Raw genomic sequence first — 57,382 nt, 5'->3', positions numbered from 1 at the left:
GCCAATCGTCCAAAGTCTTCACGAGCCCCGCGAGCTGCAGGCGCAGCTCCTCGGTGCCCTCTTCCAGGCCGGTCCGGCCCGGGCCCACCTTCGGCGTGAACGGCTCCCCCACGAGGATGTCCACGCGCGGGCGCCAGCGCCGCTTCCCGTCCGCGGGCTTCAACGTGCCCCGCGTCGCGACCGGCAGCACGGTCGCCCCGGAGGCGCGCACCAGCCAGGCCGCGCCCTTCTCGGCCACGCCGACGTCGCCGGCGCCACGGGTGCCTTCGGGGAAGATGCCGACGACCCCGCCGGCCTTCAGCACGCCGGCCGCCGTCATCAGCGGGGTGCGGTCGATCTCGCCCCGCTTGACCGGGATCTGGCCGATCGCCCGCAGGAACCGCCCGGCCGCGCCCTTGAACATCTCGGCCTTGACCAGGAACGCCGAACGCCGCGGGAGCATTCCGAAGATCAGCTGCGGCTCGATCATGGAGCTGTGGTTGGCGATCACCACGACCGGGCCGGCATCCGGCATCCGGTCGCGCCCGTGCACGCGGATCCGGAAGGCCGACCGCAGATGGTACCGGGCGAACACCCGCCCGGCGTCGTGCAGGAGGCCGTTCGCACCCTCGGGGAGAGCGCCACCGGTCATGCGCGCGCCTCGGCCCCGGCTCCGGCCGGGCAGTCGTCGAGCAGGCCGCGGCGGCAGGCCAGCTCGGACAGCGCGACGATCACCTGGTCGATGGACAGCTCCGAGGTGTCGACGGGCACGGCGTCCTCGGCCGCGCGCAGCGGCGACGTCGCGCGCGTGGAGTCGAGGCGGTCGCGGCGTTCGACGGACTGGCGGGCGGCCGCGACGCTCGTCTCGCGCCCGGCGGCGCTGTCCTGCCCGCTGCGGCGCGCGGCGCGGACGTCGGCCGACGCGGTGAGGTAGACCTTGAGCGGCGACTCGGGCGCCACGACCGTGCCGATGTCCCGGCCTTCCACGACGATGCCGCCGGTGGCGGCCAGCACGTCGGCGATGATCCGGCGCTGGCGCGCCACGAGCAGCTCGCGCACCTGCGGCACGGCGGAGACGGCCGACACGGCCTGCGTGACCTCGGGCCCGCGGATGTCGGCGGCCACGTCCTCGTCGCCGAGGCGGACCTCGGGGCGCTCGGGGCTGGTGCCGATGCTGAAGTGCACGTCGTGCGCGAGGTGGCCGACGGCGTCGGTGTCGGCCGGGTCGGTGCCCGCGCGCAGCACGGCGAGCGTCACGAGCCGGTACATCGCGCCGGTGTCGAGGTAGCCCGCGCCGAGCCGGTCGGCGAGCTTGCGTGCGACCGTGGTCTTGCCGGTTCCCGACGGGCCGTCCAGCGCGACCACACCACGTAGGGCTCCCGTCACCGAAACTCTCCTCGCGTTCGTCGTGCTCTGCGTGATCGGCGTTCATTCTGCCCGCCGCCCGTCACGGCCGGTGAGGCGGCTCTGCCGGGGTGTTCGTCCGGGTCCGGCAACCCGCCCGGCGGCGCGCCCGGCGGGCCGGTCAGCCGCCGAAGCGTGACAACGGCACGGCCGGGCGCCCCGCGGCGAAGGCTAGGTCACCGACGAGCAGATCTAGCAACGCTAGACAAACTAGCGTCACCAAGTTACCGTTGGCAGGATTCCTAGCAACGCTAGATTCCTGGAGGATCCTGTGATCGTCACCGCCTACGTCATCGCCGGAATCGTCGCGATCGGCATCATCTACGTGGGATTGAGCTACCTGCTGGCGCCGGAGAAGACCGCCGCCGGCTTCGGCCTCGCCACGATCCCGACCGGCACGACGGCGTTCTTCCACATCAAAGGGGTGCGTGACATCGCGTCCGGGCTGGTGGTGGGCGTGGCGATGCTCGCGGGCGGCCCGCACGTCCTCGGCTGGATCCTGCTCGCCGAGGCGTTCATCCCCGTCGGCGACATGCTGATCATCCTGCGCCACAAGGGAAGCCGGGCGATCGCGTTCTCCGTCCACGGCGCGACCGCGGCCGTCATGGTCGTGGCCACGCTCCTGCTCGAGCTCTCCTGACCGGCGGCGCCACGGGGACTGCGCCACGGCGAGTGGCGCAGTCGGTCAGCGGGTGCGGTCCAGCCAGCCGCTGATGCGGTTGTTGAGCTCCTTCGGCCGCTCGACGAGCATGAAGTGGCCGACGCCCTCGATCAGCTCCGACTCGGAGCCCGGCCCGCCGAACTCCTTGACCCGTTCGACCTGGGCCGCGGTCATGCCGTGGCAGCCGTCGGTGGTGCCGTGCAGGTAGAGCAGCGGCTGGGGCGCGCTGCCACCCCACGCGGCGGCCTGCTCGGCGACCCACTCGGGCGTCCCGAACCGCGTCGGGTCGAACTGGCCCCAGTAGTAGCCCAGCGCGGCGTGCAGGTGGTCGGGGTCGGCGAGCGCGGCGCGCAGGTAGCCCAGGTCTTCGTCGGCCGGGTAGCCGGGCGACCAGTCGCCCCAGATGTCGCGGATGAACGCGAAGTCGTCCTGGCGGATCCGGTCCTCGATCACCCGCTGCATCTGGAAGTACCAGAAGTAGAAGCTGCGCTTGATCTGCGCGTAGGTGCCCAGGTTCTCGCCGAAGATCTCGAACGGCGGGATGTTGAGGATCACCGCGCGGCCCCACAGCTCGGGAGCCCGCCCGAGCGCGCCCCACGCCCCGACCGCGCCCCAGTCGTGCGCGACCAGCAGCGCGTCCGGGCCACCGCCGAGCGCGCGGGTCAGCGCGATCTGGTCGGCGACCATCACGCTGGAGTGCACGAAGTGGCGCAGCGGCGGCAGTTCCGTCGGCGCGAACCCGCGCACGAACGGCGCGACCGCGTGGAACCCGGCCGCGCCGAGCGCGGGCAGCAGGTGCCGGTAGGTGAACGGGGTGTCCGGGAACCCGTGCATGCACAACGCGAGCGGACCCTCACCCGCCTCGAGGTACTCGAACGTGATCCCGTTCGCGGTGACGCGCCCGCGTGCGAACTCGGCCATCGTGGCCTCCTCCCACCACGGGGAACCCTAGGCGCGCCCGGCCGCGGTGCTCCAGACCTGGTGCGGGGCGGGAATTTCACCGGGACGCCGCGGCCGGCGGTGGTCGTGACCACTCGTCTGCCGGAGCTCGCCCGAGCCTCGCGAATCGGACAATGGGTTACCGTGGCCGGTGTGAACGTGGAAGTGACTCCCCTGCCCGGAATCGGGGTCCGGAAGGACTTCGCCACGCGTGCGGGACGGCGCATCGGCGTCGTGACCCAGCGGGACGGCAAGATCGAGCTGATCGTGTCCAAGGCCGACGACGTCGACGCCTGCCTCGCCTCGCTGCCGCTCACCGCGGACGAGGCCGGCGCGCTGGCCAACCTGCTCGGCGCACCGCAGCTCGTCGCGCAGCTCACCGAAGAACACCGCGAGCTGCCGGGCATCCACACCCGCCAGCTGCCGATCACCGAGGACGGGCCGTTCGACGGCCGCACGCTCGGCGACACGGCGATGCGCACGCGCACGAGCGTGTCGGTGGTCGCGGTGGCGCGCGCGGGCCAGGTGCACCCGTCGCCGACGCCCGACTTCACCTTCACCGCCGGCGACCTGCTGGTCGCGGTCGGGACGTCCGAAGGTCTGGACGCCGCCGCCAAGATCCTCAAGCAAGGCTGATGGACCACACCGCGCTGTCCCTGATCGAACTCGGCGGGGTCTTCTTCGTGCTCGGCGTGCTGGGCAGGCTCGCCGGCCGGATCGGGCTCTCCCCCATCCCGCTCTACCTCCTCGGCGGCCTGTGCTTCGGCTCCGGCGGCCTGATCCCGCTCACCGACATCGGCGACTTCACGCACCTGGCCAGCGAGATCGGCGTGGTGCTGCTGCTCCTGCTGCTGGGCCTGGAGTACTCGGCGGCGGAGCTGTTCACGGGCCTGCGCCGCTCGTGGACGGCGGGCCTGCTCGACATCGTGCTCAACGCGCTGCCCGGCGCGGCCGTGGCGCTATTGCTGGGCTGGGGCCCGATCGGCGCGATCGTGATGGCGGGCGTCACCTACATCTCGTCGTCCGGCATCGTCGCGAAGGTGCTCGGCGACCTCGGCCGGCTCGGCAACCGCGAGACGCCGGTGGTGCTGTCCATCCTCGTGTTCGAAGACCTCGTGATGGCGCTGTACCTCCCGATCCTCACGGCGATCCTCGGGGGCGTCAGCTTTCTGGGCGGCCTCGAAGCCGTCGGCATCTCGCTGCTGGTGATCACCGTGGTGCTGGTGATCGCGCTGAAGTTCGGCCGCTACGTCTCCGCGATCGTGGACAGCGACGACCGCGAGGTGTTCCTGCTCAAGATCCTCGGCGCCGCGCTGCTCGTGGCGGGCCTCGCGTCGGCGATGCAGGTCTCGGCCGCCGTCGGCGCGTTCCTGCTCGGCATCGCCGTCTCCGGCTCGACGGCCCACAACGCCACGCGCCTGCTCGAACCCCTGCGTGACCTGTTCGCGGCCGTGTTCTTCGTGGTGTTCGGCCTCAACACCGACCCGGCGTCGATTCCGCCCGTGCTCGGCTGGGCCGTGGTGCTGGCCGTGGTGACCACGCTCACGAAGGTCGCCACCGGCTGGTGGGCCGCGCGAAGACAGGGCATCGGCCGCCTGGGCCGCGCCCGCGCCGGCGCGGCACTGGTGGCGCGCGGCGAATTCTCCATCGTCATCGCCGGCCTGGCCGTCACCGCGGGCGCGGTCGACGGCGAACTCGCCGCACTGGCCACGGCCTACGTGCTCCTCATGGCCATCCTCGGCCCCACCGCGGCCCGCATCGTCGAGCCGATCGCCAAGGCTGTGCAACGGAAACCCCGGACCCAGCACAGCGAAGCACCCGCGTGAGCCGCGCTCAGCACCTATGACGCCTTACTGCGTCTGTGTCGTACGCAGGCTCTCGGTCAGCGCGTGCAGGGACTTGGTGCGGGGCAGTGCGTAGATCTCTTCCCTGACCCGCTCGGCCCCGGCGGCACCGTAGACGCGGCTCAGAAGGCTCGTTGCCTTGGCCAGCCGCTCCTCATCGGTCACAGGGACTTCGGGCGTACCACGCGGGTGGATGACCGTGCGGGAGACGACACGGCCGTTGCCGAGCTCGACGCGCACTGTGCCGGCCCGACCGGTGGGCTTGTGCACGTCGAGCTCGGGGTCGTGCGAGACGCTGATCCGGTCCATCAGTGGCCGGAGGGTGCCGAGGTCCAGCAAACCTTCGTCATCGAGCGCGCCGAACCGGATGGCCGCGGCCACCGTCGCCCGAGCGCTGAACCGGGCATCCAGGTCGTTCTTCGGCTCGGCGCAGTCGATCGCCATGCCCTCGTCGAAGATCCGCACGTCGACCCGGCGTACGTCGTCCTCGCCGAAGCGCTCCTCCGCCAGCAGGGCGGACACCGCGTCGTTCACGCCGTGCAAGTGCGCACACGAGGGGTGGAGTTTAAAGTAGCCGTTCACGATCTCATAGCTCGCCCAGGTCCCGTCCGCGACACCGTCGAGCATCGCCTCGGCGTGGAAGTCCTCGGCCAGGAACGGCCCGTAGAACGAGCTCAAGGCCCCGGGCCGCGCCGTGAGACCGGCCGCGGCTCCGCGGGCCACGTTGAGCGCTGTCGTGCAGGCCGTCGCGGGGTAGAGATGGTGGAGCGTGGCGCCGGACGTGGTGGTCCAGCGGTCGAAATGGAGACCGAGCGAGGCGGCGCCGTCGATGCCGGCCGCGACCGCTCGGTCATCGGCCCCGCTCACCAGCGAGGTCGCCGCTCCGGCGGCGCCGACGGTCACCCAGTTGCCGATGTCGTGGAGGTGGCCGGGCACGCCCCCGATGCCGAGCCCGATGCGAGCCGCCAGCTCGTAACCACCGACGAACGCGTTGAGGAACTCCCGAGCTCCCACCTGTCGCTCCTCGCCGAGACCCAGCAGGACGGCGGCGACCTGGATGGCGGGGTGCCCCTTCATCCTCGAGTAGCCGTCCTGCCGCTGGAGCACCGAGATCGTGGCACCGTTCAGCAGCACGGCGTCCTGGACGCCTGCGCCACGGCTCTCCCCGAACACGGTGCTCGGTCCCGCGGCCGGCGCGACGGAGCCGCGCAGCGCCCGCATGTCCGGATGGGCGGAGCCGGCGGCCATGACGGCGACCGAGTCGAGCAGGAGGTCGAGCGCACTGACCTGCGCGGCCGCCGGAACGGTGTCCCAGCTCGTGGTGGCCACCGCCCGAGCCAGCTGTCCGACGACGTCCGCAGACGCCTCGGTCGGCCCGCCGTTCGTCGACCCGTCACTCACCATCGGAGTCCGTCCCTCCTGTCGGCCGGAGCAGGCGGGCGAGGCCGCCGAGGTTCGAGTGGGCCGGGAGCGCACCCAGCCACTCTCGCAGCGGGTGCACGAGTTCGGCCGACCTGCCGTGGGTCACCAGCTGGTCGAACTTCTCGTCGATGACCGCCTCTGGATAGGGGTTGTCGAAGCCGCCCGGGGCACGATCCTCCACTTCGGACAGACGTCGCCCGTCGGTGGTGAGCACTTCCACGCGTGCGGTGCGGACGGCCGGCTGCACCCGGGTGTAGTCCGGGTCCTCGACGACCCGGATCCGCGAGGCCAGGGCGCGAACCTCGTCATCCGCCACGACGTCTCCCCGGTAGGCCTCCAGCCCGTTGTGGCCGAGCACGGCCTGCACGGCCACGTTGTAGGGAATGGAGTGCTTGCCGGCGAACCCGTTCGCCGGGGCCGTCTCGTCGAGGCGCGTCGCGGGGGCGTAAGTGAACACGGTGACCTGCTCGATGTCGGCGCTCGTCACGCCGGTGCGGGCCACGAGCTTGCCCATGGCCTCGATGGGAGCGTGGTTCCAGCGGCTGCAGGCATGCAGCTTGAAGTAGTTCTCCAGGATCAGCCACCGCTGTCCGAGACCATCGCCGAGCACGGAGGGCTCGAAGTGCTCGCCGAGTACCTGGCCGTAGACGGTTTCCAAGGCCTGCGTCTCACCGGTGACGCCGCCGCGGGCGGCGTGCGCGCCCAGCACACCCGCGGCCGACGACACGCCGGTCAGCAGATTGCGCACGGTGGCTCCCATGTTGGCCGCCCGCTGCGTCGAAGCGGGGGTCATCGCCGCCGCCACGCGAACGGTCTCGATGATCTCGGCGACCGAGAACCCCCGCAGCCGGGCGACGCCGGCGGCGGCTCCGACGACCATGGCGGTGCCGAAGGGGTGGACCGGGGCTCGGAGCGTCAGCGCAAGCCCGGCCCGCACAGCCGTCTCGTAGGCAGCGACGAAGGCCACCAGGAACTCCCGGCCGCTGCTGCCCAGCTCCTCGGCGGTGGCGAGGACCGCGGGCAGCACATGCGCCGAGGGGTGGTTCGTCGCCCACTGGTTGCCTTCGTCGAGCTCGTAGGTGACGAACGCCTGGCCGTTGAGCAGCGCGGCCGCATAGGACGTCGTGCCCTCCCCGGTCGCCAGCACCGTTGCGGCGCCAGGGCCTCCGATGGCCAGCGCTGCCTGCGCCGCACCGGCCACCTCTTTCTCGGCGCCGGCGCCGAGGCCTGCTGCGACGGTGTCCGAGACGATGCGGACGGCCTGCTCGACGACTTCCTCCGGAAGGTCCTCGTAGCGGAGCCCGCCGACCCACTCGGCCGCTCTCTCCAGTGTCATCGCGACATCTCCTTCGGTCGATCGGAAACGGCCGGGACGGATCAGAGCCGGTGGGCGATCGCGTCGGCGAGGGCCTGCAGGCTCCTGCCGTCCGGGAGCAGGTCCGCGGTCGTCAGGGCCTGCACCACCGGGTCGAGCACGTCGCCGGGAAGGAACGGCCCGACGTTGCCACGGAACTTCGCCACGATCTCGTCGACGGAGAGCGGATCGCTCGGGTTGCCCCGCGCGTTGCGCACCTGCGCGGTCCCCGAAGAGTCCGCGGTGACGACGGTGACCCGCGCCGGCCGCTCGGCCGGGAGAGCGCCGGTGTACTCCGCCACCTCGACCAGCCGGACCTTGGCGGCCAGGTCCACGACGTCGGGCCGCTCGAACTGCCCGGGCAGGAAGCCGCCGGCGTCCAGGTGCCCGTCGACGACGACGGACGCCGCGCAGCGCGGCACCGAAAACCGTGCGTGCAGGTCGGACTCGCTGCCGAGGCTGTCGAGTGAGGCGGCGAAGGCGAACGTCTCGATCACGATCTCGGTGATGGAGGCCGGCTTCGGCGAGCCGGCGCGCACGAGTGCCTCCCGCAGCGCGTCCAGTGCCGGGTGGACCCAGCGGGCGCAGGCGTAGGGCTTGAGATAGCTGTCCGCGACCCGCCAGCGTTGGCCGAGCCCGCCGCCGATCTCCTCGGCATCCGCGTCGGTGGTGACCACGCCCCCGTAGAGCGTGGCGAGCAGCCCCGGGTCGGCCTCGTGGCCGGCGGCGGCCAGCCGGGCGGCGAGCGCGCCGTAGTAGGAGCCGAGCCCGGTCCAGACGTTGCGCACCGTGCCGCCCTGCATCGGCACGGCCAGCGTGGCGGCGAGTGGCAGTGAGCCGGCCAGCTCGATGGCCCGGGCGGTGGTGGGCGCGTCGGCGCCGGTCAGCGCCGACGCCGCGACCGCGGCCCCGATGGGGCCGTGGATACCGTGCGGGTGCAGACCGGGGCGCAGTGAAGTGCCGGCGCCGAAGCGCAGCCCCACCTCGCAGCCCAGCACGAACGCGCGGACGGCGGCCACGTCGTCCACACCCTGGCGGCTCAGTGCGTGCAGCAGCGCCGGCAGCACGTGGGGCGCCGGGTGTGCGGTCGGTACCGGCGGGATGCGGCCGCCGGCCGGGTGGAACGACCCACCCGAGTCGGCGTCGAGCCAGGTGGCCGCCGCGCCGAGCGTCGTCAGCCGCCCGAACGGGGCGGACTCGTCGGCGGCTTCGGCGCCGAGCAGGGCACCGAGACCGTGCACGGCCGGGTAACGCAGTCCGCCGAGCAGGGCGCCCAGCGAGTCCAGCAGCAACAGCCGGCCGAAATCCCAGATCTGCGCGGGAATCGCTGCCACGGGCGTCGAGGCGAACTCGCCGAGCGCATCTACATCCAGGTCCAAGGTCTGCATCCTCGCTCCTTCTTACTCGGGTTGCTCGCGGTCGGTCCGCGGTGCCGGTACGAGACCCACCGGCGCACGTCAGCTCGCCGGCTGGGCCGTCGCCAGCCCGGCCCGCAGCGCGCCGGCCGTCTGCGCCAACCGGCGCTCGACGCCCACAGTGGCACCGGCGATGACGACCCCCTCGATGCCCAGAGTGGCAAGGGGCCGCAGCCGGGCGGCGAGGGCCGCGGGGTCGCCGGTCAGCACGAATCGGTCACGGATCAGCGAGTCGATCTCCGGGTCGGCGTCGCGGGCGCCCGCCGACTCCGAGGTGCCGTGGCGGCGGTAGTCGTGGGCCGAGGCCACCGCGGCGACCCGGGCGACGAGCTCCGGCGCGATGCCGTACCAGTCGGGCGACTTGGTGATCCGTGCCGCGCAGGAGCCCAAGATCGGGGCTGCGCCTGCTGCCGCTTCGTCGTCGGTGTCGGTCACCACCGCGCGCAGGAACAGCCAGCAGCGGACGTCAGGGCGCCGGGCCCGCGCGATACCGACGGCGCGTTCGATCACGGCAGGCTCGACGCCCACGTCGAGCAGTACCCCACCGAGGATCGCGCTGGTCTGCTCGATGGTCCGTGGGCCCGACGCGGCACCGAGCACCGGCCCGAACCCGCCGGGCAGCTGGGCCGACAGCTCGTCGAGTCGAGCGCGAAGCTGCTCCAGCAGGACGCGATAGGAAGAGAGCGACGGGATCGGGAGCCCCTCGTTGCGCAGTGAACTCTCGCCCCGTGCGACCGCCAGCAACGTCCGGCCGGGGTGCTGGCCCGCAAGCGTCGCGAGGGCTTGGGCGACCACGCTCGGATGGTGCAGCCCGAGCCCCATCACGCACGGCCCGGACAAGGCGGCCGTGGTGCGGGTCAGCACCTGTCCGGCCGTCAGGAACGGGTCCGGGAACAGCCGTGGGCTGTCCGCGAACCCGACACCGTCGACGCCGTCGCCCAGCGCGGTTCTCGCCGCGGCGAGATGGTCGAGCACGCCGTGCGGCCGGGCGAGGTTCAGCAGGAGCCTCGGCTCTGCGCCGCTCACCGGATCGACTCCAGCAGGTCCGCGACCGTGCCGGTGACGCCGGCTGCCGGTACCGCGTGACCGGCCGCCACCGACAACGTATGCGCGACGCTGCCCGACATCGGCGTGGCCACCTCGGCGGGGAGGGTGGCGGCGAGCCAGCCCGAAGCTGCGCCGTGCCCTGCCCACAGGGGCGAGGACGCACGCCGCTCCGGGCCGGGAGTGAGCACGGTGAGACTGGCCGCCAGGTCCAGAACCCGTTCCAGCCCCTCTCCCTCCGCAGGTCCGGCGAACGCCGCCGCCGTCGCGGCGCAGAGCGTCGCCAGGGTCGGTAAGGCGGCCGCCGGAGAGTCGTCGGTCAGGAGACCCGCGGCGAGGCTGCGCACGCAGCTGCCGGCGGCGACCGCGCGCGCGACGCGGTCGAGGCCGGCCGAGGCCGCGTCCGCGGCCGCCAGGGCGGCCAGCAGCGGAGCCCAGTCGAGGTCGGGGCGCGCACCGTCGAGCCGGGCTCCGTTCCACAGCAAGGCCGGATAGGCGGGCGCGACGAGGCCGGTGCCGAGCAGAGGGAAGCCGCCGGCCGTCGCGATCTCCTCGGCCCAGGACGCCAGCACGCCCTCGGGTGCTCCGGCGGAGAGCGTGCGCAGCTCGCCGACTGCGATCGGCGCCGCGGCCTCCAGCGCGTAGACCGCGTGCGCGGCCCGCGCGAGCTCACCGGTGAGCCCTGGCGCCGGTGGGGTGAGGATGCCCGCCTGGGTCACGACCGGTTCCTGTCCACGGTGACGCTGTCGGTGATGAGGTAGAACCGGAAGTCCGTCCGACCGCCCGGTCCCCGCTCGGCGGGCAGCGGGTTGTCCGCGAACCAGTCGCGGTAGGCCTGATACGCCGCCTCGTCCGCGAAGTGCATCTCCGCGATCCGGTAGAACATCATGCTCGGCGGAACCGCGGCGGTCCCTCCCGACGCCGTCGTCACCGGACGAAGCACCTTGTTGAACACGATCCGGTCGAGGTTCGGGTTGGCGAGCAGGTCGGGCGCGTGCACGTCGAAAAGCCAGCGCTCGTACTCCTGCTCGCTCACGCCCTCGACGATGTCGTACCCCAGGATCGCCTTGATCACGTGTCCGTCCTCCGTGGTGTGATGGTCCAGCTGAACGCCTGCGCGCCCGTCCCGAAGCCCTCGAGCCGGACCCGGCGTGGTTCGATCCGCACTCCGGCGAAGTTGGCGTCGAGGTCGGCCCGGTCCCGCAACGGCGCCTTCGTGTGGCCCGCGGCTCGCAGCCGCGTCGTGTGCCGGTCGTAGACCTCCCAGGTGGCCTTCGCGTCCAGCGGCCGCGCGACGCCGCGGACGAAGACCACCCGCGGGATCGTCAGGCCGAGGTCGAAGGTCCACGGCGAGTCGTTGACCGAGTCGTCGGCCGGCGTGCCACCCCAGATCGCCAGCACCCGGTCGTCGTGGCGGAGCTGCTCGACTCTGCGGTGGGTCCGGCGCTGCACCAGTTCGACGGCCCAGTCGTCGGTCAGGAACGCGCTGGTGGTCCGTCCGACCAGGGCGCCGCCCGCGCCGTGGGTGACCAGCTGGGCGAATCCGGCCTCGTGCCGCACGAAGTCCAGTGCCCGGGACCGGGCGGCCGCCTCGTCGGTCATGCCGTGGTGTCCGAGCCCGCCGCGCGGTGTTCCGCCGCCACGGCCGTGGCGGCGAGGTAGGCCAGTCCGAAGGCGGGCAGGAGGCCGTTGCCTGCCAGGTAGCCCGAGGCGCCGTGCCCCGAAATCCCGGCGGCCGCGCCACCTGAGGCGTAGAGGCCGGGAATGGGCCGGTCGTCGCCGTCGACGACACGCGCCGACCCGTCCACGACCAGGCCGCCCTGGGTGTGGAAGAGAGCCGGCACCACCTTCACCGCGGCGTACGGCGGCTCGAGCGGTGCCTCGTAGTCGCGGCCGAACCGGTCGGGGATCTCGCCTCGCGCCGCCCGCCCGGACTCGTCGAGCTCGGCGGTGACGGCATCTTCGGGCAGGCCCGTCGCGACGGCGAGCGCCCGCGCGTCGTCGGCCCACACTTCGGCGCCGGACTCGACGGTCTGCCGGAAGTCCGTGAACGGCATGCACAGTTCGTGCACCCGGCGGTCGAACACGACCCAGCCGGTCGCCTCCGGCCGGGCCGCCAGGGAGGGGCCGAATTCGGAGTAGCCGGTGGTCTCCTTGGCGAAGCGGCGGCCCGTGGTGTCCAGCATGACGGCGCCGTGCATGATCGTGGCCCAGCCCAGCAGCGTCGAGGACTTCGCCGCCAGCGCTCCGTGGCCCTGATAGGCGTCCAGGAACTCGGTCGCGGCGCCCAGCCGGGAGCCGATCCGGAGCGCATCGCCGCGCGACGTTTCGCTGCCGTGGTATGTGGCCGTGGCGATCTCCGGCATGTGCTCGGCGACCAGCTCGTGATCGGCACCGTAACCGTTGGTGGCGAGCAGGACGGCCGGGGTCTCGATGCGCTCCTCGTCGGCGTTCGGGTCGGTGACCACGACCGCGGCGACCCGGCCCTCGGCGTCCAGCTCGACGTCGGTGAGCCGGGCCGGCACCAGGAAATCGATCCGCGGGTGGGCCCGCGCCTGCCGGGCCAGGTGGTCGATGAGCACGGTGCCGTGCCGCTCGGGGATGGTGTGGCAGCGGTCCACGGAATGCCCCGGGTAGTGCATGTCGGTCATCAGCGAGATCTCTAGGCCGGCCTCGTCGGCCAGCCACTCGACCAGCTCGCCGCTGACGGCGGCCAGCGCCCGGGCGAGCCGCTGGTCGCCGGTGCCCTTGGTCTTGCGGTCGACGTCGCCGGCGAACACCTCGACCGAGTCCTCGATCCCCTGCTCCCGCTGCCAGCGGCTGTTCACGCCCGGCACCATCGCCGTGCACATCGACGTGTTGTTGCCGCGAAGGAAGTGCTCGCTCACCTCGACCACGAGGACGTCGAGGCCGAGCTGGGCGGCGCGAAGGGCGGCGATGAGCCCACCACCGGCACCCGCGACGACGAGGTCGGGTCCCTGTGCGCTCATCGGCCCGCTCCCGCCGCGACCAGTTCGAGGGCGCGCAGCACGGGGTCGAACACCGGCACCGCCGAGGGGTGCGCTGGATCGACGTCGACGGCGGAGCAGCCGTTGAGCAGCGTGCGGGCCCCCTTCGCGGCCAGCACCTCGGCCGCCTCGTCGAGGCGCTGCTGCCACCCCGGCCCTTCACTGATCGAGTCGAAGGGCAGGTCGAGGATCTCGATCTGCCCGAGCCACCGCTCCCAGCCGTAAGCGGCCGCAACCCGGCGCATCTCGGCGGCGATGGCCTCGTTGCGGACCACCGCGCCCATCGGCGCCGCGAGCGCGGCCGCGAGGGCCAGGTTGAGCTTGAGGATGCCGACCACCGGACGGTCGGTCTCCTCTTGCAGCCGGGCGACCGCGGGGTCGAGCACGCAGTCGGCCATCAGGACGTCGTACCCCGCGGGGGCGGCGGCGAGGGCCCGGTGGACGTAGTCCTCCGAACGTGCGATGTCCTCGGCGTTGTCGAGCTGCTCGGGCGCACCCTGCGCCAGATCGTGCAGTTCGACGATCACGCCGGCCGGGCTGATGGCGTCGTAACGTTGTTGTCGCCGCGCCAGTTCCTCGACGCCGACGTGCAGGGGTGTGGTCGCGAAGATCCGCATGGGTGGTGGCTCCTCCTCGAGGACGGGCAGGGTGCGGCAGGTGAGGATCACGGAGTGGCGAGCACGCGCAGGACGTCTCGCACGCTCCTCGCCTCGGGCAGTGCGGCGGCGCAGTCGACCGCCCGCTGGAGCGCCGCCTCATCGCCCAGCAGGTCACGCAGCAGCACGAGAGTCCGCTCGTGGTCGAAGGGCTCGTGGGCGGCGTCGCCGACTGGGTTGGCGACCTCGTGCCGCAGGACCCGGCCGTCGGTCAGCGTCAGCTCGACGGCCGCGCCGCGGGCGTCGGGCAGGCGGGCGTCGAACTCGGTGCCCGAGACGACCTCGACCCGCTCGGCCAGTGCGGCGAACCGGTCCTCCCGCGAGCGGTCGAAGCCGTCGGGAGCGACGCGGCCATCGAGCAGGGCGGTCGTCACCACGTAGGGAATCGAGAACATGGCGGCCAGCCGGTTGCTCCATCGGGTGCGGCCGAGCGCTGCCGCCATCGAGTACGTCGTGACCCGCACCCGGGTGATGTCGCTGTCGGCGAGCCCGTCCTGGTGCAGTCGTGCTCGCAACACGAGGGTGGCATCCGCGCTGGGGTGGGTGAAGGCGCACGAGGCGTGCCGTTTGAAGTAGCCGAGCCCGATGTCCCAGCGCAGGCCGAGCTGCTCGACCAGGGCGACCGGGTCGAACGTGCCGAGCAACCCGCCCAGGCTGTGGGCGGCGATGCCGGTGGCGTGCGCGATCCCGGCCTTGGCCAGTCGCGCGGCGGCGAGCCCGGCCACGTTGCTGGCGCCCATCCACTCATTGCGCACCGCGTTGCCGTCGAGTGCCGCGGAGAACGGCCCGGCGATCGGCATGCCGCTCGCGGTGTCGACGGCGGCGGCGATCCCCGCGGTGTCGAGACCGAGGAGCTTGGCGCAGCCCGCGGCTGCGCCGGTGACGCCCCAGTTGCCGTGCGGGTGCAGACCCGGCGCGCCGCGGCTGGCGCGACCGTACCGCGCGGCGACCTCGTAGGCGACGAGCAGGGCCGTCGCGGTGGCCGGACCGTCCGTGTCGAGCGCGCAGGCGAGTGCCAGGACCGCCGGGAAGCCGTGCGCGGCGGGGTGGCCGGCCGCGAACTTGTTGCCCTCGTCCATCTCCAGGCTCACCAGCGCCGTGGCGTTGAGCCAGGCCGCGGCCTCGACCGTGGTCTCGACCCCGGTCCCGAAGACCGGTACCGGTCCGGGTGAGGGCGCCCAGGCGTCCACGAGTGCGGCGCGCTCGGGAAGCCGAGCACCCAGGACCGTGACTCCGAAGGTGTCGAGCAGGACCAGACGCAGCCGCTCTCGCACGTTCTCGGGTACGGCGTCCCACCTCAGCGCGCCGGCCCAGCCGGCGAGCCGGTCGAGGGCCTCGAGCGCCGCCTGCTGATCCGGGTCGAGCCCGACTTCGTTCGCTTGATCCGTACCGGGATCAACGGTAACCGTCTTCCCCACCTTCTCCGCCGTTTCGTTCACAGGCCGAGGTAGGCCTTCTTGACCCGCTCGTCGCCGGCCAGCTCCTTGCCCGGGCCTTCGAGCGCGATGGTGCCGCTCTCGAGCACGTAGGCCCGGTCGGAGATCGAGAGCGCCTGAGCGGCGTTCTGCTCGATCAGGAGAACCGAGACACCCGTGTCGCGGATGGCCGCGACGGCCTTCAGCACGTCCCAGGTCAGCTTCGGCGAGAGGCCGGTCGACGGTTCGTCGAGCATCAGCAGCCGCGGCTTCGCCATGAGGGCCCGGCCGATGGCGAGCATCTGCTGCTGGCCGCCGCTCATGCTCTGGGCCGCCTGCTTGCGGCGCTCGGCCAGGATCGGGAACAGCTCGAAGATCCGCTCCAGCTCCTGCGCCATCCGCACGCCGCGGCGCGTCCACGCGCCCAGGACGAGGTTCTCCTCGACGCTCATGGGGCCGAAGAGGTCGCGATCCTCGGACACCTGCACGATCCCGCGCCGCACGATCTGGTGCGGCCGCAGCCCGGTCAGCGGCTCGCCGTCGTAGGTGACCGCACCGGAGAGCGCACTGATCAGTCCGCTGATCACGCGGAGCGTGGTGGTCTTGCCGGCACCGTTGGCGCCGACGACGGAGACCAGTTCCCCCGGCCTGACCCGCAGGCTCATGTCGTGGAGGATCTGCAGCTTGCCGTAGCCGGCAGCGATGTTGTCGAGCTCAAGCACCAGGCAGCTCCTGTCCGAGATAGGCCTCCACGACCGTCGGGTCCGCGACCACTTCCGCGGGCTCGCCCGAGGCGATCACCCGTCCGCGGTCGAAGACGACGACAGAGTCGGAGAGCTGCATGACGGCCTGCATGATGTGTTCGACGAACACGAGCGTCAGGCCCTCCGACTCACGCAGGCGGGCGAGCAGGTCGACGACGGGCGCCCGTTCGGCGGGCACGAGGCCGGCCAGGACCTCGTCGAGCAGCAGCAGCCGCGGACGGGTGGCGAGCACCCGGGCCAGCTCGAGCCGCTTCAGCGCAGCTGTGTGCAGCGAGTCGGACACCGCGTCCGCCCAGGCCGCCATGCCGGTCGCTTCGATGACCTCGTGCGCGTGGTGATGGGCGCTGCGGTGATTGCCGCCCCGCGACAGTGCTGCCGCGACGACGTTCTCCCGGACCGTCATGGAGCCGAACGGACGCATCAGCTGGAACGTTCGCGCCATGCCGAGCCGCGAGATCCGGTGCGGCGACATCCCGCTCACGTCCTTGCCGAAGAGCTTCACATGGCCGGTGTCCGGCCGCAGTGCGCCGGCGATGACGTTGAAGAACGTCGTCTTGCCCGCGCCGTTCGGCCCGATGATGCCGACGATCGAACCTTCGGCGACGTCGATCTCGACCTCGCTGAGTGCATGGACGCCACGGAAGGACTTGCTCACGTCGCGTACTTCGAGAGCGGTGCTCATCGGCGCTTCCACCAATCGCGGATCGATCCGACGATGCCTTTGGGCAGGACGAGGGCGATCACGATCAGCAGGATCGAGTAGAGCACCACGTCCAGCCCGCCCCGGCCCGAGAGGAATTCCAGGAAAGCGGGCGGGTTGCGCAGCCAGCCGGCCGTCAGGTCCGAGAGCGGGCCGAGGATCAGTGCGCCGACGAGCGGGCCCCACAGGGTGGCGACGCCGCCGATGACCGCCGGGGCGATGGCCTGGACCGACTGGGCCTGGCCGAACGCGATGTCGGGATCGACGAACATGAAGTACTGCGCGTAGAACATGCCGGCGACGGACGTGATCGCCGCGGAGAGCGCCATCGTGGTCAGCTTGACCCGCATGACGTTGACGCCCAGCGCGTCGGCCGCGTCCTCGTTGTCGCGCACGGCGACCGTGTGGATGCCGGTGCGCGACCGGAGGTAGAACATCGTGATCAGCAGGCAGATCACGACCAGCGCGAGGCCGATGTAGTAGTACTGCGGCGCATTGGCGGCGAACTGCAGCATCGACCACGAGTTGTCGGGCAGCAGCGGGACGTGGAACCCGGTGGTGCCGTTGACCCAGCTGGTGTTGGTCGCGAGCAACCGCAGCATCTCGGCGAAGGCGAACGTGGCGAGCGCGAAGTAGGCACTGCGCAGCTTGTAGCGGAAGGCGAGGTAGCCGATGCAGATGGCCACGAGTGCCGCCAGCATCGCTCCGACGACCAGCGAGATCCACGGCGACCAGCCGAAGTGCTCCAGGAGGTAGACGTCGGTGTACGCGCCGATGCCGAAGAACGCCGCGTGCCCGAAGCTGAACATGCCACCGTAGCCGCTCATCAGGTTCCAGCCGATCGCCATGATCGCGAAGATCAGCACCCGGACCGCGATGGTCTGGCTCGACTCGGGCAGGAGTGCGGGAGCGAAAGCGGCCAGGACGGTGATGACGACCAGGATGATCAGGGACCGCTGGATCGACTGGCGGCGATTCTGGATCGCCGCTGATCCCGGTCGCGTCTCGGTGGTGACGGTCATGATGACGTGGCTCCGAAGATGCCCTGCGGACGGATCAGCAGGATGAGCAGGAACAGGATGAAAACGCCCAGCAGGGGGCTCTGACCGGCGATCGCGACACCGCCCAGCTGCTCGACCAGGCCGACGATCACACCGCTGATGACGGCGCCCATCACGTTGCCCAGCCCGCCCATCACGACGACGACGAAGGCGAGGATGTTGAACTGGTCGCCGGCGGTCGGGGTGATCGTGGTGAACGGCGCGATGAGCATGCCGGCCGCCCCGGCACAGGCGGTGCCCAGGCCGAAGGTGACCGCGTAGACGAGCCGCACGTCGATGCCGACCAGTCCCGCCCCCTGCCGGCTGGCGGCGACAGCGCGGATCGCCCGGCCGAACGAGGTGCGCTCCAGCAGCAGGAAGACCAGCACGGCCAGTACCAGGGCGCCGCCGAGGGCGATGACCCGGGAGAGGTTGGCGACGGCGCCGAACACGTGCACGCCGGGGTCGCTCTTCAGGTTCGCCGACAGCGGGTCGCCGCCGAAGACCAGCAGTAGGACATTGCTGATCAGCAGCGACAGGCCGAGGGTGATCAGCAGCTGGCGCTCGAGCGTGCCGCCCATCGTGCGGTTGAGGAGCAGGAGCTGGATCAGGACGCCGAGCACGAAGAGCCCGAGGATCGCGACCGGGAGGGCGATGTAGGGGTTCAGCCCGGCCTGGTGCGCCACCTCGTAAGTGATGTAGAGACCAACGGCGAGGAAGGCACCGTGCGCGAAGTTGACGATGTCGAGCACGCCGAAGACAAGGGTGAGGCCCATCGCGAGCAGGCTGTAGACACCGCCGGAAATGATGCCGGTGAGCAGCGCCTGGCCGGTGATGCCCATGCTGCCCGAGCGCAGCAGCGCGGCGATGAAGAGAACGACCAGCAAGGCGCCCGTCACGACCAGCGGCGTCGAATGGCGCAGGCTCAGCCGCGACGTGGCGCGGCTACCGCCCCGGAGGGCGGTCCCGTCCTTCGACGGAACCGCCCCTCCGGCGTTCGTCGGGCCGGTCACTGGCCCGGGTTCGCGGGGTAGACGGGGCTCTTGACCGCAGCGGACTGCGGATAGACCACGACCGGAGCACCGTTCTGGACCTGGGTCAGCACGGGCAGCGAGGTGGAGTTCTCGCCCTTGTCGCTGAACTTGATCGGGCCGTCGGAGAGAGTCAGCGGCGTCAGGTTGGTCTGTGCGATGGCGTCGCGAACCTTCGACGCGTCGGTCGAGCCGGCCTTCTCGAGCGCTGCCGCGATGACACGAACCGAGTCGTAGGCGAGGGCCGCGCCGGTGCGCGCCTCGTCTTTGTAGGTCGTCTTGTAAAGGGCGCTGAACGCCTTCGCGTCGGCGCTCTTGTCGTCGAAGTGGTAGTTCACGTCGAAGTACCCCTGGGAAGCCGAACCGGCGTCGGTCGGGAACTGCGGCTGGTCGAACGCACCGTCGGCTGCGCCGACCACGGCATCGAGGGCCGGCTTGACCGTCTGGATCGCCTTCGCGGCGAGGACGCCGTCGCGGTAGTAGCCCGAGACGACGAGGACGTTCGCGCCGCTCGCCTTGACCTGGGCGATCTGGGTGGTCAGATCGGAGACGCTGGCCGCGTCATAGGTGATCTCCGGACCCATCTGGAGGCCGCTCTTCTGAGCCTCGGCCTTGAACGCCTGGTAGACCCCGGTGCCGAACGCCGTGGCCTCGTGCAGGTAGGCGACCTTGGTGACCGGGCGATTCGCCGCCTCGGAGATGGCCTTGACGTACTGGGCCGCGGTCGTGCCGAACCGCGAGTTCTGCGGCTGCATGCGGAACGAGTATTTGTAGCCGTGCGAGAGGATCGCGTCGTCGCCCGAGATGTCCATGACGAAGGGGACCTTGTTGCGCTCGGCGACGGCGGCGACATTGGCGCTCACGGCGCTCTGGTAGGTGCCGACCAGGGCGACGACGCCGTCACCGACGAGGCGCTGGGCCTCGCTCTGGCCGGTGTCCGGCGTGCCCTTGGTGTCACCCCCGTCCAGCTCGAGCTTGGCGCCACCGAGCGCTTTGATGCCGCCGGCGTCGTTGATGGCCTTGATACCGAGCTTCACGCCGTTCTCGAGCTGGGTTCCGTCGCCCGCGTTGGCACCCGAGAGGGGGTGCAGGGTGCCGATCTTGATGACCTTGGCATCCCCGCTCGAACCGCCGCTGCCGCCGCCCGCACAGCCGGCGAGGAGTACGGCCCCGGAGCCGACCGCGGCGACCAGCTTCACGAAGGATCTTGTACGCATCCTGATGACTCCTGATCTTGATGAAGAGTGGCGCTGTGATCGTTCCGCTAATCGGAACGCCCCGATCAAGTTGCGCTGACTGTGGCATGTGGTCGTACTCACGTCAAGTGGTACATCGATGATTGAGGTCACGTGCACTTCGCGACCGCAGAGCCGGACTCCAGGCAGAGCGCAGGTTTCGCCTGGGCATTGACTCCCGACGGGACGGCAGCCAGACTTGTTCCGTCTACAGAAACGCAGTTGTAACACTGGCTTCCGGCGGTGGCGGCCGGCCGCGCGCGTCCCGTGCGCGGCGCCCCCCCGCGGTCCTGTGCCCCGGCTATCGAGGAGATCCCCGTGGAGAGCGCGTCACCGCCCGTGCCGACAGCCGGCGCCGGCCTCGCCGCGCGCCTGGGCACCTTCGCGGCAAGTATCCGCGAGCCCGCGGCCCCGGACGCGGTACGGCACCGGGTACGGGCGCTCGTCGCCGACGTGGTGGCCACGGCGGCCGCCGGTCTGGCCCGGCCCGACATCGCGGTTCTCCAGGCCACCTACGCGATCGGTGCCGGCCCCAGCAGCGTGCTGGGCCACCGGACGGGTTTCCCACCGGCCCAGGCGGCATTCCTCAACGCGATGCCGGTCGCGCGCGAGCAGCTCCAGGACGGGCACCGGCGCGCTCGCGGCCATCCGGCATCCCACGTGGTGCCGGCCGTTCTCGCTGCCGCCGAGGCCTGCGGCGCCGATGGCCCAGCGACGCTGTCGGCCGTGCTGGCCGGCTACGAGACGGGCGTGCGGATCGGCCTCGCGATGGGCGGGACCCCGGCCGGGGTCCACGACATCGGGACCTGGGCGACGCTCGGGGCCGCGGCCGGCGTTGCCCACGTGCTCAGCGGTGGCGACGCGGAGACCATTGCCGGGGCCATCGACTCGTGTGCCGCGCTGACCACGGTGCCCGACGCGCCGGGGGTCTTCGACGGCTGGACCAGCCAGAACCTCTACCTCGCCTGCGCGGCACAGACCGCGGTCATCCACGGCCAGGCGGCCGCGGCGGGCCTCCGGGCGCAGCCGGGAACACTGGAACGCCACTTCGCCCGCTGGGTCGCGGCCGACCAGGGCGGATTCTCCGAGCGGCTGATCGCACTGGTCGCCGCCGGCGACTGGACCATCACCCAGGGGTACCTCAAGCGCCACCCCACCTGCGCCCTGCTGCACGGCGTCAACGACGCCGTCGAGGACCTCGCGACCCGTCCTTACCGGCCCGAAGAGATCGCCGCGGTCACGGTCCGCACCTACGCCGCGGCGGCCGCGTTCGACAACGTGCTGCCCCGCAGTGAAATGGCCGCCCGGTTCAGCATCCCGTGGAGCGTGGCCGCCGGTCTGGTCCTGGGCACACTGCGGACCCACGCGTTCGAGTCCGGCACCCTCCGCGTCACCGCGGTGCGGGATCTGGCGGCTCGGGTGCGGGTGGAACACGACCGGACCCTCGACGCCGGGTATCCGGCGGGGCGCCCGGCCACGGTCACCGTGCGGTTCACCGACGGCACCCAGCTCACCGCGTCACGCGACGGCGCCCCCCGCGGTGACGGGCCTGACGCGGTCGACGACCCGGTGGTCGGTCAAAAGGCCGCGACGCTGCTGACCGACGCCGTCGGTGAGAGCGGGGCGCGGGCAGTGCTCGCTGCCGTGGCCTCTCTCGGCCAGGACGGCCCGATCCCGTTCGGCCTCGTGCTGCGCACGCTCGACGTACGACGGCCGTCGTGAAAATCGGCACCGGCCGCACCGGCCGGCCCCCGGGCCCCTCGGGTATCGCGCCGGGAGCGCGATCCGCGGATCTGACGGGCGAACGTGATCCGCGCCGACCTTGCCTCGTTTCGTGAGGCCGAACTTGTCCGGAAGAAAAGGGGATCCTGTGGTTCGCGAACGGACGGTCGAGACTCCGGGAGGTACCGAGGCCGCGGACCGGGTCGCCGACGTCCTCCTCCTCTTCGCGCGGTCCGACAGTCCGCTCGGGGTATCCCAGATCGCCCGTGACCTGTCCCTCAGCAAGGCCGTCGTCCACCGGATCCTGCAGTCCCTGGTTTCCCGCTCACTGGCCAAGGTGGCGCCCGGTGGGTCGTCCTATGTGCTCGGACCGGCGGCGCTGGGTCTCTCGGCGCGGGCGTGGAGCCAGATCGACGTGCGCAGCATCGCCTCGCCGATCCTTCGTCGGCTGCGAGACACCACCCGGGAGACCACGACCCTCTCGGTGCTCGTCGGCAACGAGCGGATCTACCTCGACCAGTTCGAATCTCCCGAGGAGGTGAAGATGGTCATCGAGATCGGGCCGCGTTACCCCCTGCACTCCGGTGCTTCGAGTCGCGCGATCCTCGCCTTCCTCTCAGTCTCCCTCATCGACGAGGCGGTCCGCCAGCTGCGCGCGCGGCGCGCCGGTCTGGACGAGAACGCCTACCGCGACGGCCTGGACCGGGTTCGCGAGCACGGATATGCCACGTCCATCAACGAGCGCAACACCGGCGCCGCCTCCATCGCCGCACCGTTCTTCGACTCGGCCGGCAACGTGATGGGCTCCATCAGCTCCTCCGGTCCGGCCTTCCGCTACGCGATCGAGGACCACGAGGAGCACGCGGCGCTTGTGGTCGAGGCGTCGCACGCCATCACCCAGCGTCTGCGCGGCTGACCCAGCCCCCGACCCGACAGCCCAGCAGGAGACACCGTGCTGCCCCGCTCGTTCCTCTACGTTCCCGCCTCACGCCCGTCGCTGTTCGCCAAGGCCTCGACCGGGGCGGCCGACGCCGTCATCCTCGACCTCGAGGACGCGGTGCCGGTCGCCGAGAAGAGCGCGGCCCGCGGCGCGGTCGCCGCCTGGCTGGGCCGGGACCGCCAGGCCCCGGGAGCCGAGGCCGGCGCCCAGACCTGGGTCCGGGTCGACGCGGATCGGCTCGCCGATGATCTCGAAGCCGTCGTCCGTCCTGGCCTCGACGGCATCGTGCTGGCCAAGTGCTCCCCCAAGTCCATGAGCGAGCTCGCCGCGCGGCTCGACGGAGCCGAAGCCGAGCAGGACCTGCCCCCGGTGCCCGTCGTCGGGCTGGTCGAGGACGCGGCTTCGGTGCTCGCCCTCGGCGAGCTCGCCGCCCATCCCCGCCTCACGACACTCGGCCTGGGCGAGGTGGACCTGCTCGCCGCCCTCCGGATCGCCCGCACCACCGCGACCGCCGACGCGATCACCCAGCTCAGACTCCAGGTCGTGCTCCACTGCGCCGCCGCGGGCCTCGCCGCACCGGTGGCGCCCACGTCGGTCGACTTTCGCGACCTCGACGCCTTCCGGCGAACGACCCGGGAGCTGGCCGACCTCGGCTTCCGCTCACGAACCGCCATCCATCCCGCCCAGGTCCCCGTGATTCACGAGGTGCTGGCCCCCACCGCCGAGGCGGTGGCCGCGGCGCGTGACGTCCTCGATCGGTTCTCCGCGGCCCAGGGCGGAGTGACGCTGGATGCCGCGGGACGGTTGATCGACGCAGCCGTGATCAGATCGGCCCGGGAGACGCTCGCACGCCGTCGGGATGACTGAGGGACCGGCCGGCGCCTGACGGCGCCGACCGGTCCCCCTGGGAGATCTTGGATATCGGTGCGTCAGGCCTGACCCGAGCGCTTCACGAACCGGCCCGTCGGGGTGCCGACGATCTTCTCCGCACGCAAGACCTCGGTGCCGCGGACCCAGGTGTCGGTGACCTTGGCCGTCAGCTCGAAGCCCTCGAACGGGGTGTACTCCTGCGTGGAGAGCGAGTCCTGCGCGTGCACGGTGTAGTCGACCGTGTCGTCGAGCAGGCAGAAGTCGGCGTCGTACCCGACGGCGAGATCACCCTTGCCGCGCAGCCCGAACCGCTCGGCCGGGCTCTTGGCGACGAGTTCGGCGATGCGCGGGTAGGACAGACCACGCTTGCGGCCTTCACTGACCATGCCCGCCAGCAGGTACTCGGTGCCGCCGAAGCCGGATTTGGCCACGAAAACGTCCTCGCGGGGCTCGCCGAACTTGGTCTCGTCGCGGCAGCACGCGTGATCCGAGGTGACCCACGAGAAGTGGCCGGCCAGCAGGTGTTCCCACAACGACTCGACGTCTTCGCGGGAGCGAAGCGGCGGGTTGACCTTGCCGCCGAGGTTGGCGGTCGTGAAGTCGGCGAGCAGGTGGCCGACCGTCACCTCGCGGCGGAAGTCGATGTGCGGGAAGGTCTCCTGCATCATCATGGCGGCCTCGATCGCCTTGCGCGAGGTCAGGTGCAGCAGGTTGATCTTGGGCAGCTCGGTCTCGTGGGCCAGGTAGGAAGCGATGGTGATCGCCAGGCCCTCCGAGTGCGGCGGCCGCGAGGCGCTGTACGCCTCGAGGCCGGTCAGCTTGCCCTCCTGCTCGACCAGCTTGGTGTAGGCCCGCATGATCTCCGCCGTCTCGCAGTGCAGCGACAGCGAGATGTTCTCGCGGTCGGCAGCGAACCGGGGGTCGCGACGCGCCTTCTCGATGCCCCGCATCACGAACTCGAAGTGGGCCAGGTCGTAGGACTCGTCCTCGGGGATCATGAGGAACGAGCTCTGGTCGCTCGAGCGGCCGTGCAGCCCGTGGCTGCCGTAGAACATGAAGATCTTGAACGAGGGCACCCCGAACTCCCCGATCAGGTCGGGGATCTCGTCGATGTGCTCCTTGAGGATCGGCGCCACGTGGAACGCGTAGTCGATGAAGGAGCGGCCCTCGGCGGCTGCCAGCACGTCGGGGAACACTTCGCGGTACGGCCCGGTCCGGTTCATGTAGTAGGCACCGGTGCGGATGTAGGTGATGCCGGTCGTGACACCGCCCTGCGCCGAGGCCTGGCTCTCCGAGCTGGTGTCCTCGCCGAGTTCGTTGTAGATGCCCCAGTGCTGGTGGACGTCCACCACACCGGGGAAGAGGTGCTTGCCGGCGGCGTCGACCGTCTCGGCTGCGCGCTCGGAGTCGATGCTCGGCTCGAAGGCGGCGAACTTGCCGTCCTTGACGGCGACGTCGAGGCGCTCGGGGGCATCGCTCGCGGGGCGCACCACCTGGGCGTTACGGATCACCAAGTCGAATTCAGCCATTTTCCCTCATCCTTCGGTTGTTCGTCCTACGTGCGAGCGGGGTCGTCGACCTTCGTCAGGGAAGCGAGCAGCTCCATGAGGTCGGTGCAGTCCTCGAGCGTGCGGCAGGCCGCCGCGAGTTCGTCGGCCCGATCGGGAGGCAGCACCCGCCGGGCGTTGTCGTGGAACTTGGCGGCCAGCTCTTCGAACGAGAGCGGTCGCTGCGGGCCACCGCGGTTCGTGAACACCTCGGCCACCACCTCGCGGCCGTCCTTGAGCCGCGCCGTGAGCACCGCGGGGAACTGGTGCGGGAAGATCTCCGTGCACCGCTCGTCGGCCGTCACGTCCACCTTCGCCATCAACGCTCTTCGCTCGGGGTCCTGCGCGAGTTCGTCGGTGTAGTCGTCGAGCCCGGCACCGAGACCGGAGCCGCCCAGCAGGCCGAGCACGACCGCGTAGGGACCGCTGAACTGGGCCATGTAGCCGGTCTGCGGCGTCCGCTTCACCTCGATCGGCTCCCCCACCGTGCGCAGGTTCTGCGCCGGTACGCCGAGCTGGAGCGAGACGATGTCCTCGACCCGTACGCCGTCCGCGCGCAGCTGCGCGGCGGCGTCGACGGCCGCGTGCGTGAAATGGTTCGCCGGGTAGGGCTTGAAGAAGATGCCCGGGACCGACCACTCGGTCCCCAGCCCGTCGACGATGGCCGCCGGGTCGAAGATGCCGTGCAGCCAGGCCTGGAAGAAGCCGAACCGGCCCTCGAGCACCGTGGGCGGACCGGTCAGGCCGAGCTTGACCAGCTCCGCCGCGGAGACAGCCGCGTGCGCCGCCCACCCGCAGTGGATCCGCTTGACCGTGCCGCCGGTGCGGTTGGCCTCGATGATGCCCGAGGCCAGCGAGGCCGTGACGCCGAGCGCATCGACGACGGCTTGCTCATCGCCACCGGCGAGCAGCGTCGCCGCGACCGAGGCACCCATCGCGCCGCAGATCGACGTGGCGTGCTGGCCGTGCTCGAAGAAGACGGAATTGTTGCTCGCCTGGTCGTAACCGGCCATGCCGAGCCGGACGCAGATCTCGATCCCGATCGCGACCGCCCGGATGAGCTCACGACCGTCCGCGCCGGCACGCTCGGCGGCGGCCAGTGCCGCAGGGACGACCGAGGCGCTCGGATGAAGGACCGACGGCAGATGGGTGTCGTCATAGTCGAGGGAGTGAGCGAGGACCCCGTTGACGAAGGCGGCCATGTTGGCGGGCAGCCGGCCGGGCACACCGACGGCCGAGGCGGCGCCCGTCCCGCCCTGGCTGGCGGCCCACTCCCGCGCGGAGCGGCTGGTTTCGAGCGTGCTGGCGGCGGCGGCGATGCCGAGGATGTCGAGCACCCGCATCTTCACGCTCTCCACGACCTCGGCCGGGAGGTCGTCGTAGGACGTGCCGGCCGCGAAGGCGCCGAGCTGCTGGGCCAGGGTCTGCTCGCTCACGCGGTACGCACCGCCAGCGGGCGCACCGGCGACCCGGTCGCGCCGTAGATGTTGAGCGGCACCAGCACGAGCGTGAACTCCGCCCACCCGCGGCCGGCGAGCTCCTCGAGGTCGAGCGCCTCGATGAGGTAGATCCCGCTCTCGACGAGCAGGACACGGTGTGCCGGCAGCAGCGCGTGCCCACCGCCGGGCGCGAGCCGCTCGAACGCGATGGTGTCGGCGCCGGCGGCGTGGATGCGCCGCTCGGCGAGCCACTGAGCGCCGGCCTCGCCGACCCCCGGGACCCCGGACGGCCCGCCCACGTAGGCGCCGCCCTCGGCGAACTTCGTGCCCCAGCCGCTGCGGATGAGCACCACGTCTCCCTCACCGACACCGCCGTCCGCGTTCTTGGCGGCCGCTTCCAGGTCGCCGACGGTGATCTCGTAGCCGCCGTCGAGGCAGCCGACTCCGTGCAGTCCCGCGATGTCGAGGAGCACACCACGGCGGATCATCGGCGCGATGGAGTGAACGCCGAGCGCGTCGTACTTGCCACCGACCCCGGCCTGCATCGCGTCGACGCCGCCGAACATGAGCCCGTCGTGCGAGACGTGCGCCAGCGCGTCGATGTGCGTGCCCACGTGGCAGCCCATCGTGATCATGTCATTGGCGGCGCTGCCCCCGTCGGCACGCGTCATGTCGCCATGGCGGCGCGGCAGGGTGTGCCAGAACTGGGGGTGGTTCGGGGACTGGGGCATGCCGACCCGCAGCTGTCGTCCCAGGTCGACCACGTCCAGCCCGCCCTGAACCGCGCTGAGCAATGCATCGGTCATCGGATGATCCCACTCTCCTTGAGCTCGGCGATCCGGCCGGCCTCGAGGCCGGCCTCGGTCAAGACTTCGTCGGTGTTCTCGCCCAGCCCGCGGCCGGTGAACCTGATCGCCCCCGGCGAAGCGCTCATCCGCCACATCACGTTGTGCTGCAGCAGCGGCCCGAAGTCGGCGTCGTCGACCTCCAGCAGCATCTGCGTCTCCCGCACGTGGGGATCCTCGACCAGGTCGCGGGCGTCGTAGACGGCGGCGATGGCGGCACCGGCCTCGGTGAAGGCGCTGATGACCTCGTCACGGCTGCGCTGCGCGATCCAGCTGCCGACGTAGTCGTCGAGCAGGTCGACATGCGCCGCCCGGCCGCCGCCGGTGGCGAACCACGGTTCGCTGATCACCTCGGGATGGCCGACCAGCTCCAGCACCCGTTCGGCGATCCGCTGGGCGCTGGTGGAAACGGCCACCCACCCGCCGTCCGAGGTCCGGTAGGTGTTGCGCGGCGCGTTGTTGGTCGACCGGTTGCCATGGCGCTGCTCGACCTCGCCGAGCTGCTGGTAGATCGTCGGACCGGGCCCGACGGCTGCCATGATCGGCTCGAGCAGGCTCATGTCGACGACCTGTCCCTCGCCGGTCCGGTCGCGGTGGCGGAGCGCCATCATCACGGCCGACGAAGCGGCGATCCCGCAGATGCTGTCGGCCAGGCCGAAGGCCGGCAAAGTCGGCGGGCCGTCGGGCTGCCCGGTCAGCGAAGCGAAGCCGCTCATGGCTTCGACGAGCGTGCCGAAGCCGGCCCGGCCTGCGTAGGGACCGGTCTGGCCGAAGCCGGTGAGCCGCACGAGCACCAGCCCGGGGTTCTCGGCGAACAGCGCGTCGGGGCCGATGCCCCACCGCTCGAGGGTCCCCGGACGGAAGTTCTCGACGACGACGTCCGCCGTCTTCGCCAGAGCACGGAACACCTCGCCGCCGCGCTCGTCCTTGAGGTCGAGGGCGACGGTCCGCTTGTTGCGGCTGATCTCCTTCCACCACAGCGGGACGCCGTTCTTGCTCCGGCCGTGGCCGCGCATGTTGTCGCCGTTGCGCGGGTGCTCGATCTTGATCACGTCGGCACCGAAGTCACCGAGGATCTGACAGCAGAACGGGCCCGCCAGGATCGTGGACACGTCGAGCACGCGTAGTCCGTCGAGAGCTGCCGCTGAAGCCACTCGAACCTCGTTCCGTCAGAAGAAACACTCCATCTGGCGACGACTGTAGCCGGAACGGGCGTCCACCTGAAGAGGTCGAGTCGAATCTGCGGACATTGAGGCTATCCCCACATGCAAGCCCGACCAGACCGCTGTGATCACCCGCGGTCGGATCAATGACTTCCCTGTCGATCACGTTCCGCTTGCCGGAACGTCGATGGGCGAGCACCCCGGCGCCGGTAGGTGATCGAGCGGCAGGCCCACCACTTGCGCGGCCGGCGACCGGGAGGTGCGGCGGCTCGACGGCGCCGGCCTCGTCTGGCCGGCGCGCCACGGAGCCGTACTGGTCCGGCGGTGTCCGGAGGGAAGGAGAAGGACGGCCGCGCCGGGGCCTCGGCGATCCGGTGTCCCAACGGGACGAAAATCGTCGGCGCGGCCTTGTCTCACAACGGGATCATGGCTCCCGGCAGAGCTGATGACGGGGCGATCGCAGCGCGACGCCGAGCCTCGCGCGTGTCGCAGCGAGGCCGGCTACGTGATCGGGCTCCAGCGTCTGGTCGCCGGCGACGGCCGGAGTCGCGCGAAACGATCGGAAGGTGTGTCGCACTCGCGGGACGGGGCCGGGCTCGGGAGTCACCCTTCCCCCGTCCGGGGCTTGAGTGCCGCGGCAGGTGCGGGGACGGGCGGCTCCTGAACGAAGCCCGCTGTCGAGCCGCGGCGTGACCTCGTCCGTGCCGACCTCGGTTCAGCCCGCCGTTAGGCCACGGCGATCCACCGATGCGGCCGGTCGCCGCAACTTCAACCCGACCGGCTCGACGCCGCCGGCGAACCCGGGGCGTCGATCAGGTCGCCAGGGTGGAAAGCCGGTGTTTACAGGTCCACGTTTCGGTACAGCGAGCCGACCTCACCGCGGTTGAGCCTGCGGATCGTGCCGGGACGCTGGGCGCCCAGCTGCACGTCGCCGATCGCCGTGCGCACGAGCTTGCGCACGGGGTGGCCGGTCGAGGCCATGAGCCGGCGCACGATGTGCTTGCGGCCCTCGTGGATCACGAGCTCGATCATGCTGCGGCCGGAGTGCATGTCCTTCACGCGGAACTGGTCGACCTTCACGATGCCGTCGGGCAGCTCCCAGCCCGCGCGCAGCTCCTTGCCGAGCCCGCGCGGCACGAGACCCTCGACCTCGGCGAAGTAGGTCTTGAGCACGTTGTACGACGGGTGCATCAGCCGGTGGCCGAGGTCGCCGTCGTTGGTGAGCAGGAGCAGGCCTTCGGTGTTCTCGTCGAGCCGGCCCACGTGGACGACGCCGGGGGTCTCCTCCCAGCGGCCGCGCAGGTAGTCGCCGACGCACGGGCGGCCGCGGTCGTCCGACATCGTCGAGTGCACGCCCTTGGGCTTGTTGAAGGCGAGGTACACGAGGTCGTCGCGCAGGTTCACGCGCGTGCCGTCGACGTGGATCACGGCCTCGACCGGGTCGACGCGGCGGCCCAGCTCGGTGACGATCTGGCCGTCCACCTCCACCCGGCCCTCCACGATCAGGTCCTCGGCCGCGCGCCGCGAGGCGATGCCGGCCTGGGAGAGGACCTTCTGCAGCCGGACGCCGTCGGGGTGCTGGTCAGATGTCATCGATGGTGTCCACTTCGGGTAGCAGCGGAGCGATCGGGGGCAGGTCGTTCAGCGACGACAGCCCCAGTCGCTCCAGGAACAGCTCGGTCGTCACGTACAGCGTGCCCGTCGTCTCCGGGTCGGTGCCCATCTCTTCGATGAGGCCGCGGGCCAGCAGGGTGCGGATCACGCCGTCGACGTTGACCCCGCGCACCGCGGCGACCCTGGCCCTGGTCACCGGCTGCCGGTACGCGATCACGGCGAGGCTCTCCAGCGCGGCCCGGGTCAGCTTCGACCGCTGGCCGTCGAGCAGGAGCTTCTCCACGAACGGGGCGTACGTGTCCCTAGTGTAGAACCGCCACCCCTCACCGACGCGCCGCAGGTCGATCCCGCTGCCCCGCTCGGTGAGCCGCTGCGCCATCGTCCGCAGCGCGACGGTGACCCGCGCCACCGGCTGATCCACGGTGTCAGCCAGCATCTGCTCCCCCGCCGGCGAGTCGACGACGAGCAGCAGCGCCTCGAGCGCGGCCTCCAGCGCCTCGTCGGACGTCACGTCGGGCAGGTCGCTGACCGGCTCGACACCCTCCTCCGGCTCGAGCTGCTCGGCTCCGACTGCCGGGGCGACCGGCTCGCCCTCGCCCGATTCGGCTTCGGGGCTCTCGGTGGCAGAGTCGGTTTCCCGCTCGGCGGGCTCGGCTTCCGGCTCGGCGCTCGCCTCGACGGCCTTGGGTTCCAGCTCAGCGCTGGGCTCGGCGGGCTCGGCTTCCGGCTCGGTGGGCTCGGGCTCCCGGTGCGCCTCGCTCGCCGCGGTGTCGGCGTCGGCCCGGACCTCGGTCGCCTCGGCGGCCTCGGGTTCCGGCTCGGTTTCCGCCTGACCTTCGGTCGCCTCCGGCTCGGCCTCCTCCGCGCTCGCCTCGGCCGCCTGCGGGGTGCTGTCGCTTTCGGCCGCTTCGCCGGGCGAAGCCTCGGCGGAGTTCTCCTCCCGCGGCGAACCTTCCGGCGCGGCACCGTGTTCGGGCGGCTCGGACACCGAGGTCTCCGTCGGCACGACCTCGTCGAGGTCGATCGCTTCCACGGCCGGCGCGCGGTCGTCTTCGGTGCTCACCCGTACTCCTCTTCGTCGGCCGCGGCGCGGTCGTGTTCGGCGGCGACCGAGGCCTCCGCGACGCTGCCGCCGGTCCAGCGCACGTGGAGCTCGGCGAGCGCCTCGAGCTGTTCGAACTGCACCGTCGACTCGCGGTACAGCTCCAGCAGCGCGAGGAACCGCGCGACGATCTCCACGGTGTGCTCGCAGTCCTCCACGAGCTCCTTGAACGTGGCCTGCCCCGCCTCCGCGAGCTTCACCCGCAGCAGCGCCGCGTGCTCACGCACGGACACGCGGCCCATGTGCAGGTGCGCCAGCGACACCGTCGGCGGCGGCTTGGGCTTGAAGACCGAGACGGCGATCTCCGCGAACTTCTGCGGCGTCACGCCGAGCATCACCTCGGGCAGCAGCCCGACGTAGCGCTCCTCCAGCGCCACCGAGCGCGGGTAGCGTCGCAGCGCGCCCTGTTCCAGCTCGCCGAACAGCGCCGCCACCTGCTTGTACGCGCGGTACTGCAGCACCCGCGCGAAGAGCAGGTCGCGGGCTTCCAGGAGTGCGAGGTCGTCCTCGTTCTCCACCTCGGCCGACGGCAGCAGCCGCGCGGCCTTGAGGTCCAGCAGGGTCGCGGCGATGACCAGGAACTCCGTGGTCTCGTCGAGATTCCAGTCGGACCCGAGCGCACGCGTGTAGGCGATGAAGTCGTCGGTGACCGTGTGCAGCGCGACCTCGGTGACGTCGAGCTGGTGCTGCGAGATCAGCTGCAGCAGCAGGTCGAACGGCCCCTCGAAGTTCTTGAGGCGCACCTTGAACTTCGAGGTGCTGAGCTCCTCGGCGTAGCCCGCCGGGATCGTCCCGCCGTGCACGGTCTCGTGCTCGACGGGCTTCTCCTCCGCACCCGGCGTCTCTTCCGGGAGCGGAGTCCCACCCGCCGACTCACTCTGGGCCGCGGTCTCGGCCGGGTCCTCAGTCTCGCCCGGGCCCGAAGTGTCGTCCGGGACCGGAGTCTCGTGCTGGATCGGCGTCTCGGTACCCGGGGCCGCGGCGTCCGGCTCCGGCTGCTCGGCCGATGCCGGTTCGTCCATCAGCCCTCGGTTCCGCCTTCTTCTTCCATCGCCTGCAATCGCTGGACCAGCACCGACTCTTCACCACGCTGGTCGAAGTCCGCGATCAGCACGGCCACCGCCTCGCGCACCAGGCGGCCGCGGTCGACCACGAGGTTGTGCTTGGCCCGCAGGTTCAGCCGGGTCTGCTCCATCGCGAGCAGCTCGTCGCCCGAGACGTACACGGTGATCTTCGCGTCGTGCTTCGTGCGGCCGGAGCCGCTGCGCGCGGCGGCGCGGCTGAGCTGGTCGGCGTCCGCGCTCTTCTTCGGGAGCGGTTCGGCCGGGGCGGGCGCCGCCGGGCGGTCGAGTGCCGGGCTGACAGGACTGGAGGTGAGGCGGAAGAGTTCCGACGCTCCGGGCAGGGAAGCGCGCCTGCTCACCGAGCGATCACCTCGCGAGCCAGCGCGCGATAGGCTGCCGCGCCGGCCGACTTGGGGGCCCAGGTCGTGATCGGCTCACCCGCGACTGTCGTCTCGGGGAACCGCACGGTGCGGTTGATCACCGTGTCGAACACGATGTCGCCGAATGCCTCCACCACGCGAGCCATGACCTCCTTCGAGTGCAGGGTTCTCGGGTCGTACATCGTGGCGAGAATCCCCGTGATGTCCAGTTTGGGGTTGAGGCGTTCCTGCACCTTCTCGATCGTGTCGATCAGGAGCGCGACGCCTCGCAGACTGAAGAACTCGCACTCCAGGGGGATGATCACACCGTCCGCGGCGGTCAATGCGTTCACCGTCAACAGGCCGAGCGAGGGCTGGCAGTCGACAAGAACATAGTCGTAGTCGTTCATGACCGGACGAAGGACCCGTAACAACGTGTGTTCGCGCCCTACCTCTGCGACGAGCTGGACCTCCGCCGCGGACAGGTCGATGTTGCTCGGCAGCAGGTCAACGCCGTCGACGCGGGTTTTGCGGAGCACGTCCTCGATGCCGACGGAGCGCTCCATGATGACGTTGTAGACCGTCTGGTCCAGCTCGTGCGGCTGGATGCCGAGACCCACCGACAGGGCGCCCTGCGGGTCGAAGTCCACGAGCAGCACGCGACGCCCGCACTCGGCGAGCGCCGCACCCAGGTTGATGGTCGACGTGGTCTTGCCGACGCCGCCCTTCTGGTTGCACATGGCGAGCACCTTGGCCGGGCCGTGGTGGTCCAGCGGCGCCGGTTCGGGGATCTCGCGCAGCGGCCGGCCGGTGGGGCCGATGCCGCTCTCTTCGCGCTCCTTCGCGCGCGCCCGGGCTCTCTCGGCGCGGCTCAGGCGCGGGCTGTCGGACGGTTCGTCGCCGTCGTGGTTCGCGGGGGTGGCGATGTGCGCCTGGGAGAGGCTCGCCGCGGCCGAACCGGCGGACGCGGCCGGGCGCTCCGGCTGGTTCGGTGTCGACATGGCGGGAAAGCTCCTTGTTTCGGCGTCGGAGGCAGCCTATGCGGGGAGTCGGAGCCCCGGCAAAGCGCCGCGCCGGGCCGGGCGCGCGAAGTCACCACTGGTGGCTGATGCCCTGAGGACCGGTCAGCCCAGTGCGCGCGGGTGCGCCGTCGCGTACACCTCGCGCAGCGTATTGACCGTCACGAGCGTGTAGACCTGCGTCGTCGTCACCGAGGCGTGGCCCAGCAGCTCCTGCACCACGCGCACGTCGGCGCCGCCTTCGAGAAGGTGCGTGGCGAACGAGTGGCGCAGGGTGTGGGGCGAGACGTCGGCGGTGATGCCCGCGCGTTCGGCCGTGTCCTTGAGGACCTGCCACGCGCTCTGCCGGGAAAGCCGGCTGCCGCGCACGTTGAGGAACATCGCGGACGTGCCGCGCCCGTGCGCCGCGAGCACCGGGCGGGCCCGCACGAGGTAGGCGTGCAGCGCCTCCACCGCGGGGCGGCCGATCGGGACGAGCCGCTGTTTGCCGCCCTTGCCGTCGAGCAGCACGGTGCGGTCGGTGTCGTCGACGTCGTCCACGTCGAGCCCCACGGCTTCGGAGATCCGGGCGCCGGTGGAGTAGAGCAGTTCGAGCAGCGCCCGGTCGCGCAAGGCGCGCTCGCCGTCGGGCGGCGGGGTCTCGAGCAGCTTGAGGACGTCGGTCACGGGCAGCGCCTTGGGCAGCCGCTTCGCCGCGGCCGGCGGGCGGACCTCGCGTGCGGGGTCGTGCTCGGTGATGCCGTCGGCGTGGGCGAACTTGTGCAGCCCGCGCACGGCGACCAGCGCCCGCGCGGCCGAGGACGCGGCGAGCGGCCGGTGCTCCTCGTCGCCTTCGCGCAGGGCCGCGCCGAACGACGTGACGTGCGCCGGCGTCACGTCCGGGAACCGCGTGACGTCCGCGGCGGCGAGGTGCGCGGCGTAGCGGCGCAGGTCGCGGGCGTAGCTGTCGAGCGTGTTGCGGGCGGTGCCGCGCTCGACCACGAGGTGGTCCAGGTACGCGGCGATCACGTCCCCCACCGCCGTCCTGCCCGTGCCCGTCACGGGGTCACACTCTAGGCCGCCGGGCCGTCCGTGCCCGCCGACGCGCGGCGGGCACGGACGGGCAGATCAGCCTTCCGCTCGGCGCCGGGCGAAGCGGGTGGGCCGGTCGCGCCACGGGGCGTCGGCCGGACGGGCCTTGGCCGCGCCGGTGAGCACCGCGTGGGCGGCCAGCACACCCGAGACGGTCGCGCCGTTCACCAGCTCACCCGAGAGCGCCATGGCGACGGCTTCGGCGAGCGGGAACTTCTTCACCACGAGGTCGGCCTCCTCCTCGCCGAGCACCTCGCGGTCCACTTCGGACAGACCGCGTGCGAGGAACACGCGCACGACCTCGTCGGTGAACCCGGGCGAGGCGGCCACGTCCACGAGCGTCGACCACTCGTCCGCCGCCAGCCCGACCTCCTCCACGAGCTCGCGCTTCGCCGCGTCGACGGGGTCCTCCCCCGGCTTGTCGATCAGGCCGGCCGGCAGCTCCCACAGCCGGTGCCCGAGCGGGTGCCGGTACTGGTGGACCATCGTGACCGCGGCATCGACACCACTGCCGTCGAGCGCCAGGATCGCGACGGCACCGAGGTGCTCCACGACCTCGCGCTTCGCCGTGCCGCCGCCGGGCATCACCACGTCGTCGACCCGCAGGCCGACGACGCGTCCGATGTGGACGACCTCGCTGCCGGCGACCGTGAACTCGTGCGTGCCGGGCTCGGTCACCGGGCCGCCACGGGCGCCTCGGCGAGCTCCACCGGCAGCCGCTCGGCGACCTTGCGGTCCACCACGGCCTTCACGAACGCGCTGAAGAGCGGGTGCGGCCGCGTCGGGCGGCTCTTGAGCTCCGGGTGCGCCTGCGTGCCGACGAAGAACGGGTGCACGTCGGCCGGCAGCTCCACGAACTCGACCAGGCGGTCGTCGGGCGAGGTGCCGGAGAAGACGAGCCCGGCGTCCGACAGCTGCTTGCGGTAGGTGTTGTTGACCTCGTAGCGGTGGCGGTGGCGCTCGGAGACCTCGGTGCTGCCGTACGCCTTCGCGACCTGCGAGCCCGGCTTGAGCTTCGCCGGGTACGCGCCCAGGCGCATCGTGCCGCCCATGTCCCGCTCGCCCGCGACCACGTCACGCTGGTCGGCCATCGTGGAGATCACCGGGTGCGTGGTGTTCTCGTCGAACTCCGCCGAGTTCGCGTCCTCGATGCCCGCCAGGTGCCGCGCGCCCTCGATGACCATGCACTGCAGGCCCAGGCACAGCCCGAGCAGCGGCACGCCGCGCGTGCGGGCGTACTCGATGGCGCCGACCTTGCCCTCGATGCCGCGGATGCCGAACCCGCCGGGGATCAGCACGCCGTCCACATCGGACAGCACCGAAGCGGCGCCCGACGCGGTCTGCGCGTCGTCCGAGGCGACCCACACGATCTCGACCTTGGCGCGGTGGGCGAACCCGCCCGCGCGCAGGGCCTCGGTGACCGACAGGTACGCGTCGGGCAGGTCGATGTACTTGCCCACCACGGCGATCCGCACCGTCTCGCTCGGGTTGTGCACCCGGTTGAGCAGGTCGCCCCACACCGTCCAGTCGACGTCGCGGAACGGCAGCCCCAGGCGGCGCACCACGTAGGCGTCGAGCGCCTCGCCGTGCAGCACCTTGGGGATGTCGTAGATCGAGCGCGCGTCCGGGCAGGCGATGACCGCCTCCGAGTCGACGTCGCACATCAGGCCGATCTTGCGCTTGAGGTCCTCGGGGATCTCCCGGTCGGCCCGGCAGACCAGCGCGTCGGGCTGGATGCCGATGTTGCGCAGCGCGGCCACGGAGTGCTGGGTCGGCTTGGTCTTGAGCTCACCCGACGGCGCCAGGTAGGGCACGAGCGACACGTGCAGGAAGAAGCAGTGGTCCCGCCCGACGTCGTGGCGCACCTGGCGGCACGCCTCGAGGAACGGCAGCGACTCGATGTCGCCGACCGTGCCGCCGACCTCGGTGATGACCACGTCCGGGGTGTTCCCGTGCTCGTCCGGACCGGCCGCGGCGGTGATGCGCGACTTGATCTCGTCCGTGATGTGCGGGATGACCTGGACCGTGTCGCCGAGGTACTCGCCGCGGCGTTCCTTGGCGATGACCTCCGAGTAGACCTGGCCGGTCGTGACGTTGGCCTTGCCGTCGAGGTCCCGGTCGAGGAACCGCTCGTAGTGCCCGATGTCGAGGTCCGTCTCCGCACCGTCGTCGGTGACGAACACCTCACCGTGCTGGAACGGGTTCATCGTCCCGGGGTCGACGTTGAGATAGGGGTCGAGCTTCTGCATCGTGACGCGAAGCCCGCGTGCGGTAAGGAGCTGGCCGAGGCTCGAGGCCGTCAATCCCTTACCGAGAGAGGAGGCGACGCCTCCGGTGACAAAGACAAACTTGGTAGCCCGCGACTGATGTCCCACGGGCCGCCAGCATATCGCACGCACGCCGATCCGCTCGTTCACGCCCGTTCCCGGCGCGGCGCCGATGACGCTGACCACCACGCTAGGCTTCGGTGCGTGACGGATGCGCACGAAAACCACTGGGCCGCGCCGGTCGCGGCGGCGGCACTCGACGCGCGGGTGCGCGTCCCGGGCTCGAAGTCGATCACGAACCGCGCCTACGTGCTGGCCGCGCTCGCGGGCGCGCCCACGCGGGTGCGCGTGCCGCTCGACTCGCGCGACACGCGGCTCATGCTCGGCGCGCTGGCCTCGCTGGGCGCCCGGTCGGAGGAGACCGCCGACGGGTTCCTCGTCCACCCGCTCGGCGCCACCGGCAGCAGCCACGGCGAGCCGGTCGAGGTCACGCTCGGCAACGCCGGCACCGTCGCCCGCTTCACGCCGGCGCTCGCCGCGCTCGGCGACTCCCCCGCGCTCTTCGACGGCGACGAGGCCATCCGCCGCCGCCCGATCGGCCCGCTGCTGACCGCGCTGCGCCGCCTCGGCGTGCGCATCGACGACGACGGCCGCGGTGCCCCGCCCTTCACCGTCCACGGCGACGGTGGCGTCCGCGGCGGCACGGTCGACCTCGACTCGTCGGCCTCGAGCCAGTTCCTCTCCGCGCTGCTGCTGGCCGGCCCGGCGTTCGATCGCGGCGTGACCGTGCGCCTGGTCGGCGACGCGCCGCCGAGCGAGCCGCACATCGCGATGACGCTCGACATGCTGCACCGCTTCGGCGCCACCGTGGAGCGCGAAGGCGCGGAGTTCCACGTCGCGCCGGCGAAGCTGTCGTGCCCCGAGTACGTCGTGGAGCCGGACCTGTCCACGGCCGCGCCCTTCGTGGCCGCCGCCGTGGCCGCGGGCGGCACCGTGCGCGTCGCGGGCTGGCCGAGCACCACGACCCAGCCGGGCGACTGGCTGCGCACCTTCCTGCCGGCGCTCGGCGCGTCGGTCCGGCTCGAGGACGGCGGCCTCGCCGTCACCGGCGGCTCGCACATCCCGGGCGTGGAGCTCGACCTGCACGAGGTCGGCGAGCTGACCCCGGTGGTCGCCGCGCTGCTCTGCTTCGCGGACGGCCCGTCGGTGATCAGCGGCGTCGCGCACCTGCGCGGCCACGAGACCGACCGCATCACCGCGCTCGCCACGGAGCTGTCCGCACTGGGCGGCGACGTGTCCGAAACGGACGACGGCCTGCGCATCACCCCGGCCCCGCTGCACGGCGGCGTCTTCCACACCTACGACGACCACCGCCTGGTCATGGCCGCGGCCGTGCTGGGCCTGCGCGTGCCCGGCATCCGCGTCGAAAACCCCGCGACGGTCGGGAAAACGTTCCCGGCATTCGTGGAGACGTGGACCGGGATGCTCGGGTCAGGTCGGTAGTCGGAGTGGCCTTCTCCCCAGCGGGCGGCTCCTACGCCTGAGCGGCGGCAGCAGCCGCCCGCTTGACCCCCAGGGGCGGCCGGCCCGTCAGCGCCTTGCTCCACGGCAGCCTCCGCAGCAGTTCGACGATCAGCAGCGTCAGCGCGACCGTGGCCGGGTAGACGACCACGGTCGTCCACGGCGCCCCCACGCCGTCGCCGACGAACGCGATCAAGGGGCTCAGCAGCGCCAGGGCGAGAGGGTGCGTGAGGAAGATCGCGAACGACCGGTCCACCGCCCACGACACCACACGGCCGGCGGGCCGGCCCGCCTCCGCCCAGCGCGTGCCCGCCAGGAACAGGCCCGCGATGGCCGCGACGCACCACGGCACGAGGTAGGGCCGGAACGCGTCGCTCGCCAGCTCCGGCCACAGTCCGTTGTGGACACTCACGAAGTAGCCCGTCTCGGCCACGGCGAGCGTCGCCACCAGCCCGCCGGCCACGAACCACCGGTGCCGCCGCACCCACGCCTGCACGGCCTCGAAGTGCACGGCCGCGACGGCGCCGAGCACCGAGTAGAACTGGTACGGCAGCAGCGTCGTGAAGAACCGGCTGACGGTCGAGTACTCCACGCCTTCGGGCGGGTAGCTCAGGAAACACGTGACCGCAATCTGCACCGCACCGGAGATCCCCAGCACGAGCCACGGCCGGCGCTCCAGCGTCCGCACCAGCTTCATCAGCATCGGGAACAGCAGGTACACCTGCAGCGTCACGAGCAGGAAGTACAGGTGGTACCACGCCGTGCCGTTCGCGATCTCGATGCCGAGCGCGCGCAGGGCCGCGGCGACGGAGCCGACAGGCTGCTCGGCGGTGAGCAGCGAATAGCCCCAGTACAGCACCGACCAGACCACGTACGGCACCGCGACCAGCGGCACCCGCCGGCGCCAGAACGCCACCGGCCGCGGCGGGCGCGAGCGGTAGGAGAACACGAGCACGAACGTCGTGAGCGCGAAGAACGCCTCGCGCGTGAGGTGCAGCGGCGCCTCCAGCGCGTCGGACACGACGTCCTGCGGGAAGGTCGTGGCCCCCAGCACGTGCATGAAAATCACCAGGGCGAAGGTGATCACGCGGTACAGGTCGAGCTGGTGGAGGTGGGCCGCCCGCGCCGGGGCCGCCGCGGGGGCGGGTGCGATCTCGGTCGTGGTCATCGTGCGGCCGGGCCCCCGGGTGCGGAGTGGATCATGCGACCACATTTGCCGCACTGCCTGTGAAGCAGCCATGAAGTGGCTGAGAACCCGCTTTACCGCAGGAAAACGGGCGTAGCGAAAATCACGTCCGTCCACGGACCGGGAACGCGTCCGCACCACGGTGGTACATACCGCTCCGAAATGGGCGTGCGGAGTCGACGCCCGCACGCGTAGCGTCCGACGACCATGGGCGATCGAGACGATCCGGCCGACGGCTGGTTTCCGGAAAGCGTGGCCGCGGGGTACGACGAGCCGGGTGGCGCGAACGCGCCCGAAGTGGTGACGCCGGCGGTGGATGTCCTCGAGGAGCTGGCCGACGGCCCCGTGCTCGAATTCGCCGTCGGGACCGGGCGGATCGCCGCCCCGCTGGCCGCGCGCGGCGTGCGGGTGAGCGGAATCGAGCTGAGCCGGGCCATGGCGGCGCGGATCGCGGGCAAGCCGGGCGGTGCCGCGGTCGACGTCACGATCGGCGACATGACGTCGACGCGGGTGGCGGGTGAGTTCTCGCTGGCGTACCTGGTGTTCAACACGATCGGCAACGTGACCACCCAGGACGGGCAGGTCGACGTCTTCCGCAACGCGGCCGCGCATCTGCGGCCGGGCGGGCTGTTCCTCGTCGAGGTGGGCCTGCCGGATCTGCGGCGCCTGCCGCCCGGGCAGGACACCGTCCCGTTCGCGGTGGTCCCCGGCCGCGAAGGCGCCGGCTACGTGGGGTTCGACCAGTACGACGTCGTGACGCAGGAGTTCACGTCGAACCACCTCACCGCGGCACCGGACGGAACGGGGCGGTTTCGCCGCATCCCCTTCCGGTACGTCTGGCCGGCCGAGCTGGACCTCATGGCGCGCATCGCCGGGATGAAGCCGAAGTACCGCTGGGCGGACTGGGATCGTTCCGAGCTCACGGCCGCCAGCACCAAACACGTGTCGGTCTGGGAAAAGCCCTGAAGCACTCCCGGCTCACCCGAGCTTCAGCCCCGTCAGCCAGGGCCGGAGTTTCTCGGGGTTGCGGATCACCCAGATGTGCTTGATCCGGCCGTCCGCGACGTCGAACGCGTACACCGTCTGCGTGATCCCGTCGCGCTGGGCCACGAGGCCGGGCTGGCCGTTGACGGTGCGTTCCGCCAGCGTGGTGGTGCCGAGCGCGCGGTGGGCGAGCTCGGCCCAGGCCCGCGCGATCCGCTCGGCGCCTTCGATGGGGTGCAGGAAGGTCAGGGCGCGGCCGCCGCCGTCGGCGGTCGCCGTGGCGTCGGGGTCGAGCAGGCCGATCAGGGCCGCGATGTCCTTGGCTTCCCACGCCTGCTTGAAGTCCCGCACGACGCTCGCGTGCCGGGCCGCCGGGCTCGCGGGCACCTGCGCCGCGCGGACGCGCCGGCGGGCCGAAGACGCCAGCTGCCGGCAGGCCGCGGGCGTGCGGCCGACGATCTCGGCGACTTCGCCGAACGTGTAGCGGAACACGTCGTGCAGGATGAACGCCACGCGCTCGGCCGGGGTCATCGACTCGAGCACGACGAGGAACGCCATGCCGACCGACTCGTCCAGCGTCACGTGGTCGGCCGGGTCGGCGCCGCCCGCCCGGCCGGGCCACTCCGCGGGCCCGGGCAGCGGCTCGGGGATCCACTCGCCGACGTAGGTCTCCCGCCGGGAGCGCGCCGAGCCGAGCAGGTTGAGGCAGATGCGGCTGGCGACCGTCGTCAGCCACGCGCCGGGAGACTCGACGGCGTCCTGCTGCTCCCGCGACAGCGCGTACCAGCGGGCGTAGGTCTCCTGCACGGCGTCCTCGGCTTCGGCCAGGGAGCCGAGCAGCCGGTAGGCGAGGTTGGTCAGGTGCCGGCGCTCGCTCATGATCGCGCTCAAGCCCGGCTCGGGCGGGGTGGTCGGGTTGGACATCGCGGCGCAGCTCCCTCAGTCTCGTCCTCAGCAGTACGACACGACAGCGCCCCCGAAGTGTGAGGCCGCTACCCCGCCTCACACTTCGGGGGCGTGAGTTGTCGAGCGGGTGAGACCCTCGACCGCCGGCAGGAGACACCATGACCACCTCGCTGTTCACCGCCCCCGCTTCCGCGCAGCGCCTGCAGCGCACGGCCACCGCGCTGACCGCGCACGGCTTCACCGTCGAGATCCTCGACGACGTCGCCGCGGCCCGCACCCGCGTCGCCGAGCTGGTCCCGGAGGGCGCCAGCGTACTCACCGCGGCCAGCGAAACGCTGCGTTTGTCCGGCATCGACGACGACCTCAACACCAGCGGGCGGTACGAGGCGATCAAGCCCCGCACCCTGGCCATGGACCGCGCCGCCGACGCCGACGACATCCGCCGGCTGCGCGCCAGCCCCGACTTCCTCGTGGGCAGCGCGGCCGCGGTCACCGAAACCGGCTCGCTCGTGATCGCCTCCGGCAGCGGCAGCCAGCTGCCCGCGTCCTCCGGCGGCGCCGCCCGCGCGATCTGGATCGTCGGCGCGCAGAAGATCGTGCCCGACCTGGACACCGCGCTGCGCCGCGTCGAAGACCACTGCCTCCCCCTGGAAAGCGAACGCGCCCTCGCCGCCTACGGCTGGCCCAGCGCCGTCAACCGGCTGCTGGTCCTCAACGCGGAACCCTTCCCGGGGCGCAGCACCATCGTGTTGCTCCGCGAAGCCATCGGGTTCTGAGACTCCGGTTCCCCGATTGACACCGGCACCGGGCGCCCAGCAGAATTCCCGTCGCCACAGCCGCACCGCCGCCCGGTTGCCGTGGGGATCCCTGGCGTCCCCGGGAGTTCGAAGGGCGAAACAGTGCGAAGGCAGTTACGCGTTCTCGGCGCGACCGTGCTCACCGCGGTCCTGGCGGTGGTCCCGCTGAGCGGCACGGCGGCAGCGCAGCCGGTGCCGCACACGATCGTGACGGACGGCAAGAAGCTGGCGCAGATCCGCGCCGAGCTGCGCGGCGGACACGCCACCCCGGCGCAGAAGGCCGCGCTCAAGACGGTGCTGGGCAAGGCCGACGAGGCGCTGACCGCCGGCCCGTGGTCGGTCATGGACAAGCCGACCACCCCGCCGAGCGGCGACAAGCACGACTACCAGAGCCAGGCGCCCTACCAGTGGGCCAGCCAGCCGAAGACACCCGACAATCCGCAGGGCTGCCCGTACGTGAACCGCGACGGCGAGCGCAACCCCGAGGCCGACGCGATCACCGACCACACCTACCGCATGGTGGCGTGGGACGCGATCTACTACCTCAGCACCGCCTGGTACTACACCGGCGACGCGAAGTACGCCCAGCGCGCAGCCCTCGACGTCCGCACGTGGTTCCTCGACCCGGCGACGCGGATGAACCCGAACATGACCTACTCGCAGATCGTGCCGTGCAAGAACACGATCAGCGGCACGGGGATCATCGACTCCACGCAGTCGTTCAGCCAGCTGCTCGACGCGTTCGCCCTGCTCGACTCCGGCGCACCCGGCTGGACCGGCCACGACCGCTCGGCGATCCGCGCGTGGCTCGGCCAGTACCTGACCTGGATGCAGACCAGCCCGCAGGCGAAGCTGGAACTGGCCGCGACCAACAACCACGGCACGTTCCTCGACATGCAGAACGCCACCATCGCCGCCTACCTCGGCAAGACCGCCGAGGCGCGCAAGATCGTGACCGACGCGCTGCACAAGCGGTTCCCGGTCCAGTTCGACGCCGACGGCAACCAGCCGCTCGAGCTCACGCGCACGATCTCGTGGCACTACGTGAACTTCAACCTCACGGCGTGGGGCCGGATGGCGGAGGTCGGGCACACCGTCGGCGTCGACGTGTGGGGCTACCGCGCGAGCAACGGCGTGACGCTGCGCAAGGTCGTCGACCGGCTCATCCCGGCGGCGCTGAACGGCGTTTCGTCCTGGCCGTACCCGCAGATCGCCCCGCTGGACCAGTCGATCGCCGCGGACATCTTCCACGCGGCCGCGGAGGAGGCCCACGACACCGATGCGGCGAAGGCGCTCAAGCAGATGCCGCTGCCCGCAGGCGGCGACACCTGGCCGGTGCGGGTCACCTGCTTCCCGCTTGACCCGCCGCTCAAGTGACGGGCCGACCTTCGGCGGGCTTTTCCGGACGAAACACCCGATAGTACCCACGGCCCGGAATTGGTCTAGTCCAAAGTATTGACTCTCCCTGTGCACTGGTTCACATTCTCTGGAACGGGCCGGTACCGCTCAGGCAGTGATCCACACGTCGCGTCGGTCCTCCGCGCACTCCCCGCGCGCGGAGGACCGTTCGCCTGCGCGAGGGAGAACCCATGCAGCACAAGGTATCCAGAAGAGCCGCGTGGCTCTCGGCCGCCGCGGCGGCCGTGGTCGTCGGCGGGCTCACGACACTGGCCGGCCCGCCTGCCGAAGGCGCGGCCGTCGCACCCGCGGCGAGCCGGCAGGCCGCCGCCTCGGGCGGGCTGCGCGTCGCCTACTACGACCAGTGGAGCATCTACCAGAACGCCTACTACCCGAAGAACGTCGACGCGCTCGCGGGCAACCTCGACTACCTGATCTACGACTTCGAGAACATCGATCCGACGAACCTCACCTGCTTCGAGGCCACGAAGGCGAGCGACCCCGATCCCGCCGGCGAGAACGACCCGAACGCCGGCGACGGAGCGGGCGACGCCTTCGCCGACTACCAGAAGTCCTTCGGGTCGGACATCAGCGTCGACGGCACGGCCGACGCGTTCGGCATGCCGATCGTCGGCAACTTCCACCAGCTGCAGGAGCTCAAGGCGCGCCACCCGAACCTCAAGGTGGTGCTCTCGCTCGGCGGCTGGACCTACTCGAAGTACTTCTCCGACGCCGCGGCCACCGACGCGTCGCGCAAGAAGCTCGTGAGCTCGTGCATCGACATGTTCATCAAGGGCAACCTGCCCTCGCAGGGCGGCTACGGCGGCCCCGGCACCGCGGCCGGCATCTTCGACGGCTTCGACATCGACTGGGAGTACCCCGGCTCCACCACGGGTCACCTCGGCAACCACGTCAGCGCGAACGACACGGCCAACTTCACCGCGCTGCTGAAGGAGTTCCGCACGGAACTCGACGCACTGGGCGGCAAGCACTACTCGCTGTCCGCCGCGCTGCCGGGCGGGCAGGACAAGATCGCGAAGCTGCAGACCGACAAAATCGGCCAGTACATGGACTTCGCCGATGCGATGACCTACGACATGCACGGTGCGTGGGACGCGACGGGGCCGACGAACTTCCAGGACCCGCTCTACGGTTCGCCGAACGACCCGTCGGGCACGATCCCGCCGGGCACCGAGAAGTACACGACCGACTCGGTGATCAAGGCCTACACCCAGGGATCCCCGGCCTACGGCATCCCCGGCGGCTTCCCGGCGAACAAGCTCACGCTCGGCATCCCGTTCTACTACCGCGGCTGGACGGGCGTGCCCGCCGGCGCCAACCACGGGCTGTACCAGTCGGCGTCCGGGCCTTCGGCCGGGAAGACGTTGAGCGGCAACGTGCCCGGCATCGCGATGTACAAGGAACTGAGCGGCATCGTCGACAACCCGGCGGACACGTTCTACGACCCGGCCACGCAGTCGGCCTGGTTCTACGACGGCACGAACTTCTACGGCGGCTCGTCGGCGCAGTCCATCAAGGCCCGCACCGATTACATCCACTGCACCGGCCTCGCCGGCGCGATGATGTTCTCGCTCTACGACCTGGACCCGAACGCGACGCTGTTCCACGACGTCGTCAACGGGCTGGCGAGCTCCACGGCCGGCTGCGGCACCACGCCGCCGACCACGCCCACTACCCCGACGACCCCCACCGCACCGACTACGCCGACTACGCCGACGACTCCGCCCACGACTCCGACCACGCCGGGCGGCGGCTCGTGCTCGGCGGCGGCGTGGAGTGCGACGCAGGCCTACACGGGCGGTGCGGTCGTCTCGTACAACGGGCACCAGTGGACGGCCAAGTGGTGGACGCAAGGCGATACCCCCGGCGGCAGCCAGAACGTGTGGACTGACAACGGGGTCTGCTCGCAAGGCGGCACCACCACGCCACCGGGTGGCAGCTGCCCGGCCGCGTGGAGCGCCACGCAGGCCTACAGCGGCGGCGCCACCGTGTCCTACAACGGGCACAAGTGGACCGCGAAGTGGTGGACGCAGGGCGACACCCCCGGCGGCAGCCAGAACGTGTGGGCCGACAGCGGCACCTGCTGAGCGCAAATCGGCGGCGGGTCCGGATCTCTCACCCTCCAAGAGATCCCGGCCCGCCGCCGACGTGCGTGGTGCTAGTTCCCGGCCGACGACCCGACGCCCGGCGCGGGGGCCTGGGCGTTGCCGCCGATGCCGTAGCGGCCGGAGCCGCCGTCGAGCTGCTCGCGCAGGGCCAGCAGCGTCGCGACGCGGCCGGCGGCGGAGTCGACGTTGTCCACAGTGGACAGGATCGAAGTCGCCGAGGTGTCGGCGCGCACCACGCCGATCGGGCCGGAGCCGTCGGCCGAGCCCGGGTCGCCGGCGAGCACCGTGCCCGCGCCGGAGCGGTCGAGCTGCGTCGCGAACCGCGCGATCGTGGCCGCGCGGTCGCCCGCGCCCTCGCCCGTCTGCTGCGCGCCGGTGAGCACGATCGCCAGCTGCGCCGGCTGCACACCCTGGCTGGGCTTCACGAAACCGCCGTCGGTGAGGCCACCGAGCGCCGCGGCCAGTTCGTCCCCTGTGGACTGCGGCTTCGCCGTGGACTTGTCCAGCAGCAGCACCGAACCGAGCAGCGCGCCGGCGAGCGTGCCGGAGTCACCCGCGGTCGGGAAGTGCGAACCGGCCGGCTGCAGGCGCGTGACGACGTCGCGCAACTGGTCGGCCTTCTCCGGGTCGGTGAACGCGTCGGTGAGCTGAAGCTCCCCCGTGACCGAGGCGCCGGACTGCTGCACGAGCTGCTTGATCGCGTCGCGGTCGGCCGGGCGCGCGTCCTCCGTGGTCACGAGCACCACCGTGCGCTTGTCGAGCGTGCCGGCCACGACCTTCGGGCCCATCGACCCGGCGAACGCGTCGGAGTCGGCCAGGCGCGCGTTGAGCGCGTTGCGCTGCGCCTCGAGGTCGGAGACCTGCGTGCCGAGGTCCTTCTTCTGGTCCGACAGGCCCGAGAGCAGCGAGCCGTTGAGCGCGGTGGAACCCAGGACCACGCCGACGGCCAGCGCGAGGAAGCACGCGGTGATGGAAACGATGTGGTACCGCAGGGAAATCACGTGAAGAGCCCCTTCACCCAGGTGGTGAACGTGGTCCAGGTGTGCTGGATCCAGTCCAGGTAGACGGAGCCGACGTCGGAGACCAGCAGCGCGGCGACCACCACGACGACGGCGGCGAGGACGAGCAGCGCGACGGCGCCCAGGGACACCCGGCTGCGGTGCAGTGTCGCGACGGCCTTGCCGTCGACCAGCTTCGTGCCCAGCTTGAGCCGGGTGAGGAACGTCGACGGGTTCGAACCCGACCGGCCGTGGTCGAGGAACTCCCGCAGCGTGGCCTGGAACCCGACGGTGACCACGAGGCTCGCGCCGTGGGCGTCGGCCAGGAGCAGCGCGAGGTCCTCGGAGTTGCCCGACGCGGGGAACGTGACCGCGCCGATGCCCAGGTCCTGGATCCGCTCGACACCGGGCGCGTGGCCGTCGGGCTGCGCGGGCACCACGACCTCGGCGCCGCTGCGCAGGGTCGCGGTGCCGATGCCGGTCGGGTCGCCCACGATCACGTCGGGCGTGTGGCCCTGCGCGCGCAGCGTGTCGGCCCCCGCGTCGACGCCGACGAGCACCGGCCGGTGCTCCCCGATGTACTTCTTGAGCCGCTTGAGGTCCTCGGCGTGGCCGTTGCCACCCGCGACCACCAGCACGTGGCGGTCGCGCATCGGCAGCCGCAGCTCGGGCACGCCGACCCCGTCGAGGATCAGCGTGCGCTCCCGGCGGAGGAACTCGATGGTGTTGGCCGAGAACGCCTCCAGCTGCGTCGACATCCCGGCCTTGGCCTCGATCATCTGGTCGGCGACGCTCTCGGGCGTCTGCTCGTCGCCGGAGGCGATCTGCCGCTCCCCGATGTAGACGCCGCCTTCGTGCACGCGCAGCTTCGTGCCGTCCTTGACCGTGCGCAGCAGCTCGCCGCCGACCGAGTCGACGAGCGGGATGCCCGCGGCCAGCAGGATCTCCGGGCCCAGGTTCGGGAACCGGCCGGAGATCGACGGCGAAGCGTTCACCACGGCGGCGACCTCGGCCTCCACCAGCGCGTCGGCCGTCGCGCGGTCGAGGTCGAGCTGGTCGAGCACCGCCACGTCGCCGGCGCTGACGCGGCGCAGCAGCTCCCGGGTGCGGCGGTCGACCCGCGCGACGCCGGTGATGCCGGGGAGGGCTTCGTGGTTTCGCGCGAGCAGACCGGTGAGCTTCATGTGGCTGATGGTGACAAATTTGTGGGTGGGACGAGCGCCGACGCGCCGAAGGGGACGTGACTCATTGTGGTGAGCCGTGTCGCCGTGAGCGTCCGTTCAGGGTTGGATGGTGGGTTCCGCCGGGGCGAACGAGAGGTTCAGCCAAGGACTGGCGGGATCTTGAAGCAGCAGGTGATGGACTCGCACGGCCGAGGTGTACTCCTCGCCGAACTCCTCCTCGTCCAGGGCGAGGGCCCGGCCCATGACGTAGCTCGCCGACAGCTCGGCCCATGACTGGTGGTAGCGACGCGCCACCGCGCCCGCCTCGAGCACCATCAGCTCGGCCGTGAGCGGATCGCAGTGACCCACCGCCAGGCCCCAGCGCGCCATCGCCACCGCACGGGCGACGTCCCACCCGATCGTGGTGCCGACGACGCCGGAGGGTGGCAGCAGCCCGTCGGCTCGGAAGCGCTGTTCGTACCGCACGACGCGGCGCAGGACGTCGGTGAGGGCGGGCGCCTGGTCCTGCGCGCCGTTGTCCGCGCACCAGCGCACCACGAGCTCGGCCCAGGACCACGGGTCGAGCCCCGCGCCGTAGCGGGCGCGCAGCACGAGAACCAGGTTGCCCGGCGTGAGCGTGTAGCCGGGGCCGACGAGGTCGTTCATCGCCGCTCGCCAGCCGGCCGCGTCGGAGACACCCCACCAGTCGCGCAGGCCGCGGACCTCGGCGACGAAGTCGTGGTAGCGGGCGTCGAGCACGTTCCACGGTTCGGCCGTGAGCACGGCCTGGTGCGCGCCGCAGGCGAGCGCGTGGGCCAGCGGGCCGTCGAAGTGCCCGTAGCGCGCGGTGTTGAGCCGTTCGACCTGCTGCTCGACCGCCGTGACGCGGTGCGGGTTCGCGTCGAGCCACGGCAGCACGGCCGAACCGGGTACGCGCCACTCGCCGAGGGTGCCGGCGTTGAACACCACCTGCTCGTCGGCGTCGACCCCGTGCAGCGCCCAGTCGAGATCACCGCTGAGGAACACCACGTCGGCGCCGAGGTCGGGCAGCGCGCCGCGCGTGAACAACCGCAGCGAACGCTCGCGGCAGCAGGCTTTGGCCGACGACCAGCCCTGCTCGCCGGCGAGCTTCTCCGCGTCTTCCCGGAGCATCGGCACGAACAGCTCTTCGTCGCCGAGCAGCCCGAGGAACCGGTCGAGATCGCCGTCGCGCCGAGCGCGGGCGAGCTCCGCCTCGACGTCGGCCACCGCGGCCCAGATCATGGAGTGTGGTCAGCCCTTCTTGGCGCGCTTGCGTTTCGGCTCGGCGGCGGCCTTGTCCTTCTCCGCCACGGCGAGCAGCTCCTCGGCGTGGGCGCGGCCGGTCTCCGTGCCGTCCATGCCGGCGAGCATGCGCGCCAGCTCCTTCACGCGATCAGGCTGCTTCAGCGTCTTCACACCGCTTCGCGTGACACCGCCGCTCGTGCCCTTGTCCACCACGAGGTGCTGGTCGGCGAAGGCCGCGACCTGCGGCAGGTGCGTCACCACGAGCACCTGGTGCGTGCGCGCGAGCCGGGACAGCCGGCGGCCGATCTCGACCGCCGCGCGCCCGCCGACGCCGGCGTCGACCTCGTCGAACACCAGCGTCTGCACGGTGTCGGCGTGGGCGAGGACCACCTCGATGGCCAGCATCACGCGCGAGAGCTCACCGCCGGAGGCCGCCTTGTGCACCGGCAGCGGCGGCGCGCCGTTGTGGGCGCGCAGGAGCAGCTCGACCTCGTCGATGCCGTCGGAGCCCGCGTGGACCGCGTGGCCGTCGATCGCGAGCGCCTGGCGGTCGCCGTGCTCGGCCGGCTTCTGCTCGACGGTGATCTCCAGCTCCGCCTGCCCCATCGCGAGGCCGGACAGCTCCTTGGTGATCGCCGACGCCAGCTCGGCCGCGGCCTTGCCGCGCGCCGCCGACACCGCGGTGGCGTGGTCGCCCAGTTTCACGGCGAGCTCGTCGCGGCGGCGGGCCAGCTCGGCGAGCGCCTCCTCGGAGGTGTCCATCGACTCGAGCCGGCGGCGGGCGTCGTCGGCCCAGGCCAGCACGCCGTCGACGTCGGCCGCGTACTTGCGCGTGAGCCGCTTGAGGTCGGCCTGGCGCGCCAGCACCTGCTCCAGCAGCGCCGGGTCGGCGTCGAGGCCCTCGATGTACCCGCCCAGCTCCGCGCCGACGTCGGTGAGCAGCATCGACGCTTCTTCCAGCCGCGGCACGAGCTCCCGCAGCGCCGCGTCCTCGGCCGAGGCCAGGCGCCGCAGGGCTTCGCCGACGAGGCCGAGCGCACCGGGCGCGTCGGGGTCGCCGTCCTGCGAACCCGACACCGCGACGTGCGCCTCGGTCGCCGAAGCGCGCAGCTCGTCGACGGCCATCAGCCGCTTGATCTGCTCGGTGAGCTCCACGTCCTCGCCCGGCTGGGGCGCGACGGCGTCGATCTCGGTCAGACCGTGCTTGAGCAGGTCGGCCTGCTGCGCCATCTCACGCGAACGGGTGGACCGCTCGGTGAGCTCGCCGATGACCGCCAGCCACTCCTCACGCACCTCGCGGTAGGCGGCGAGCGGCTCGCCGACCGCGGGGCCCGCGAACCGGTCGATCACCGCGCGCTGCTCGCTCGGGCGCAGCAGCCGCAGCTGGTCGTTCTGCCCGTGCACGGCGATCACCTGCTCGGACAGGTCCGCCAGCACGCCGACCGGCACGGACCGGCCGCCCAGGTGGGCTCTCGACCGCCCGTCGACGGTCACCGAGCGCAGTGCGATCACGCTGCCGTCCTCGTCGATGTCCGCGCCCGCATCGGTGACGATGCGGCTCGCGGTGTCGGCCTTGTCGAGGGTGAAGCGCCCCTCGACGAAGGCCTTGAGCATTCCGTTCCGGACCTTGGACGCTTCGGCCCGCCCACCGGAGAGCAGGTGCAGCCCGGTCACGACCATGGTCTTCCCGGCGCCCGTCTCACCGGTCACGACGGTGAAACCCGGGTGCAGTTCCAGCAGGGCGTCCTCGATGACTCCGAGGCCCTGGATGCGCATCTCGGCCAGCACGACGCCTACGGTAGCCGCCCCCACCGACCTTCCGTGCGCTCGACCGGTGCTAAACGTTCTTTTCCCTGGTCGAACACCTGTGCGGACGGATGGGCCCGGGCGTGTCACCGGTCACCTCGCGCACCCACACCCGGTCAGACCGAGCGGCCGCCGGTGCGCCGTTCCCGCCAGCTGCGCACCGGGAGGCCGAACTTGTGCACCAGCCGGTCGGTGAACACGCCGTCCCACAGCCGCACGAGCCGCACCGGGCGGCGGCCGCAGACGACGCGCACGCGCGAGCCCGGCGGCATGTCGAAGCTGCGCAGGCCGTCGCAGGTCAGGACGGCGCTCGGGCCCGCCGGGTCGATGCCGACGGTGATCACCGAGTCGGGTGAGACCACGAGCGGGCGCGAGAACAGGGCGTGGGCGTTGCTGGGCACCACGAGCAGCGCCTCGACGTCGGGCCACATGATCGGGCCGCCGGCGGAGAAGGCGTACGCGGTGGAGCCGGTCGGTGTCGCGCACAGCACGCCGTCGCAGCCGAAGGACGAGACCGGGCGGCCGTCGACCTCGATCAGCGCGTCGAGCACGCGTTCACGCGAGAACTTCTCGACGCTGGCCTCGTTGAGGGCCCACGTGCGGTAGAGCTCGACGCCGCCGTGGGTGACGGTGACGTCGATCGTCATCCGCTCCTCGACCTGGTACTCGCGGTCGACCACGCGCTGCACGGCGTCGGCGAGCGCGTCGGAGTCGGCCTCGGCCAGGAAGCCGACGCGGCCCAGGTTCACCCCCAGCACCGGCACTCCCGCGGGCCGCGCGAGCTCGGCCGCGCGCAGCAGCGTGCCGTCACCGCCGAGCACGAACACGAGCTCGGCCCCGCGCGCGGGGTCGTCCTGCGGCGCGACGACAGTGCAGGGCATGTCCATGCAGCCGTCGGGGTCGATGAGCTGACGCACGTCTTCGTCGGTCACGCGCAGCCGGATCCCGGCCTTCGTGAACCGCGCGGACACCTCGCGTGCGGCCTCCCGCGTGTGGTCCCGGTCCGGGTGCGCCACGAGAAGCACTTCACGTTCGCTGGTCACTGGGGTCCTTCCTGGACGGCGGCCCGCACGAGCCGCTCGACACCGTCCACAGTGCCATCGGCGGCCCCGGGCTCGCCCGGATCTTGACGCCGAAGATCCCGGCGCAGCCACACGAAGTACTCGACGTTGCCGGAGGGGCCGGGCAGCGGGCTCGCGACCACTCCGCGCAGCGCGAGCCCCAGCTTCGCGGCTTCGGCGATGACGTCGAGAACGGACTGCACGCGCAGCTCCGGGTCGCGGACCACGCCGCCGCTGCCGAGGCGGTCCTTGCCGACCTCGAACTGCGGCTTGACCATGGGCACGAGGTCGGCGCCTTCGCGCGCGCACTCGGCGAGCGCGGGCAGCACGAGCTTGAGTGAGATGAAGGACAGGTCGCCGACGACGAGGTCGACCTGGCCACCGAGCGTCTCCGGTGTCAGGTTGCGCACGTTCGTGCGGTCGAGCACGACCACGCGTTCGTCGGTCCGCAGCCGCCAGTCGAGCAGGCCGCGGCCCACGTCGGCGGCGATCACGGTGGCCGCGCCGTTGCGGAGCAGCACGTCGGTGAACCCGCCGGTGGACGCGCCCGCGTCGAGGCAGCGGCGGCCCTCGACCGTGAGGCCTTCGGGACCGAACTTCTCCAGCGCGCCCAGGAGTTTGTGCGCGCCGCGCGAAGCCCAGCCGGGGTCGTCCTCGTCCTTCACCACGATGGGCGCGTCGGACTCGACGCCGGTGGCGGGTTTGGACGCGACCATGCCGCGCACGGACACCTTGCCGCCGGTGATCAGTGCCGACGCCTGTTCCCGCGAGCGGGCGAGGCCGCGGCGGACCAGCTCCGCGTCGAGGCGGGCCCGTTTGGGCACGCCGGTCAGACCCTGTCGATGCTGGACAGGGCCACGGTGAGCTCGGTGTGCACGGCTTCGAACCGGTCGACGTGCTCGGAGAGCGGCACCGAGTTCAGGTCGTCGAGGCCCGCCACGGCTTCCTCGATCCCCGCGCGGGGATCGATCTGCTGCGGGCCGGGTCCGGGTACCGGCGGAGGGCCCGGGACGGGCCGCGGGACGTTCGGGTGCACGAGCTCAAACTACCAGTCAGGCCAGGCGCAGCCCGGTCAGCGCCGCCTCGGCCGCGTCGCCTTCGGCCCGGACCTCGGTCACGCCGCTCGCCCACGCCGCGTGGCACAGCGCGCGCAGCAGGTCGAGGGCGTCGCCGCTGCCGCGGACGGTCAGCACCTCGCCCGGCACGATCTCCCAGCCCGGCCGGGGACCGATCTTCAGGTCCTCGGCGCGTTGCGTGAGCGCGGTCAGGTCGGCGGCCAGGTGCGTCGGTCGTTCCGCCGGGATCGCGGTCAGGAGACCGGCGGGCGTCGCGACGCCGGAGAGCACCGCGAGCACGTCCATGCCCGCGGCGACGGCTCCGGCGATGTCGGTGTCGAGCCGGTCGCCCACGACGAGCGGCCGGCTCGAGCCGGCCGACTTCGCGGCCGTCTCGAACAGCAGTGGCTGCGGCTTGCCCGCGACGACCGGTTCGGTGTCGGTGGCCGTGCGCAGCGCGGCGACCATGGAACCGTTGCCCGGCAACAGGCCCCGCTCGGTGGGCAGGGTCGCGTCGACGTTGCACGCGACCCACAGCGCGCCCGCGCGGATGGCCAGCGCCGCCTCGGCGAGGTCGGCCCACCCGGTCTCCGGCGAGTGCCCCTGCACGACGGCTTGGACGTCGCCGTTCTTCCGCGTCGTGCCCAGCCCGGCCGCTTCCACCTGGGCGGCCAGCGAGTCCGTACCCACGACCAGCACGCGCGCGCCGGCGGGCAGGCGCTCGCCGAGCACCGCGGCGGCGGCCTGGGCGCTCGTGTGCACCTCGTCGACGGCCGCGTCGAGACCCAGCTCCCGGAGGTGCGCCACCACGTCGGCCGGCGCTTTGGACGCGTTGTTCGTGACGTACCGGACGGCCGCCCCGTGCTCCCGCACGGCCGCGACCGCCTCCGGCGCGCCCTCGATCACCTGCGAGCCGTGGTACACGGTGCCGTCCAGGTCGAACAGCACCGCGTCGTAGCCCGCGAGGAGCGCGTCACTCATTCGACAGCTCCGCGGCCCGCTCGGCGGCATCGGTGTCGTCTTCGTTGTCGGCCTCGGCGGCGTTGAGGAACCAGCGCACGGCCTCGTCCTTGCGACCGGCGGCCACCAGGTTGTCGGCGTACGCGTAGAAGAGACGCGCACTCCACGGGTCCCGCTTGCTCGGCACCAGGTCCGGCCCCTGCAGCGAGACGACCGAAGCGTCCACCTGCCCGAGGTCCCGCCGCGCCCCGGCCGCGACGATCGCGAGCTCGACCTGCGTCGCCTTCGACAGCTTCGCCGTGTCAGTCTCCTTCGCCAGGTCCAGCGCCCGCTCCGGCCGGCCCAGGGCCCGCTCGGAGTCGGCGATGATGGCGATGTGCTCGTCGCTGCGCGTCATGCGGCGGACGGCCCGCAGCTCCGACAGGGCCTCCTGCCAGTTGCCCGCGTGGTAGGCCGCCAGCCCCATCGCCTCCCGCACGATCGGCACGCGCGAGGCCTTCAGCTTCGCGTACTTCGCGTGCTCCAGCGCCGCCTCCGGGTCGACGTCGATCAGCCCGCCCGCCGCGACCAGGTGCTTGCCGACGGTCTCGGCCAGCCCCTTCGGCAACGTCCGCAGCTCACGCCGCACCTCTTCGTCCAGATCGGAGTACTCGATACCCTCCGGCAGCTCCGGCGCTTCGAGCAGCTCCCTCGCCAGCGCCGCGTCGTCCAGCGCCTCGGCGCCGGCCCGCGTGCCGCCGCGCACCGGACGGTCATCCCGCCGCGGCCGCGAGTCGCGGCCACCGCGCGCGTCCCGGTCGTCCCGACGGGGCCGGTCGTCGCGGCGGTTGTCTCGGCTGTCCCGGCCTTCGCGGAAGTCACGACGGGGCCGGTCGCTGCCGCTGCCACGGTCACCGCGGTCGTCACGGTCCCGCTGGGGACGCTCGTCGCGGCCACGGTCACCGCGGTCGTCACGAGAGGACCGCTCGCCACGATCGCCACCGGTTCGGCTGTCGTCGGAAGAGTCGCCGCGAGAGGACCGCTCGTCGTCGTCGCCGTCGCCGGGCGTGGTGCCGTCGCCAGTGTCGCGGCTGTCGTCGCCCGCGCGGTTGTCACGAGAGGACCGCTCGTCGCGATCGTCTCCCGAGTTGTCGCCGTCGCGCTCTTCGCGAGCGGACCGCTCGCCACCGTTGCTGCCACGGTCTTCACGCGAAGCGTCCTCACGGGTGTCGCGGTCGCCGTTGGCGTCGTCTCGGTTGTCGCGAGTGGACCGATCGCCGTCGGGATCGGCCGAGTCGGTCTGCGACCTTGCAGCGTCGCGGGAAGCCGGCTCTTCGCGGTCGGCGGTGTCGTCCGCGCCGGCGTCGGCCGTCGCGTCCGGGCGCTCGCCGCGGCCGGTGTCGCCGGGCTTCGAGAAGTCGTCGCGGTCGGCGGTGTCGCCGGCGACGAAACCGTCGTCGGTGATGTCGAAGTCGTCGTCGGCGGCGCTGTGGGTGTCGGCGCGGTCGAAGCCGCGCGAGTCGCCCGAGTCGCGGCGGAAGCCTCCGCGGTCGTCGCGGTTGACGGAGCCGCGGGTGTCGCGCGGGCCGTTGTCGCGGCGGTCGGAGCCGTGCGAAGCGCCCCGGTCGTCACGGCGGTCGGAGCCGCCCCGGTACCCGCCGCGGTCGTCCTTACGGAAGCCGCCGCCGGAGCCGCGTTCGTTGCGGAAGCCGCCGCGGTCGTCACGGTCCTTGCGGAAGCCGGAGCCACCACGGTCGTCGCGCGAGCCACCGCTGCGGAAGCCGCGGTCGTCACGGTCCTTCTGGAAGCCACCCGGCCGGCGGTCGTCGCGCGACCCACCGGTGCGCGGACCGCGGTCGTCGCGGTCGCCCCGGTAACCGCCCGAGGTGCCGCGGTTGTCCCGGTCACCCCGGTAACCACCCGAGCCGCCGCGATCATCGCGGTCGCCCCGGTAGCCACCGGAGCTGCTGCCGCCGCGGTCGCTGCGGAAGCCGGAGCCGCCGCTGCCGCGGTCGTTCCGGTACCCATCCGAGCTGCCACCAGTGCGGTCGCCGCGGTAACCACCGGTGCTACCGCCACTGCGGAAGCCGGAGCCACCGCGATCGTCGCGCGAGCCACCGGAGCTGCCACCCCGGTAACCCGAGCCACCACGATCGTCACGCGACCCACCCGAGTTGGTGCCCCGGTAACCCGAGCCACCACGGTCGTCACGCGAGCCCGAACCGCTGCCGCCGCGGTAACCACCGCGGTCGTCACGCGAGCCACCCGAACTGCCGCCCCGATAACCAGAGCCGCCCCGGTCGTCACGGAAACCGGAGCCGCCGCGGTCCTTGCGGAAACCGCCGGAATTGCGGTCGTCGCGGTCGTTGCGGAAACCGCCGCCGCGATTGTCGCGGTCGCCGCGGAAACCGCGGTCGTCGCCGCCCGAATCGCGGTTGGGGCGGTATCCGCCAGAACCCCGGTCGTCACGGAAGCCGCCGCGGTTGTCGCGGGGAGCGCCGGCGCCACGGGAATCGCGGAAGCCGCCGCCGGAGCGGTTGTCGTTGCGGAAGCCACCGGTCGAGCCGCTCGAACCGCGGTCTTCCCAGCGACGCCCGGACGCCGACTTGCCCTGCGGCCGGCCGGAGCGGTTGTCGTAGCTGCCGCGCGAGCCGCGGTCGTCGGAACCGCCGCGCGGGCCGCCCTCGCGGTTGCCGGCGTAGCCGCCGCTGCGCTGGTCACGGGAGCTGTCGCCGCCCGAGGGCCGGCCCTGGTACCCACCGCCGCGCGCACCGCGGTCGTCCCGCCGGGGGCGTCCCTGGTAGCCGCCGTCACGCCCGCCACGGTCCTGCCGCGCGCCACGCCGGTCTCCCCGGGGCGCGTCCGACCGGTTGCCGCGGGAGCCCTGGTCGCGGCGAGCCGACCGGCCGGACCCATCATCCTCTGAGTCACGTCGACCGAACTCGGACACCTGGCCTCCTGCCATAGAAAAATCTTGTGTTCTCACGGGCCACCCGCTACGGGGGCCGACTGACCATCCTACGGGGCCGTACGGAGCACCCCGCGCGCGCATGGCGCTCCGTCACGGGCACCACACAGCACGCCACATAGAGATAGGCCCCGGGAGAACCGCTTTCGCGTTCTCAACCGGGGCCTAACCCTTACTTTTAGTTCGGCGGCGTCCTACTCTCCCACAACCCTTCGGTTGCAGTACCATCGGCGCTACCAGGCTTAGCTTCCGGGTTCGGAATGGGACCGGGC

The 57,382-nt window shown here is 71.8% G+C and carries 52 protein-coding genes and 1 rRNA gene (1 of these 53 cut by a window edge); 11 read left to right on the top strand and 42 right to left on the bottom strand.

Features of this window, described 5'->3' with window-relative positions:
• Both AB0878_RS44715 and cmk read right to left on the bottom strand, forming a co-directional pair.
• Positions 1 to 631, bottom strand: partial view of a lysophospholipid acyltransferase family protein gene (locus AB0878_RS44715; protein WP_366588550.1) — the 5' portion only. The gene continues 29 nt to the left of window position 1, outside the view; the window shows 631 of its 660 coding nt (coding positions 1–631); it begins with the start codon at positions 629 to 631; its stop codon lies beyond the left edge, outside the window.
• Positions 628 to 1,344: a (d)CMP kinase gene (gene cmk / locus AB0878_RS44710; RefSeq protein WP_366588569.1), complete on the bottom strand. Its 717-nt coding sequence runs from the start codon at positions 1,342 to 1,344 to the stop codon at positions 628 to 630. Before cmk ends, AB0878_RS44715 begins: the two co-directional genes overlap by 4 nt.
• Positions 1,345 to 1,654: 310 nt before the next feature.
• Between cmk and AB0878_RS44705 the strand changes: the two genes are divergently transcribed.
• The gene (locus tag AB0878_RS44705; protein ID WP_366588548.1) at positions 1,655 to 2,023 is read left to right on the top strand and encodes a DUF4267 domain-containing protein; all 369 of its coding nucleotides are present in this window, start codon (positions 1,655 to 1,657) and stop codon (positions 2,021 to 2,023) included.
• 45 nt (positions 2,024 to 2,068) lie between these two features.
• Here the strand turns inward: AB0878_RS44705 and AB0878_RS44700 are convergent, their stop codons facing one another.
• On the bottom strand, positions 2,069 to 2,965 hold the full coding sequence (locus tag AB0878_RS44700) for an alpha/beta hydrolase (protein ID WP_366588546.1): 897 nt from the start codon (positions 2,963 to 2,965) through the stop codon (positions 2,069 to 2,071).
• Between the two features lie 171 nt (positions 2,966 to 3,136).
• On the opposite strand from AB0878_RS44700, the gene AB0878_RS44695 reads away from it, so the two are divergent.
• Both AB0878_RS44695 and AB0878_RS44690 read left to right on the top strand, forming a co-directional pair.
• Positions 3,137 to 3,619 carry a cation:proton antiporter regulatory subunit gene (locus tag AB0878_RS44695; RefSeq protein WP_364177619.1) on the top strand — a complete coding sequence of 161 codons (483 nt, stop codon included), beginning with the start codon at positions 3,137 to 3,139 and terminating at the stop codon, positions 3,617 to 3,619.
• Positions 3,619 to 4,809 carry a cation:proton antiporter gene (locus AB0878_RS44690; protein WP_366588542.1) on the top strand — a complete coding sequence of 397 codons (1,191 nt, stop codon included), beginning with the start codon at positions 3,619 to 3,621 and terminating at the stop codon, positions 4,807 to 4,809. The genes AB0878_RS44695 and AB0878_RS44690 overlap by 1 nt, the downstream gene beginning before the upstream one ends.
• 24 nt (positions 4,810 to 4,833) lie before the next feature.
• Here the strand turns inward: AB0878_RS44690 and AB0878_RS44685 are convergent, their stop codons facing one another.
• From AB0878_RS44685 to AB0878_RS44615, 15 genes are all read right to left on the bottom strand, one after another.
• Positions 4,834 to 6,231 (bottom strand): MmgE/PrpD family protein, encoded by a 1,398-nt coding sequence (locus AB0878_RS44685; protein ID WP_366588540.1) that lies wholly within the window; start codon positions 6,229 to 6,231, stop codon positions 4,834 to 4,836.
• Positions 6,221 to 7,585, bottom strand: a complete 1,365-nt coding sequence (locus AB0878_RS44680) for an MmgE/PrpD family protein (RefSeq protein WP_220241901.1) — start codon at positions 7,583 to 7,585, stop codon at positions 6,221 to 6,223. The genes AB0878_RS44685 and AB0878_RS44680 overlap by 11 nt, the downstream gene beginning before the upstream one ends.
• A 41-nt stretch (positions 7,586 to 7,626) precedes the next feature.
• Entirely contained in the window at positions 7,627 to 8,991 is a 1,365-nt protein-coding gene (locus AB0878_RS44675; protein ID WP_366588537.1) for an MmgE/PrpD family protein, read from the bottom strand.
• A 69-nt stretch (positions 8,992 to 9,060) separates the two neighbouring features.
• Positions 9,061 to 10,044, bottom strand: a complete 984-nt coding sequence (locus tag AB0878_RS44670; RefSeq protein WP_366588535.1) for an LLM class flavin-dependent oxidoreductase — start codon at positions 10,042 to 10,044, stop codon at positions 9,061 to 9,063.
• On the bottom strand, positions 10,041 to 10,781 hold the full coding sequence (locus AB0878_RS44665; protein WP_220241904.1) for a hypothetical protein: 741 nt from the start codon (positions 10,779 to 10,781) through the stop codon (positions 10,041 to 10,043). The genes AB0878_RS44670 and AB0878_RS44665 overlap by 4 nt, the downstream gene beginning before the upstream one ends.
• Positions 10,778 to 11,137, bottom strand: a complete 360-nt coding sequence (locus AB0878_RS44660; RefSeq protein ID WP_220241905.1) for an EthD domain-containing protein — start codon at positions 11,135 to 11,137, stop codon at positions 10,778 to 10,780. The genes AB0878_RS44665 and AB0878_RS44660 overlap by 4 nt, the downstream gene beginning before the upstream one ends.
• The gene (locus tag AB0878_RS44655) at positions 11,134 to 11,664 is read right to left on the bottom strand and encodes a hypothetical protein (protein WP_220241906.1); all 531 of its coding nucleotides are present in this window, start codon (positions 11,662 to 11,664) and stop codon (positions 11,134 to 11,136) included. Before AB0878_RS44655 ends, AB0878_RS44660 begins: the two co-directional genes overlap by 4 nt.
• Positions 11,661 to 13,052, bottom strand: coding sequence for an FAD-binding protein (locus AB0878_RS44650; protein ID WP_366588533.1), 1,392 nt, complete (start codon positions 13,050 to 13,052; stop codon positions 11,661 to 11,663). Before AB0878_RS44650 ends, AB0878_RS44655 begins: the two co-directional genes overlap by 4 nt.
• Entirely contained in the window at positions 13,049 to 13,687 is a 639-nt protein-coding gene (locus AB0878_RS44645; RefSeq protein ID WP_366588531.1) for an aspartate/glutamate racemase family protein, read from the bottom strand. The genes AB0878_RS44650 and AB0878_RS44645 overlap by 4 nt, the downstream gene beginning before the upstream one ends.
• Before the next feature lie 47 nt (positions 13,688 to 13,734).
• Entirely contained in the window at positions 13,735 to 15,144 is a 1,410-nt protein-coding gene (locus AB0878_RS44640) for an MmgE/PrpD family protein (protein WP_366588529.1), read from the bottom strand.
• Between the two features lie 17 nt (positions 15,145 to 15,161).
• Entirely contained in the window at positions 15,162 to 15,863 is a 702-nt protein-coding gene (locus AB0878_RS44635) for an ABC transporter ATP-binding protein (protein ID WP_360587066.1), read from the bottom strand.
• The gene (locus tag AB0878_RS44630; protein ID WP_366588527.1) at positions 15,856 to 16,587 is read right to left on the bottom strand and encodes an ABC transporter ATP-binding protein; all 732 of its coding nucleotides are present in this window, start codon (positions 16,585 to 16,587) and stop codon (positions 15,856 to 15,858) included. The genes AB0878_RS44635 and AB0878_RS44630 overlap by 8 nt, the downstream gene beginning before the upstream one ends.
• A complete protein-coding gene (locus AB0878_RS44625; RefSeq protein ID WP_366588525.1) occupies positions 16,584 to 17,627 on the bottom strand; it encodes a branched-chain amino acid ABC transporter permease in 1,044 nt (347 codons plus the stop codon). Before AB0878_RS44625 ends, AB0878_RS44630 begins: the two co-directional genes overlap by 4 nt.
• Positions 17,624 to 18,658, bottom strand: coding sequence for a branched-chain amino acid ABC transporter permease (locus AB0878_RS44620; RefSeq protein WP_366588523.1), 1,035 nt, complete (start codon positions 18,656 to 18,658; stop codon positions 17,624 to 17,626). The genes AB0878_RS44625 and AB0878_RS44620 overlap by 4 nt, the downstream gene beginning before the upstream one ends.
• Positions 18,655 to 19,893 carry an ABC transporter substrate-binding protein gene (locus AB0878_RS44615; RefSeq protein ID WP_366588520.1) on the bottom strand — a complete coding sequence of 413 codons (1,239 nt, stop codon included), beginning with the start codon at positions 19,891 to 19,893 and terminating at the stop codon, positions 18,655 to 18,657. The genes AB0878_RS44620 and AB0878_RS44615 overlap by 4 nt, the downstream gene beginning before the upstream one ends.
• 336 nt (positions 19,894 to 20,229) lie before the next feature.
• On the opposite strand from AB0878_RS44615, the gene AB0878_RS44610 reads away from it, so the two are divergent.
• The 3 genes from AB0878_RS44610 to AB0878_RS44600 all read left to right on the top strand — a co-directional run bounded on the left by AB0878_RS44610 (position 20,230) and on the right by AB0878_RS44600 (position 23,440).
• Complete coding sequence (locus AB0878_RS44610) at positions 20,230 to 21,633, top strand: MmgE/PrpD family protein (RefSeq protein WP_366588517.1); 1,404 nt, start codon at positions 20,230 to 20,232, stop codon at positions 21,631 to 21,633.
• 148 nt (positions 21,634 to 21,781) lie between these two features.
• Entirely contained in the window at positions 21,782 to 22,549 is a 768-nt protein-coding gene (locus AB0878_RS44605) for an IclR family transcriptional regulator (RefSeq protein ID WP_366588513.1), read from the top strand.
• A gap of 36 nt (positions 22,550 to 22,585) precedes the next feature.
• Positions 22,586 to 23,440 carry an aldolase/citrate lyase family protein gene (locus tag AB0878_RS44600; RefSeq protein WP_366588510.1) on the top strand — a complete coding sequence of 285 codons (855 nt, stop codon included), beginning with the start codon at positions 22,586 to 22,588 and terminating at the stop codon, positions 23,438 to 23,440.
• A 62-nt stretch (positions 23,441 to 23,502) separates the two neighbouring features.
• On the opposite strand, the gene AB0878_RS44595 is transcribed toward AB0878_RS44600, so the two are convergent.
• The 12 genes from AB0878_RS44595 to AB0878_RS44540 all read right to left on the bottom strand — a co-directional run bounded on the left by AB0878_RS44595 (position 23,503) and on the right by AB0878_RS44540 (position 37,041).
• The gene (locus AB0878_RS44595; protein ID WP_220241918.1) at positions 23,503 to 24,972 is read right to left on the bottom strand and encodes a dihydroorotase family protein; all 1,470 of its coding nucleotides are present in this window, start codon (positions 24,970 to 24,972) and stop codon (positions 23,503 to 23,505) included.
• Positions 24,973 to 24,998: 26 nt separating this feature from the next.
• The gene (locus tag AB0878_RS44590) at positions 24,999 to 26,426 is read right to left on the bottom strand and encodes an MmgE/PrpD family protein (protein WP_366588507.1); all 1,428 of its coding nucleotides are present in this window, start codon (positions 26,424 to 26,426) and stop codon (positions 24,999 to 25,001) included.
• Positions 26,423 to 27,235, bottom strand: coding sequence for a cyclase family protein (locus AB0878_RS44585; RefSeq protein ID WP_220241920.1), 813 nt, complete (start codon positions 27,233 to 27,235; stop codon positions 26,423 to 26,425). Before AB0878_RS44585 ends, AB0878_RS44590 begins: the two co-directional genes overlap by 4 nt.
• The gene (locus AB0878_RS44580; protein WP_220241921.1) at positions 27,232 to 28,428 is read right to left on the bottom strand and encodes a CoA transferase; all 1,197 of its coding nucleotides are present in this window, start codon (positions 28,426 to 28,428) and stop codon (positions 27,232 to 27,234) included. The genes AB0878_RS44585 and AB0878_RS44580 overlap by 4 nt, the downstream gene beginning before the upstream one ends.
• 849 nt (positions 28,429 to 29,277) lie before the next feature.
• Positions 29,278 to 30,030, bottom strand: a complete 753-nt coding sequence (locus AB0878_RS44575; protein WP_220241922.1) for a pseudouridine synthase — start codon at positions 30,028 to 30,030, stop codon at positions 29,278 to 29,280.
• Positions 30,020 to 30,745 (bottom strand): SMC-Scp complex subunit ScpB, encoded by a 726-nt coding sequence (scpB, locus tag AB0878_RS44570; protein ID WP_366588567.1) that lies wholly within the window; start codon positions 30,743 to 30,745, stop codon positions 30,020 to 30,022. The genes AB0878_RS44575 and scpB overlap by 11 nt, the downstream gene beginning before the upstream one ends.
• Positions 30,746 to 31,110: 365 nt before the next feature.
• Positions 31,111 to 32,175, bottom strand: a complete 1,065-nt coding sequence (locus tag AB0878_RS44565) for a segregation/condensation protein A (RefSeq protein WP_366588503.1) — start codon at positions 32,173 to 32,175, stop codon at positions 31,111 to 31,113.
• The gene (locus AB0878_RS44560; RefSeq protein ID WP_366588501.1) at positions 32,175 to 32,576 is read right to left on the bottom strand and encodes a cobyrinic acid a,c-diamide synthase; all 402 of its coding nucleotides are present in this window, start codon (positions 32,574 to 32,576) and stop codon (positions 32,175 to 32,177) included. The genes AB0878_RS44565 and AB0878_RS44560 overlap by 1 nt, the downstream gene beginning before the upstream one ends.
• The gene (locus tag AB0878_RS44555; protein ID WP_366588498.1) at positions 32,573 to 33,577 is read right to left on the bottom strand and encodes an AAA family ATPase; all 1,005 of its coding nucleotides are present in this window, start codon (positions 33,575 to 33,577) and stop codon (positions 32,573 to 32,575) included. The genes AB0878_RS44560 and AB0878_RS44555 overlap by 4 nt, the downstream gene beginning before the upstream one ends.
• 123 nt (positions 33,578 to 33,700) lie before the next feature.
• Positions 33,701 to 34,603 carry a site-specific tyrosine recombinase XerD gene (xerD, locus tag AB0878_RS44550; RefSeq protein WP_366588564.1) on the bottom strand — a complete coding sequence of 301 codons (903 nt, stop codon included), beginning with the start codon at positions 34,601 to 34,603 and terminating at the stop codon, positions 33,701 to 33,703.
• Between the two features lie 99 nt (positions 34,604 to 34,702).
• Complete coding sequence (locus AB0878_RS44545; RefSeq protein ID WP_366588496.1) at positions 34,703 to 35,344, bottom strand: NUDIX hydrolase; 642 nt, start codon at positions 35,342 to 35,344, stop codon at positions 34,703 to 34,705.
• Complete coding sequence (locus tag AB0878_RS44540) at positions 35,341 to 37,041, bottom strand: CTP synthase (protein ID WP_366588494.1); 1,701 nt, start codon at positions 37,039 to 37,041, stop codon at positions 35,341 to 35,343. The genes AB0878_RS44545 and AB0878_RS44540 overlap by 4 nt, the downstream gene beginning before the upstream one ends.
• 96 nt (positions 37,042 to 37,137) lie before the next feature.
• Here AB0878_RS44540 and aroA point away from each other — a divergent pair, with 96 nt between their 5' ends.
• Entirely contained in the window at positions 37,138 to 38,436 is a 1,299-nt protein-coding gene (gene aroA, locus AB0878_RS44535; RefSeq protein WP_366588491.1) for a 3-phosphoshikimate 1-carboxyvinyltransferase, read from the top strand.
• Positions 38,437 to 38,467: 31 nt separating this feature from the next.
• On the opposite strand, the gene AB0878_RS44530 is transcribed toward aroA, so the two are convergent.
• Positions 38,468 to 39,622, bottom strand: a complete 1,155-nt coding sequence (locus tag AB0878_RS44530) for an acyltransferase (protein ID WP_366588488.1) — start codon at positions 39,620 to 39,622, stop codon at positions 38,468 to 38,470.
• Between the two features lie 225 nt (positions 39,623 to 39,847).
• Between AB0878_RS44530 and AB0878_RS44525 the strand changes: the two genes are divergently transcribed.
• The gene (locus AB0878_RS44525; protein ID WP_366588485.1) at positions 39,848 to 40,606 is read left to right on the top strand and encodes a class I SAM-dependent methyltransferase; all 759 of its coding nucleotides are present in this window, start codon (positions 39,848 to 39,850) and stop codon (positions 40,604 to 40,606) included.
• A 12-nt stretch (positions 40,607 to 40,618) separates the two neighbouring features.
• On the opposite strand, the gene sigJ is transcribed toward AB0878_RS44525, so the two are convergent.
• On the bottom strand, positions 40,619 to 41,548 hold the full coding sequence (gene sigJ, locus AB0878_RS44520; RefSeq protein WP_366588483.1) for an RNA polymerase sigma factor SigJ: 930 nt from the start codon (positions 41,546 to 41,548) through the stop codon (positions 40,619 to 40,621).
• Between the two features lie 140 nt (positions 41,549 to 41,688).
• Here sigJ and AB0878_RS44515 point away from each other — a divergent pair, with 140 nt between their 5' ends.
• The 3 genes from AB0878_RS44515 to AB0878_RS44505 all read left to right on the top strand — a co-directional run bounded on the left by AB0878_RS44515 (position 41,689) and on the right by AB0878_RS44505 (position 45,833).
• Complete coding sequence (locus AB0878_RS44515) at positions 41,689 to 42,306, top strand: LUD domain-containing protein (protein WP_366588481.1); 618 nt, start codon at positions 41,689 to 41,691, stop codon at positions 42,304 to 42,306.
• A 123-nt stretch (positions 42,307 to 42,429) separates the two neighbouring features.
• Entirely contained in the window at positions 42,430 to 43,704 is a 1,275-nt protein-coding gene (locus AB0878_RS44510; RefSeq protein ID WP_366588479.1) for an alginate lyase family protein, read from the top strand.
• A gap of 212 nt (positions 43,705 to 43,916) precedes the next feature.
• On the top strand, positions 43,917 to 45,833 hold the full coding sequence (locus AB0878_RS44505) for a glycosyl hydrolase family 18 protein (protein ID WP_366588476.1): 1,917 nt from the start codon (positions 43,917 to 43,919) through the stop codon (positions 45,831 to 45,833).
• A 71-nt stretch (positions 45,834 to 45,904) separates the two neighbouring features.
• Here AB0878_RS44505 and AB0878_RS44500 read toward each other — a convergent pair whose 3' ends face one another.
• The 10 genes from AB0878_RS44500 to rrf all read right to left on the bottom strand — a co-directional run.
• Entirely contained in the window at positions 45,905 to 46,855 is a 951-nt protein-coding gene (locus AB0878_RS44500) for a copper transporter (RefSeq protein ID WP_366588474.1), read from the bottom strand.
• On the bottom strand, positions 46,852 to 48,036 hold the full coding sequence (gene steA, locus AB0878_RS44495) for a putative cytokinetic ring protein SteA (protein ID WP_366588472.1): 1,185 nt from the start codon (positions 48,034 to 48,036) through the stop codon (positions 46,852 to 46,854). Before steA ends, AB0878_RS44500 begins: the two co-directional genes overlap by 4 nt.
• Before the next feature lie 96 nt (positions 48,037 to 48,132).
• Complete coding sequence (locus AB0878_RS44490) at positions 48,133 to 49,278, bottom strand: DUF1266 domain-containing protein (protein ID WP_366588469.1); 1,146 nt, start codon at positions 49,276 to 49,278, stop codon at positions 48,133 to 48,135.
• A gap of 9 nt (positions 49,279 to 49,287) precedes the next feature.
• A complete protein-coding gene (recN, locus tag AB0878_RS44485; protein WP_366588467.1) occupies positions 49,288 to 51,069 on the bottom strand; it encodes a DNA repair protein RecN in 1,782 nt (593 codons plus the stop codon).
• A gap of 134 nt (positions 51,070 to 51,203) precedes the next feature.
• Positions 51,204 to 52,130 carry an NAD kinase gene (locus tag AB0878_RS44480; RefSeq protein ID WP_366588465.1) on the bottom strand — a complete coding sequence of 309 codons (927 nt, stop codon included), beginning with the start codon at positions 52,128 to 52,130 and terminating at the stop codon, positions 51,204 to 51,206.
• Positions 52,127 to 52,972 carry a TlyA family RNA methyltransferase gene (locus tag AB0878_RS44475; RefSeq protein ID WP_366588463.1) on the bottom strand — a complete coding sequence of 282 codons (846 nt, stop codon included), beginning with the start codon at positions 52,970 to 52,972 and terminating at the stop codon, positions 52,127 to 52,129. The genes AB0878_RS44480 and AB0878_RS44475 overlap by 4 nt, the downstream gene beginning before the upstream one ends.
• 5 nt (positions 52,973 to 52,977) lie before the next feature.
• Entirely contained in the window at positions 52,978 to 53,184 is a 207-nt protein-coding gene (locus AB0878_RS44470) for a hypothetical protein (RefSeq protein WP_285966064.1), read from the bottom strand.
• 16 nt (positions 53,185 to 53,200) lie between these two features.
• Positions 53,201 to 54,184, bottom strand: coding sequence for an HAD-IIA family hydrolase (locus tag AB0878_RS44465; protein ID WP_366588460.1), 984 nt, complete (start codon positions 54,182 to 54,184; stop codon positions 53,201 to 53,203).
• Positions 54,177 to 57,092 (bottom strand): hypothetical protein, encoded by a 2,916-nt coding sequence (locus AB0878_RS44460; RefSeq protein ID WP_366588457.1) that lies wholly within the window; start codon positions 57,090 to 57,092, stop codon positions 54,177 to 54,179. Before AB0878_RS44460 ends, AB0878_RS44465 begins: the two co-directional genes overlap by 8 nt.
• Positions 57,093 to 57,291: 199 nt before the next feature.
• Positions 57,292 to 57,382: ribosomal RNA gene (gene rrf, locus AB0878_RS44455) — 5S ribosomal RNA — on the bottom strand; the annotation flags it as partial.

The organism is Amycolatopsis sp. NPDC047767, assembly GCF_040704195.1.
In the GTDB taxonomy this organism is placed as follows: Bacteria; Actinomycetota; Actinomycetes; order Mycobacteriales; family Pseudonocardiaceae; genus Amycolatopsis.
This window is presented reverse-complemented; position numbering and strand designations above follow the sequence as displayed.

Excerpts from the sequence above, each read along its gene's own strand:
- AB0878_RS44680 (WP_220241901.1), bottom strand. The coding sequence starts at position 7,585 with ATGACACTGGAGAGAGCGGCCGAGTGGGTCGGCGGGCTCCGCTACGAG.
- AB0878_RS44690 (WP_366588542.1), top strand. The coding sequence starts at position 3,619 with ATGGACCACACCGCGCTGTCCCTGATCGAACTCGGCGGGGTCTTCTTC.
- AB0878_RS44505 (WP_366588476.1), top strand. The coding sequence starts at position 43,917 with ATGCAGCACAAGGTATCCAGAAGAGCCGCGTGGCTCTCGGCCGCCGCG.
- AB0878_RS44625 (WP_366588525.1), bottom strand. The coding sequence starts at position 17,627 with ATGACCGTCACCACCGAGACGCGACCGGGATCAGCGGCGATCCAGAAT.
- AB0878_RS44530 (WP_366588488.1), bottom strand. The coding sequence starts at position 39,622 with ATGACCACGACCGAGATCGCACCCGCCCCCGCGGCGGCCCCGGCGCGG.
- AB0878_RS44555 (WP_366588498.1), bottom strand. The coding sequence starts at position 33,577 with ATGTCGACACCGAACCAGCCGGAGCGCCCGGCCGCGTCCGCCGGTTCG.
- AB0878_RS44655 (WP_220241906.1), bottom strand. The coding sequence starts at position 11,664 with ATGACCGACGAGGCGGCCGCCCGGTCCCGGGCACTGGACTTCGTGCGG.
- sigJ (WP_366588483.1), bottom strand. The coding sequence starts at position 41,548 with ATGTCCAACCCGACCACCCCGCCCGAGCCGGGCTTGAGCGCGATCATG.
- AB0878_RS44465 (WP_366588460.1), bottom strand. The coding sequence starts at position 54,184 with ATGAGTGACGCGCTCCTCGCGGGCTACGACGCGGTGCTGTTCGACCTG.
- AB0878_RS44650 (WP_366588533.1), bottom strand. The coding sequence starts at position 13,052 with ATGAGCGCACAGGGACCCGACCTCGTCGTCGCGGGTGCCGGTGGTGGG.
- AB0878_RS44700 (WP_366588546.1), bottom strand. The coding sequence starts at position 2,965 with ATGGCCGAGTTCGCACGCGGGCGCGTCACCGCGAACGGGATCACGTTC.
- AB0878_RS44575 (WP_220241922.1), bottom strand. The coding sequence starts at position 30,030 with ATGACATCTGACCAGCACCCCGACGGCGTCCGGCTGCAGAAGGTCCTC.
- AB0878_RS44595 (WP_220241918.1), bottom strand. The coding sequence starts at position 24,972 with ATGGCTGAATTCGACTTGGTGATCCGTAACGCCCAGGTGGTGCGCCCC.
- AB0878_RS44565 (WP_366588503.1), bottom strand. The coding sequence starts at position 32,175 with ATGGACGAACCGGCATCGGCCGAGCAGCCGGAGCCGGACGCCGCGGCC.
- steA (WP_366588472.1), bottom strand. The coding sequence starts at position 48,036 with ATGAAGCTCACCGGTCTGCTCGCGCGAAACCACGAAGCCCTCCCCGGC.
- AB0878_RS44630 (WP_366588527.1), bottom strand. The coding sequence starts at position 16,587 with ATGAGCACCGCTCTCGAAGTACGCGACGTGAGCAAGTCCTTCCGTGGC.
- AB0878_RS44685 (WP_366588540.1), bottom strand. The coding sequence starts at position 6,231 with ATGGTGAGTGACGGGTCGACGAACGGCGGGCCGACCGAGGCGTCTGCG.
- AB0878_RS44525 (WP_366588485.1), top strand. The coding sequence starts at position 39,848 with ATGGGCGATCGAGACGATCCGGCCGACGGCTGGTTTCCGGAAAGCGTG.
- AB0878_RS44645 (WP_366588531.1), bottom strand. The coding sequence starts at position 13,687 with ATGCGGATCTTCGCGACCACACCCCTGCACGTCGGCGTCGAGGAACTG.
- AB0878_RS44490 (WP_366588469.1), bottom strand. The coding sequence starts at position 49,278 with ATGATCTGGGCCGCGGTGGCCGACGTCGAGGCGGAGCTCGCCCGCGCT.
- AB0878_RS44515 (WP_366588481.1), top strand. The coding sequence starts at position 41,689 with ATGACCACCTCGCTGTTCACCGCCCCCGCTTCCGCGCAGCGCCTGCAG.
- AB0878_RS44615 (WP_366588520.1), bottom strand. The coding sequence starts at position 19,893 with ATGCGTACAAGATCCTTCGTGAAGCTGGTCGCCGCGGTCGGCTCCGGG.
- AB0878_RS44675 (WP_366588537.1), bottom strand. The coding sequence starts at position 8,991 with ATGCAGACCTTGGACCTGGATGTAGATGCGCTCGGCGAGTTCGCCTCG.
- AB0878_RS44585 (WP_220241920.1), bottom strand. The coding sequence starts at position 27,235 with ATGACCGATGCATTGCTCAGCGCGGTTCAGGGCGGGCTGGACGTGGTC.